Origin of the sequence: Okeania sp. SIO2C9, from assembly GCF_010672455.1 — a bacterium.
Taxonomy (GTDB): Bacteria; Cyanobacteriota; Cyanobacteriia; order Cyanobacteriales; family Microcoleaceae; genus Okeania.
The window spans coordinates 1-57,671 of sequence record NZ_JAAHGO010000053.1; the positions used below are offsets into that span (position 1 = coordinate 1).

37 protein-coding genes and 1 pseudogene are annotated in these 57,671 nt (G+C 36.8%); 19 read left to right on the forward strand and 19 right to left on the reverse strand.

Annotation, left to right across the window (positions count from 1 at the left end):
• Positions 1-975 precede the first annotated feature (975 nt).
• Positions 976-2,262: a hypothetical protein gene (locus F6K23_RS28840; protein ID WP_293162143.1), complete on the forward strand. Its 1,287-nt coding sequence runs from the start codon at positions 976-978 to the stop codon at positions 2,260-2,262.
• Between the two features lie 394 nt (positions 2,263-2,656).
• Here F6K23_RS28840 and F6K23_RS28845 read toward each other — a convergent pair whose 3' ends face one another.
• The 5 genes from F6K23_RS28845 to F6K23_RS28865 form a co-directional block, all read right to left on the reverse strand.
• Positions 2,657-2,785 carry a hypothetical protein gene (locus tag F6K23_RS28845; protein ID WP_293162145.1) on the reverse strand — a complete coding sequence of 43 codons (129 nt, stop codon included), beginning with the start codon at positions 2,783-2,785 and terminating at the stop codon, positions 2,657-2,659.
• 41 nt (positions 2,786-2,826) lie between these two features.
• The gene (locus F6K23_RS28850) at positions 2,827-3,939 is read right to left on the reverse strand and encodes a mechanosensitive ion channel family protein (protein ID WP_293162147.1); all 1,113 of its coding nucleotides are present in this window, start codon (positions 3,937-3,939) and stop codon (positions 2,827-2,829) included.
• Positions 3,940-5,008: 1,069 nt separating this feature from the next.
• Positions 5,009-6,289 carry a response regulator gene (locus F6K23_RS28855; protein ID WP_293162148.1) on the reverse strand — a complete coding sequence of 427 codons (1,281 nt, stop codon included), beginning with the start codon at positions 6,287-6,289 and terminating at the stop codon, positions 5,009-5,011.
• A 251-nt stretch (positions 6,290-6,540) separates the two neighbouring features.
• Positions 6,541-9,888 (reverse strand): ATP-binding protein, encoded by a 3,348-nt coding sequence (locus tag F6K23_RS28860; protein WP_293162150.1) that lies wholly within the window; start codon positions 9,886-9,888, stop codon positions 6,541-6,543.
• A 297-nt stretch (positions 9,889-10,185) separates the two neighbouring features.
• On the reverse strand, positions 10,186-16,056 hold the full coding sequence (locus F6K23_RS28865) for an AAA family ATPase (protein ID WP_293162152.1): 5,871 nt from the start codon (positions 16,054-16,056) through the stop codon (positions 10,186-10,188).
• A 300-nt stretch (positions 16,057-16,356) separates the two neighbouring features.
• Between F6K23_RS28865 and F6K23_RS28870 the strand changes: the two genes are divergently transcribed.
• The 9 genes and pseudogenes from F6K23_RS28870 to F6K23_RS28910 all read left to right on the forward strand — a co-directional run bounded on the left by F6K23_RS28870 (position 16,357) and on the right by F6K23_RS28910 (position 30,015).
• Complete coding sequence (locus F6K23_RS28870) at positions 16,357-16,845, forward strand: hydrogenase maturation protease (RefSeq protein WP_293162154.1); 489 nt, start codon at positions 16,357-16,359, stop codon at positions 16,843-16,845.
• Positions 16,846-17,029: 184 nt separating this feature from the next.
• The gene (gene pflB, locus F6K23_RS28875; protein WP_367267852.1) at positions 17,030-19,318 is read left to right on the forward strand and encodes a formate C-acetyltransferase; all 2,289 of its coding nucleotides are present in this window, start codon (positions 17,030-17,032) and stop codon (positions 19,316-19,318) included.
• 173 nt (positions 19,319-19,491) lie between these two features.
• Positions 19,492-20,223, forward strand: a complete 732-nt coding sequence (pflA, locus tag F6K23_RS28880; RefSeq protein ID WP_293162156.1) for a pyruvate formate-lyase-activating protein — start codon at positions 19,492-19,494, stop codon at positions 20,221-20,223.
• A 1,191-nt stretch (positions 20,224-21,414) separates the two neighbouring features.
• A complete protein-coding gene (nifJ, locus tag F6K23_RS28885; protein ID WP_293162158.1) occupies positions 21,415-24,978 on the forward strand; it encodes a pyruvate:ferredoxin (flavodoxin) oxidoreductase in 3,564 nt (1,187 codons plus the stop codon).
• A 1,052-nt stretch (positions 24,979-26,030) separates the two neighbouring features.
• Positions 26,031-26,675 (forward strand): hypothetical protein, encoded by a 645-nt coding sequence (locus F6K23_RS28890; protein ID WP_293162160.1) that lies wholly within the window; start codon positions 26,031-26,033, stop codon positions 26,673-26,675.
• A 266-nt stretch (positions 26,676-26,941) separates the two neighbouring features.
• A pseudogene (locus F6K23_RS28895) lies at positions 26,942-27,136 on the forward strand (dihydroorotate dehydrogenase-like protein); the annotation flags it as partial.
• 25 nt (positions 27,137-27,161) lie between these two features.
• Entirely contained in the window at positions 27,162-28,151 is a 990-nt protein-coding gene (locus F6K23_RS28900; RefSeq protein ID WP_293162162.1) for a hypothetical protein, read from the forward strand.
• 40 nt (positions 28,152-28,191) lie between these two features.
• Positions 28,192-28,860 (forward strand): LysE family translocator, encoded by a 669-nt coding sequence (locus tag F6K23_RS28905; protein WP_293162164.1) that lies wholly within the window; start codon positions 28,192-28,194, stop codon positions 28,858-28,860.
• 144 nt (positions 28,861-29,004) lie between these two features.
• On the forward strand, positions 29,005-30,015 hold the full coding sequence (locus tag F6K23_RS28910) for a dihydroorotate dehydrogenase-like protein (protein ID WP_293162166.1): 1,011 nt from the start codon (positions 29,005-29,007) through the stop codon (positions 30,013-30,015).
• Between the two features lie 212 nt (positions 30,016-30,227).
• Here the strand turns inward: F6K23_RS28910 and F6K23_RS28915 are convergent, their stop codons facing one another.
• Positions 30,228-30,965, reverse strand: coding sequence for a Uma2 family endonuclease (locus F6K23_RS28915; protein ID WP_293162168.1), 738 nt, complete (start codon positions 30,963-30,965; stop codon positions 30,228-30,230).
• Between the two features lie 92 nt (positions 30,966-31,057).
• Here F6K23_RS28915 and F6K23_RS28920 point away from each other — a divergent pair, with 92 nt between their 5' ends.
• Both F6K23_RS28920 and F6K23_RS28925 read left to right on the forward strand, forming a co-directional pair.
• On the forward strand, positions 31,058-31,303 hold the full coding sequence (locus F6K23_RS28920; protein WP_293162170.1) for a hypothetical protein: 246 nt from the start codon (positions 31,058-31,060) through the stop codon (positions 31,301-31,303).
• Positions 31,304-31,384: 81 nt separating this feature from the next.
• Positions 31,385-31,552, forward strand: a complete 168-nt coding sequence (locus F6K23_RS28925; protein ID WP_293162172.1) for a type II toxin-antitoxin system RelE/ParE family toxin — start codon at positions 31,385-31,387, stop codon at positions 31,550-31,552.
• A 318-nt stretch (positions 31,553-31,870) separates the two neighbouring features.
• On the opposite strand, the gene F6K23_RS28930 is transcribed toward F6K23_RS28925, so the two are convergent.
• The 6 genes from F6K23_RS28930 to F6K23_RS28950 form a co-directional block, all read right to left on the reverse strand.
• Positions 31,871-32,044: a hypothetical protein gene (locus F6K23_RS28930; protein WP_293162174.1), complete on the reverse strand. Its 174-nt coding sequence runs from the start codon at positions 32,042-32,044 to the stop codon at positions 31,871-31,873.
• Positions 32,028-32,252, reverse strand: coding sequence for a hypothetical protein (locus F6K23_RS28935; protein WP_293162176.1), 225 nt, complete (start codon positions 32,250-32,252; stop codon positions 32,028-32,030). Before F6K23_RS28935 ends, F6K23_RS28930 begins: the two co-directional genes overlap by 17 nt.
• On the reverse strand, positions 32,215-32,295 hold the full coding sequence (locus F6K23_RS42970) for a hypothetical protein (protein ID WP_375340794.1): 81 nt from the start codon (positions 32,293-32,295) through the stop codon (positions 32,215-32,217). Before F6K23_RS42970 ends, F6K23_RS28935 begins: the two co-directional genes overlap by 38 nt.
• Before the next feature lie 87 nt (positions 32,296-32,382).
• Entirely contained in the window at positions 32,383-32,703 is a 321-nt protein-coding gene (locus F6K23_RS28940) for a DUF6972 family protein (RefSeq protein WP_293162178.1), read from the reverse strand.
• Positions 32,704-33,009: 306 nt separating this feature from the next.
• Positions 33,010-34,644: a tetratricopeptide repeat protein gene (locus F6K23_RS28945; RefSeq protein ID WP_293162180.1), complete on the reverse strand. Its 1,635-nt coding sequence runs from the start codon at positions 34,642-34,644 to the stop codon at positions 33,010-33,012.
• Between the two features lie 9 nt (positions 34,645-34,653).
• On the reverse strand, positions 34,654-36,072 hold the full coding sequence (locus tag F6K23_RS28950) for an NB-ARC domain-containing protein (RefSeq protein ID WP_293162182.1): 1,419 nt from the start codon (positions 36,070-36,072) through the stop codon (positions 34,654-34,656).
• A 161-nt stretch (positions 36,073-36,233) separates the two neighbouring features.
• Here F6K23_RS28950 and F6K23_RS28955 point away from each other — a divergent pair, with 161 nt between their 5' ends.
• From F6K23_RS28955 to F6K23_RS28965, 3 genes are all read left to right on the forward strand, one after another.
• The gene (locus F6K23_RS28955) at positions 36,234-36,599 is read left to right on the forward strand and encodes a hypothetical protein (RefSeq protein ID WP_293162184.1); all 366 of its coding nucleotides are present in this window, start codon (positions 36,234-36,236) and stop codon (positions 36,597-36,599) included.
• 367 nt (positions 36,600-36,966) lie between these two features.
• A complete protein-coding gene (locus F6K23_RS28960; RefSeq protein WP_293162186.1) occupies positions 36,967-37,437 on the forward strand; it encodes a hypothetical protein in 471 nt (156 codons plus the stop codon).
• 175 nt (positions 37,438-37,612) lie between these two features.
• On the forward strand, positions 37,613-38,410 hold the full coding sequence (locus tag F6K23_RS28965) for a DUF4058 family protein (RefSeq protein ID WP_293162188.1): 798 nt from the start codon (positions 37,613-37,615) through the stop codon (positions 38,408-38,410).
• Between the two features lie 528 nt (positions 38,411-38,938).
• Here the strand turns inward: F6K23_RS28965 and F6K23_RS28970 are convergent.
• Complete coding sequence (locus tag F6K23_RS28970) at positions 38,939-40,378, reverse strand: sodium:solute symporter family protein (protein ID WP_293162190.1); 1,440 nt, start codon at positions 40,376-40,378, stop codon at positions 38,939-38,941.
• 1,380 nt (positions 40,379-41,758) lie between these two features.
• Between F6K23_RS28970 and F6K23_RS28975 the strand changes: the two genes are divergently transcribed.
• Positions 41,759-41,905 (forward strand): hypothetical protein, encoded by a 147-nt coding sequence (locus F6K23_RS28975; protein WP_293162192.1) that lies wholly within the window; start codon positions 41,759-41,761, stop codon positions 41,903-41,905.
• 305 nt (positions 41,906-42,210) lie between these two features.
• On the opposite strand, the gene F6K23_RS28980 is transcribed toward F6K23_RS28975, so the two are convergent.
• The 3 genes from F6K23_RS28980 to F6K23_RS28990 all read right to left on the reverse strand — a co-directional run bounded on the left by F6K23_RS28980 (position 42,211) and on the right by F6K23_RS28990 (position 49,253).
• Positions 42,211-46,620, reverse strand: a complete 4,410-nt coding sequence (locus tag F6K23_RS28980) for a GUN4 domain-containing protein (protein WP_293162194.1) — start codon at positions 46,618-46,620, stop codon at positions 42,211-42,213.
• A 746-nt stretch (positions 46,621-47,366) separates the two neighbouring features.
• Positions 47,367-47,567 carry a hypothetical protein gene (locus F6K23_RS28985; RefSeq protein WP_124144115.1) on the reverse strand — a complete coding sequence of 67 codons (201 nt, stop codon included), beginning with the start codon at positions 47,565-47,567 and terminating at the stop codon, positions 47,367-47,369.
• A 771-nt stretch (positions 47,568-48,338) separates the two neighbouring features.
• Complete coding sequence (locus tag F6K23_RS28990; protein WP_293162197.1) at positions 48,339-49,253, reverse strand: 2OG-Fe(II) oxygenase; 915 nt, start codon at positions 49,251-49,253, stop codon at positions 48,339-48,341.
• A gap of 145 nt (positions 49,254-49,398) precedes the next feature.
• Between F6K23_RS28990 and F6K23_RS28995 the strand changes: the two genes are divergently transcribed.
• The gene (locus F6K23_RS28995; RefSeq protein WP_293162199.1) at positions 49,399-50,340 is read left to right on the forward strand and encodes a nucleoside hydrolase; all 942 of its coding nucleotides are present in this window, start codon (positions 49,399-49,401) and stop codon (positions 50,338-50,340) included.
• 267 nt (positions 50,341-50,607) lie between these two features.
• On the forward strand, positions 50,608-51,690 hold the full coding sequence (locus tag F6K23_RS29000) for an ATP-dependent 6-phosphofructokinase (protein WP_293162201.1): 1,083 nt from the start codon (positions 50,608-50,610) through the stop codon (positions 51,688-51,690).
• A gap of 595 nt (positions 51,691-52,285) precedes the next feature.
• On the opposite strand, the gene F6K23_RS29005 is transcribed toward F6K23_RS29000, so the two are convergent.
• Entirely contained in the window at positions 52,286-52,492 is a 207-nt protein-coding gene (locus F6K23_RS29005) for a hypothetical protein (protein WP_293162203.1), read from the reverse strand.
• A gap of 315 nt (positions 52,493-52,807) precedes the next feature.
• Here F6K23_RS29005 and F6K23_RS29010 point away from each other — a divergent pair, with 315 nt between their 5' ends.
• Positions 52,808-53,611, forward strand: coding sequence for an alpha/beta hydrolase (locus tag F6K23_RS29010; RefSeq protein WP_293162205.1), 804 nt, complete (start codon positions 52,808-52,810; stop codon positions 53,609-53,611).
• 57 nt (positions 53,612-53,668) lie between these two features.
• Here the strand turns inward: F6K23_RS29010 and F6K23_RS29015 are convergent, their stop codons facing one another.
• Complete coding sequence (locus tag F6K23_RS29015; protein WP_293162207.1) at positions 53,669-55,333, reverse strand: glycosyltransferase family 39 protein; 1,665 nt, start codon at positions 55,331-55,333, stop codon at positions 53,669-53,671.
• Positions 55,334-55,727: 394 nt separating this feature from the next.
• Positions 55,728-56,873 carry a succinylglutamate desuccinylase/aspartoacylase family protein gene (locus F6K23_RS29020; protein WP_293162209.1) on the reverse strand — a complete coding sequence of 382 codons (1,146 nt, stop codon included), beginning with the start codon at positions 56,871-56,873 and terminating at the stop codon, positions 55,728-55,730.
• Positions 56,874-57,671 lie beyond the last annotated feature (798 nt).

Consider the following 57,671-nt stretch of genomic DNA (forward strand, 5'->3'; position numbering starts at 1 on the left):
TCTCCCCATCTCCCCATCTCCCCATCTCCCCATCTCCCCATCTCCCCATCTCCCCATCTCCCCATCTCCCCATCTCCCCATCTCCCCATCTCCCCATCTCCCCATCTCCCCATCTCCCCATCTCCCCCAACAATACAATTAAGTATTCAACTGGATTTGATATTACTCCTAACTCCTAACTCCTAACTCCTAACTCCTAACTCCTTACTCCTTACTCCTCAGTAATACGATAACTAATTACCCGGATTCTATATCAATCCTCTTCTTTTCAAGGAGAAGTAATTATTCATTATTCATTATTCATTATTAATTGTTGAAAGCGCTTTTCGCTCTTGATGAACCACATCGCCATAACCAAAACCCTGTAGGGACGTTGCATAAGGGCGTCCCTACTATGGTCTACTGAAATGAAAATTGCTGTAATAGTGCTTATTATTCGTAACATTCTTTTTTCAAAATAGTATTATTGCAGATTTTATCTTGAAAAAAAACACCAAATATAATTCCAAGCTCGTCAATGTGTATTTTTTTGCACCTTCAGAACAGCAGCATAATTTTTTGTGACAACTGATACACATTATCGCTTCTCATCCAGAAATACATTAATAATAAGAATATGTTGAGGATACAAGTCAATGCTACACTTTCACAACTTGAGTGAAGGCTGTGATAAAGGTACATAATACAATATCTAAAACTATCCAGTTACAAACCTAACTTTCTCAGCAATAAATGATTGCTAGTATATATTAGACATCTCCGAAAAAGATATAGGTTTTTTGCAGGAGTAGGCAACAGCTCATCTGCTCCGGAAGGCAACAGGTAAAATCTTTTTTCGTGCCTTTGCGCGTAAAAAGATTTTTTAGGGTGAATTTTTCGTATCCTTAGCCTGCTCTAATTAAAAGATTTATTTTCTGGAGATGTCTAATATACCTAATCGCTAATAACGTTCTTTTTTCAGGGAGGCAAATTTCTATGAAATCTACAGGACAAAAAATCATCACTACAGATTCTGATTATCAACAATTTTGTAGAGAAGAACAAAAGATTTATAATCACTTTTTGGAATTAGTTTTAACTGAATCAATCGATAAAATCATTGAGAGATTTCGGATACTATTTATTCAATACTCTCTATACCAAATTCCTGAAATATCTACAGCAATGGGGAGAATCATACAACTACCTGAATGCGAAGAAAAATTTAATGCTATTCTGAATCGTTGCTGTTATATATTAATTAATCATCAACAACTACCTCAAGACAAAAAAAATGTTTTAAAACAACTGATGAATTTATTTGAGCAAGCAATTGATAAATCTGAGTCTTCCTATTACGGATCTTCCGAAACAAAAAAAATGTTAGAGCTTGTCAATTATTTTACTCAGAGTCAAGAGTATTTGAGTTTAAAACGGATGGTAGAAGTAATAAATATATCATCTGCAAATCATACCAACGATCCTCTAAATCAACCTTTAAAAAATCTTAATTCCCACTATCCTTATTTATATAAATATTTATTAATTGGTCCAAATAGCAGTAAAGAACATCAACAAGCCATCAAGAAAATGCAAGTAGAAAAACAGCAAAAATATGAAATTGATTTATCCCATTATGTTACTCACCAAGTTAGACTACAACTTAGTCAAGTCAAAAAGTCTACATCTGCTAAAAATCCTACCTTATTGTCTAATGACGAACTATTATTATCTATCAAACAATTTGTGGGAAAAGTAGAAGGGAATGAAACATATAGAAATTATGCTAAACGGTTTTTAGCTTATACCACAGTTCCCCAATCATATCACCTTTTTAAAGATAGTTTTTATGAATATCTAAGTACATCCTTTGATGTTGAATCTCATCATATTCAAGTTCACTTTAAGAATAAACTCTACAACTATTTACGAAGTATTATGTCTGAACGTGATGATGAGTTATTAAATGAATCTTTAATGATGAAGACTTGCCATCAATTATTAAGCTTTTTTATTGTCCATAGTTCAAAGCAGTCACAGCATTTCTTTTTTATTAATCTGATTGGTAATTTAGGACCTGTAATCACAACAGGACTACTACTAAAAATCTTATTAGTTTGTCAACAAGTTAAACCTAACTTAGAAAAACGATTTGCACTCTTATTTAAGCATTACGAATTTTCAACACAAAAAAAAGTTCAATGGTTAGTCAAAGTATTGGAAAATATGCAAATAGCCCTCAGTACAAATTTTGGTAGAATAGACCTTTCTTTCTTGAATTAGCAAGATTTTAGCAAACAAATACAAATTGTTTACCTATATTTTGGGTAATTAATTTCCATTTCTTTTTTTTTTGCAATACTCCGTAGAACTAAGCGGTCACAGAAGTGAAATTTGCTCCTTGATTATAAATTGTAGCGACCAGCAATAAGAAAGTCGCGGACTAGCAATAAGGAACTTTTTCAGCCAGGATTAATTCCAACTAGATTAACATTTGAGCCAGGATAAAATGCAACTGAGCACTGAACATAATATTAGATATCTATTGCCTAATATCATGTCCGGATAATTAGTTATAAAAAAACTTTCTCCTTCAACTCCAGTTCTTCTTCTTTCTTCCCTCTTTCCTCCTGACTCCTGACTCCTGACTCCTGAGGACTCCGTAGTTATTTATTTATCACTGTTCAACCGGACATGATATAATTGGTCGTCCTGCATAGTAATGGTGAAGATATATATTTTTTAATTTCTCCCACACTCCCCATCCCCCCGTCTCCCCATCCCCCCCATCTCCCCATCTCCCCATCCCCCCACACTCTCTCTACCATTACTATGCACCACCACCGCCTAATTTTCACGATACTGCCAAGTTTTATAAGTTTCTGTATCACTAAGAATATTCACATAAAATAAATCTATTCCCTCCTGCTCTAATAAAGCCAATATTGCTAAATTTAATTGTTCATAAGCTCTCGAATAATTATCTAAATCATTAGTAAATCCAATTACTCTAATCACACGAGCATTTCTTTCCAAACCATTAAATCTGACTATACAAGAATCATATAAAAGGTCAATCTTTTGGGGAATTGCTCGAATTTTTTCATTAAGAGCGACTATTTTTTTAGATGAAATTCCGTCAATCTTAATATATAAATTAATAGCTGCTTTCTTCCGTTCGTTGGGCTGTTGAGATAAATTTTTAATGCTACCATCAATCATTTTAGAGTTAGGAATTTTTTGAATAGCTCCTTCAAAACCAATATAAATTGTTGTACTTCTAATCCCTATATTTTTTACCTCTGCCCAACTACCACTTGGTAATAAAAGCCAGTCATTTACTCGATATAAACTATCACTATAAATAACAATTGTAGCTAACCAATCACCAACAATATCCTTAAATAATAAACCTAATGTCAGACCAGCACCGCCGATTAAACCAACAATTGCAGTGGCAGAAGCTCCCAATAATATTTCTCCTGCTTTTAGAGCAAAAATTACGATAGCAGTTAACCTAAATAGCTTCGGAATATAGGGGCTAATAATATCATCTAATTCGGTATCTGTTTGAGCTGATAAATTTTGTAGCAGCTCTCCTAAAATAGGAGATGTACGGTAAACAATTAGTGCTACATTACCTACTATTGCTAAATTAATAATTCCTGTAATTGTTTGATTTAGTTGAGGAGTAATATAATCTGTCAGTATTAATTGTATTATCCACAATCCCATTAAATAGACAAACCATCCTATGGGTTTTTTAATAGCTACAATTAATTGATCGTCAAGGGTAGTTGTGGTATTATGAGTTAAAGCTTCAATCTGCCTAATCACAACTATAGTTAATAATTGTTTTAAAACTAATGTTGCTATTAAAACCAATACTATAAAAAATATTATTATGACTGGGATATCCAGAATTTTGATGTTTTGGATAGTTTGCCAAATTGCTTCCATAATTAGCCGATAGTAGTAAAGTTAGGTTGAATAATTTATTCAAATTTATTAAAATTTTAACAAACCTAAAGCTTAAAACTCAGACAAAGCAAGATTCTTCCAAGTTCGGTTCTTCCTTGTGCTATAAATTATTTACCTAGAAATTGTGGTTTAAAGCCTCCCCTTTTAAGCGGAAAAAGTGGTCGATCTTCGCAGCTTCCCCGTTGGGTGGGATGGCGAGGTCTCCTCGCTGTCCGACCATCGACCAAGAGAAGAAAAAATTTTTCCTTTGAGTCAATCCTCTCCTTGAAAAGAAGAGTTCAACAATGAATAATGAATAATGAATAATGAATAATTACCTCTCCTTGAAAAGAAGAGGATTGAATAATAATGAAAATTTTTCTTTATTATCCCCTTAAAAGGGGAGGCGCATACCCACAATTTTTCGGTAATTATTAATTATTAATTATTGAATGCCATTGATAATACAAATTTAGAAAAATAATTTTAGGAATAATCAGGGCAGTTAAAAGACACGTGCAGGAGATTTACCTTGGACTAAGCGGTGCGACCCCGCGACGACGCCAGCTCACTTGCAGAACGCTCACCAAGAGAAAAAGATAAATTCTTACCTCATAAATTGTATCAAAGCTATTCATTCTGACTCAGTCCTCCTGACTCCTAAGAGCTGATTTATAAAGTAAATATTAAGAGGCTGAATCTCTGGCAATACAAGGGTTTTGGGAGTTATAGTCTAATAATGCCTAAATCCCTGAGAGTTAGATGAAATAAGGGTTTTAGCTAAGTTTACAAATCAGCTCTAAGAAATAACCTAGTGCCGCTACGCGGAAGTTAAAAGTCAAAATTCATGCATCGAGTGCGTAATTCTGAGGACACCTCAGAATGTAAGACGCACATCTGACAGTCAATCATTTTTGATTTGTAATTGTTTTGGGATTTTGTAACTGGTCAGTTATTTCCGCCATCCTGCACTAGTTATTTATAGCAAATATTTATCACCCTTGGTATAATTAGGTAAAGAAGTTGATTCTTTAATGGCTAATCATGGACAAAAGTAATGTTTCAAAAGTTAAGTTTTTATTTTTGTCTTCGCGGGTAAGGTGATGATGAATTCAGTTCCTTCTCCGAGTTTAGAGTTAACTTGAATTATACCACCATGTTTTTCGACCACGATTTGACGAGCGATCGCCAATCCTAGTCCTGTTCCTTTCCCTATCGCTTTAGTCGTAAATAGATGGTCGAAAATCTTGGCTTTCACTTCTTGTGACATTCCTTTACCATTATCAGCGATCGCAATTTTCACCTGTTCATCTAACAGTTGCGTCTTAATGGTAATTAGATTAGGATTAGCTTGACTTTCTGTATCTCTTCCCCGATCAGATTCATCTAAAGCATCAATGGCATTGGCTAAAATATTCATAAACACCTGATTTAATTGTCCAGAAAAACAAACAATTTCTGGAATATTGCCGTAGTCGGTGACAACTTCAATGGCAGAACGATTCTCGTTAGCGTTGAGGCGATGGCGTAAAATCAGGATGGTGCTATCAATCCCTTCATGTAAGTTAAAAGGTCTTTTTGTATTGCTTTCAGCGCGGGAGAAGGTGCGAAGACTTCTGCTAATTGATTGAATGCGATCGCCAGCGTCTTTCATAGATTTAACTAACTTTGGTAAATCTTCTCGCATATAGTCTAGGTCGCTTGCTTGGAGAGCTTCTTCAATTTCTACACCAGGTTGAGGAAATTTTTCGTGATAGATATCGATGATACCTAATAGATCGTTGATGTAATCTTGTGCAACACTGACATTACCGACAATGGAACCAATAGGATTATTAATTTCATGGGCAACCCCAGCCACTAATTGCCCCAGCGCCGAGAGTTTCTCCTGTTGTACCAATTGCACTTGAACTTGTTGCAGCGCCTGGGTTCGTTCACTCACCTGCTGTTCTAAAGTATCGGTCAGTCGCTTCAATCGCCAGTGGACTTTGACACGAGCTAAAACTTCCGCTTCTTCAAAGGGTTTGGTGATGTAATCGACTGCACCTAATGACAAACCTTTGACTTTGTTTTCGGTATCAGTGAGAGCTGTCATAAAAATGACTGGAATTCCTTTAGTTGCTTGATTTGCCTGAAGACGACTGCAGGTTTCAAAGCCATCCATTTTCGGCATATCAATGTCCAGCAGAATCATATCTGGGTGATGGCGTTGTACTTGGGCTAGAGCATCTTCACCATCAACTGCCATGCGGACTTTATAGCCCGCAGCTTTCAATGCTTTTGACAACACAGATAAGTTAGTGGGGTTGTCATCCACAATCAAAATAAATGGTTGGGTTGGATTTGGCATTGGTTTCTGTTCCTGATTAAACTAGGTAGGGCTTGCTGATTAAAGATCAAAGCATTGACTGATATTGGTAAGTGCCTTTTTTGGTTGAAGAAAGTGCAAGTTTTTCGGTCTAAAGAGCTGCATAAAGCTAGTATTTTGGGATGATTATGGCAGAAAAATCACTCTTACAATTTTTACGACTACCTCCTCTATAATTTCTCCTGTCTCCTGTCTCCTGTCTCCTGTCTCCTACCCCTAGCAACAGACTTTATTCAGCAAACCCCTAGGTAGTGTTGAATAAATGCTCGCATTTGTTTGATTTCGCAAGCTTCTGCAAGGCGGATCAATTCTTGGGTAAAGGCAGTAGTATTGTTATCCTGAAGTTGTTCAGCGATTTCTATGATGCCATCAAGTTCTCCATCTTGGGCTAATTCCCAGATTTGCTGCAATATTTCTGTTTCAGGTGGCTGGATTTCATCGGGAGCAACCTCAATATTCTGTTTTTCAGTGTTATTTGCGTCATAAATCCAATCTAATCCCAGATATTTTTGCAGGAGTTCTAGTAAAGTTTCAGCTTGTACTGGTTTGGGCAAGAAATCATTTCCCCCAGCATCTAGGCTTTTGTGGCGATCGACATCAAAGACACTGGCGGAAGAGACGAGAACAGTTTGGTTTTGCAGTTGGGGATGGAATACCCCTTCGGAGTCAGTTCCTGAACGCAACTTATATAAAAAATCAAACCCATTCATTACAGGCATGGATAAATCAGTAATAATTAAATCCGGCGATGTTTTCAATACCTGTTCGATACCCTCTTTTCCATTGTTAGCTTCGATAATTTCAAAGCCGATAGGTTCTAGAAGATTAATTAATACGGAACGATTTTCCCAACGATCATCAACGATCAAGATTTTGCGTTTTTCGCCTTTGTAACCCTGAATTACGCCTTGTTGCATGACTCTCAAAGTGTTTGCCCAATCTTCCGCTTCAGGCAGTTCAATTTCCCAACAGAAGGTGCTGCCTTCACCTAAAACACTCTTAACCTGAATTTCACTTTGCATCAAAGCAACAATTTGACGGGTAATCGTTAGTCCGAGTCCTGTGCCTTCTGCTTGCTTTTTACTATCGCCAACTTGCTCAAAGGGCAAGAATATTTTTTCGATTTGTTCTGGAGTCATCCCCACTCCAGTATCTTCTATCTGAAAGCGAATTTTATCTTTTTTTTGCGGGTTTAATACCCCACCGTCTACACGGTGCTCAAAATTGTTTGGGGAAGTAATCCCCATGCAATTTTCCCTCTCTTGGTCAGCATTCCCTCTCTTGGTCGGCGTTCCCTCTCTTGGTCGGCGTTCCCTCTCTTGGTCGGCGGCGCGGGGTCCGACCGCTTGCGCCTGGCGGCGACGCGGGGTCTGACCGCTCCTGACTCCTGTACGTCGCCAATCCGACGGCTCCCCTACCTGACTCCTGACTCCTTCTTCAACCCCGATGGATTCTACCTTAAAAGTCACGCTACCGCGTTCGGTAAATTTAATGGCATTACCCAGAAGGTTGATCAAAACCTGACGCAAACGTTTTTCATCTGCCCAAACACCCGTAGGCAATTGAGAGTTAACCTGAAAATTAAAGGTAATCCCTTTTTGTTCAGCACGAATGCGGATGATTTCGACAACACTTTCCAGCAAAGAAGGCAGATGGATGGCTGTGGGATGCAGTTCTAATTTTCGGGCTTCGATTTTGGCGAGATCCAATATATCGTTAATTAGGTTCAGCAAGTGATAACCGGATTGGTAGATAATATCGATGCCATTTTGCCCTTTTTGGGTGAGAGGTTCGCTGCGTTTTAAGATTTGGGCATAGCCAAGAACACCATTGAGCGGAGTGCGTAACTCGTGACTCATGTTGGCGAGGAATTCGCTTTTGGCTTGGTTGGCCATATCGGCATTTTCTTTTGCTTGCTGAAGTTCCAAACTGGCTTGCTGAATTTCCTGAAATTTATCTTGCAGAACACTTGCCATAAATTGAAAGTTACTAGACAGGGTTTCAATTTCAGTAATTGAACTGGCTGGAATTTGTAGCAATTGATGTTCTGTGAGTTTATCGGGTAAATTGCTGGTGAGATTGGCAAGTTGCAGTAATGGTTTGACTAGACTACTACTAATGGGTTTTGCTAAAAGAGGTGCCAGGATAGCGATCGCTATTAGAATAGCAAAGCTTTTGGTATAAAATCCCTCTAGTTTTACCAAATGGGAAGCAGTCGGTGTTTCGATCGCCACTATCCATGGAAGTTCATCGCCAATAGTGCTCTTGTGCACGTAAAATGACTTTCTCCAGAGCCGGACTTTAGCTACGTTGGGAATATTTGGCACCCAAAGGTGGCTATTTTGATCGAGCCGATAAATTTCACCATTCGTATCTCGATCAAAGGGTTGCCCTACTTTCATATCTTCGCGAGTGGTAGTAATGACCCGGTCTTGTAGATCTAGTAAACTCACTAGCCGATTTGATGTAGACTGACTGGCCAGCCATGTTTTTTTCAGGGTATTTACATCAATTTCTGCAACAAATTGACCCACTAGGTTGTCATCTTTCCAAATGGGTATACTTTGAAAGATTGTCGGCGAACCGGATATCATCATCACCTCAGAGAGCATTGGCTGTTTTGCTGTGAATAAAGCCTGAAGTGGTAAACTGTTTAGTTGAGTAATATTTTGATTTGCCTTTTCAACAGCGCTTGAATTGAGAATCTGCCCATCTGTGTCTGTAATGTAGAGATTGCGGAAATCGGGAACGGTTTGTTGAGCAATTTGAATGATTTCCTGGAGCTGGGAACGGTTTAAACTATTCCGGAACAGATCGCTATCTTGAATATTGGATGCTAGTGCTTGCAACTTCTCTAGGTTGTGCTGATACCAGTTTTGTAGATCGGAACTGACATTTTTTCTGGTGTCTTCTAGGCGAACTAAAACGTTGTTCTCTTGAGCAGAGGTAGCATCCTGACAGTTCCAAATAGTCAGTAATATTGCTGGTAGCAAGACAAAGGCCACTAGCAAATTAAGGAGGGTCTGCTCAAAGGCATGAGTTTTAATCGTCTTGATGCTAAACCATTGAACAATGGGTGTGTGAGTTAGAATCAGACTAGCAATTAAGGCATTGCAAATTTGATTGAGTGGATTTTTGAAGGAAATGAATAAAGCACTTTGAGGGGGAATGTTAGCGACAAAGATATAGAGGAACCAAAGGAGTGGAAACCCGATAATTCCCCAATAAAAAACATCAAGGAGTAATAAGTTGCTGCTGCGCCGCCGCAGTCCCCAACCAACAAAAATCGCTTCCAGGGTGTAGAGAATAAAGGCAGAGGGGTGGTGCCACAACAAAATTGTATAGGAACTGGAAATTGCGGCAGCGATCGTGCCCCAACCCAACCCGTATAGTCTGACGACCACCATGGTAAAAATACTCCCAAATAACCAGTCTATATGGAGAATCATGGTTATTTTGAAGTAATTACCTAGATACCCTCCCATCAGCAAACAGAGCAAAACAATTGTTGTTTTAAACTGATTTTGGGACTGATTTTTGTTTCTATGTGAATTCCAAGATTCTGCAATATTTCCTGCCATTGTTTCCTCGATTAATGTTAAAATTTAGTATTAAAATAAAGTTTGATCGAATTGTGCTAGTAATATCAAATCTAGTAGCATCGGTGTTATTCAGTATTAAAGATTGTAGGGGCGAATGGCCATTCGCCCTTAATTACGCATTGTATGAAGATCGAAGGAATTATATTACTCCGATTTATCGGGAACCGTAACCAACGGATTTGATATCAGATTTCGATGCAGTTCCAGTGATTCTTTCATGTTTTTAGATTGTAGAATTTAAAATAAAGAACTTGTTTATGAGTATAGGGAAATTGTTTACTGAAGAGGAAGGACGATTGTAAATTCTGTTCCTTCTCCAGGAGTTGAGGCCACATCAAGATTTCCTCCATGTTTCTGTTCGATAATTTGACGGGCGATCGCCAATCCTAAACCCGTCCCTTTTCCTACTGCTTTAGTTGTAAATAAGTGGTCAAATATTTTAGCCTTAACCTCTTCATTCATGCCGTGACCATTATCACAAATGGTAATTTTCACTCCTTGATTTTCTACTGACGTTGTAATTTTAATTCGGTTGGGATTAACCTCAATTTCTGCAAAACTTAAACCTATATTTGATTGCTCCAAAGCATCAATAGCATTGGCAATAATATTCATAAATACCTGATTTAATTGACCGGGAAAACAATCAATTTTTGGTAAATTTCCATAAAATTTAATTACTTCAATAGCAGGACGATATTGATTTGCTTTGAGGCGATGTTTGAGAATTAAAACTGTACTATCAATGCCTTCATGGATCTTAAAAGGTACTTTATAATCTTTATCTGCACGAGAAAAAGTACGCAGAGAAGTGCTAATATTTTTCAGTCTGTCGCAGGCTATAGTCATCGAATCAATTATTTTAGGTAAGTCTTCTAAACTATAATCTAAATCAATTTCTTCAGCATGGTCTTTAATTTCATCACTTGGATTGGGAAGATTTTCTTGATATATTTGTAAATGTTCAATAATATTTACAATAATAGGTTTAGCTTGTTGGAGACTAGCACAAATAAAGCCTAAAGGATTATTCATTTCATGACCTACTCCTGACACTAAATTACCCAGTGCCGACATTTTTTCACTCTGGATCATCTGTAATTGAGCTTGTTTTAATTCTTCTAATGCTGTTTCTAATTCTTGGGATTTTTTAACTACTGCTGCTTCAGCTTTTTGACGTTCTCGTAATGCAGCTTGTTGTTCAGTAATATCTCGTAGAATTGCTAATCCATGCAATTTTCCTTTATACATAAAAGGTACTGCTTTGATTTCAACATCAAAAAAACTACCATCTTTACGTTTAGCAATTGCCTGAGTATAAAATTTCTGGCCTGCTCTTAAAGCTATTAAATATTCACTGAAGAGATAAATATAATTTGGGTGTATAAAATCTGCTGGTGTTGCCTGGAACCATTCTTCTTGATTATAACCATGCATCTGATAAATAGTTGGATTAGCTGCCACTGACTTTCCTGTTTCTAAATCGCAAATTGATAACCCATCATTAACACTTTCAAAGATGCTGCGATATTCTTCTTCCTTTTGAGCAATTTGCCGATTTTTTTCTTGCTGTTGAGCGTAGAGTTGAGCATTTTCTAAAGATATAGCTGCTTGAGCAGAAAGTAAGTTAATTACTTGCAAACGTTCAGATGTAAAAACTCCAGAAATTAAGTTATTTTCTAAATATAAAATCCCCACTAAATTTTCCTGATGAATCATAGGAGTACAAAGTACACTCTGGGGTTGATGTTGGAGCATATATTCCGCAATTAGACCAGGAATATTTGTTTGACAATTATTGATGAGAACTGTTTGTTGAGTGTTTTTAACGTAATGGATAATTTTGATGGGAATATCTGGAGAATTATCTAATAATTGTGGAACTAGGGTCGTTTGTATTTCCTGTTGACAAATTAAAGTAATTGCTTTGACTTGCCAAGCATTATCTTGAGGCAGCATCAGCACTGCTTTTTGGGCACCAGAGTTTTCGAGGATAATACGAGTCAGACTGGCAATGAGTTGGTTTAATTCCAGAGAGGAGGAAATAGCTTGAGCAGCTTTTAATACAGAAGTAAAATCTAGAGCATCGGAAATATTAGTGCTGCTAGTGCCATTGGTATAAGTGGATAATAATATCCTATCCAAGCTAGTTTCTGTGGGGTTGATCTGGAGGCGTTGTTGTTGCAGGATGGGTTGGAGTAGTTGAGGGTAAAGTTTTTCTAGGTCATCGGTTTTGGCTTTTGCTCCCCAACGAGCATAACAATAGTATGCTTCTTGTATATATGCTTGGGCTATTTTTTCTTTATTCCAATCTAAGTAAAATTTTGCTGCAAGTTCGTTAGCGAGTGCTTCTTCTTGAATGTATTCGTTTTCTTTAGCTCCAGAAATAGCCCGATCATATAACTCTATTGCTTCTAATTTTTCTCCCTTAATTCGGCAAATTTCGGCTGCCACTAAATCCACTTTATGTTGGTGGTTCATGGGAGCATAGTTTGCCCATTGTTGTTGCAGTTGCATTTGATTTTTCTCTACCTGCTCTAATACCTCCTCCCGTGATTCAAAATTAAAAGCAGCTAGAGCAGTCAAAGAATCATAGAAATAAAATGCAGGTTCGCAAACTGTGCCACCAGCAGCCATTAAATAGCGCCTAATCTCAATACCATGGTTTTGAGCAGATTCTATTTCCCTAAACAAGTAACAAAGCATCAGCTTACATCCATAGAAGAAATGCAATCCAAATATATCGTTTGCTTCTATTAGTTGGGGTAGAAATTCTGCTTCTTCAAGCGCATCCCCAGACAAAATAGTTGGATGCTCTGCAACACCCGACAAATTTAAAATTGATTGCCAATAAATTCGACAGTAATTGGCTGTTATCAATTGATTCAGTTGCACAAACTCATTGCAGTATGCTTTCGTCTCCTCTTCCAAAGTGGCAAGAAGCTGACCGCACCAAAAAGAATTGAGGCAAAACGCGTAAACATTACGTCCGGCAAACTCTAAATCTCCGAGTTCTATGGCAGTTGTATATCCTTCTTTTAACAAAGTCAGTGTTTCTTTAATATGGGACTTGCGATGGAAGGTGAATAACCCTTCTACAATTGATACCTCTGGTTTGGCTGCTTTAACATCAAGTTTGGAGACGACACGAACTGCCAACTGACCAAAGTTCACCCCTGTATTAACGTCTTGGATCATATTACTAGCTATGATGCCATAACAAGCATAAGCCATTGCGGAAGCAGATGTATTTCCATATTGAATAGATAGCTTGACTGACAAAGCTACCAATAATGGAAATAAAGGAGAACCAGCGATGGAAGCGACTGCCATAATACTATTGGCAATCTCAACAATGGCAACTTTCTCCAAATCTTTCATCTGAGGTAGATCGACTAAGTTTTCTATTTCCCGGTCTCCAATTATTGGATTAATTTCTGCAATGGCTGTTTGAATATCTTTTTCTGTAACTATTTCGGGGAAAATTACACCTAGTTGTTGTAATAAATTTTGCCCAATGGTAATAGCTTCGGTCAGTTTATTTTGAGAGGCATTTGCTTGAATTCTAATTCGGTAAACATTTACTTTTTCTAATAAAGTATGTGCTTTGGCAATGACTGTTTCAATAAACTGTTCCATCTCTTCAAATTCACCACATAGCAATGCTAATTCTGTTGCCAATTCATGGAGTGCTAGACTCATTTTGTATTGTCGCTGCCAAGGATTTTCTCCTAACATGAATAACCCCATGTTGGCATACTCTCGACCTGCTTGATAAGCTGTTGCACTTCTAGCTTTACGACAAGCAATTAAATTAAGTTCTGCTAATTCATCCCGTTCTTTTTGTTCGGTAATTATAGTTTTTCCATAGTTGAATTGATTGACGATCTCAAAAATTCGTTCTGCTTTTTGGCTCTCGGATGTGTTCTGGAGTAACTGTTTACCTATTTGATAATGAGTAGTTTTCTTTTCCTCTTCAGGTATCAGAAAATAAGCAGCTTGTTGGACTCTGTCGTGCAGAAATTTATATCTAACTCTCTGGGAATTTGTTTGAGTAAATGTTTGATTTTCTTGACCGATATAAAATTTATAAATATTACCAGTTGGCAAAATTAAACCTTCTTGTAAAGCTTTCCACAAATAAGTTGCTGTTTCTATTTCTGAATGTTCTGAAATAATAGCCAAAGTTGTTAAATCAAACTGATTACCAATACAAGCCGCTAACTGTAATATCTGTTGAGTTGACTGTGGCAATTTTTGTAATTGAAATGCCATGAATTCAACCACATCATCTGTGAGTGCCTGCTGAATTACTTGACTAATATCACATTCCCAACAACCTAAATCAAAGTTAAATTTAATCAGTTTATCTTGATGCAATGCTTTGAGAAATTGCGTAGCAAAAAACGGATTTCCGTGACTCTTTTGATGCACCAATTGAGAAAGTGGTAGAGCTAATTTTTCTGTACATTTTAGTGTGTCAGCTACTAACTTATTTATTTGTATTTGATTCAGTGCTGCTAAAGTAATTGTGTTGATTGTTGAGCCGATTTTTTCGATTTCATTCAAAGTCAATATTAACGGATGTGCTGGATTAACTTCGTTATCCCGATATGCTCCTATTAAAAAAATATATTTTGTCTCAGTCATTAATAGCTCAATTAATTTTAACGATGCCTGGTCTGCCCATTGTAAATCATCTAAAAATATCACTAATGGATGTGAGGCACTGGTAAAAACTTGAGTAAATTTTTGAAATAATAAATTAAATCTATTTTGAGCTGCTGTTCCTGATAATTCTGGTACTGCTGGTTGCTCGCCAATAATTTTTTCTAATTCGGGAATAACTTCAATAATTACTTGCCCATTCTCTCCCACTGCTGATAATATTTTACTTTTCCATTGCCGGATTTGAGCCTCGGTTTCTGTTAATAATTGCCCGATTAAATATCGGAAGGCTTGTACAAATGCACTGAAGGGAATATTACGTTGAAATTGGTCAAATTTGCCTTTAATAAAATAACCCCGTTGCCTCACAATGGGTTTATGAACTTCGTTAACAACTGCTGTTTTACCTATGCCGGAAAAACCAGCTACTAACATAATTTCTGCTTTTCCTTCAGTGGAATTAATTCCCCCCTTACTAAGGGGGGTATGGGGGGGATAATCTGGGAAATTACTGACTCTTTCAAATGCTTGGAGAAGAGTATTTATTTCAGCTTCTCGCCCATAAAGTTTGTCCGGAATCATAAAGCGATCGCTCACATCCCGCTGGGCAATTTCAAAGTTTTTAATCTGACCTGTTTGTTGAAGTTGAGTTAGACAATTTTCTAAATCATATTTTAATCCTAATGTACTTTGATAGCGGTCTTCGGCATTCTTGGCCATTAACTTTTCCACAATTTGTGATAATACAGATGGAATTGCTGAATTAATTTCATTGACTAATGGCGGTGTTTTGGCAATATGACAATGTACCAATTCCATGGGGTCATTGCATGGAAAAGGTAATGACCCTGTTAATAATTCATAAAAAGTCACCCCCAAAGAATAAAAGTCTGTACGATAGTCAATTCCTCGATTCATTCGCCCTGTTTGTTCTGGGGAAATATAAGCAAGTGTTCCTTCTAAAATATTAGGATTGATTAATGTTTGAGTCTCTTTTGGTAGTAAAGATGCAATACTAAAGTCAATTAATTTAATTTCTTTGGTGTGGGGATTAATTAAAATATTACTCGGTTTGATATCTTTATGAATAATCCGTTCGCGATACAGGATTTCTAAGGCATTACACAGAGTAATTCCTACTTCTAAAAACTCTATTAAAGATAGTTTTTTTTCCTTTTTTACAGCCCATTCTTGAAGAGAAATGCCGCCAAAGTCTTCCATGACCAAGGCATAACCATTCTGATATATTTCTAGACTATAAGTTTGGATAATTAGAGGTGAGTCGAGATTTTTTGTAATAGTATATTGATTGCGAAATTGTACCAGCTCATTGAAATTAGGATAAGGATTTTTCAGCAGTTTGATAACTACAGGTAGTTGGTCACTCTGGCCATACCCTCGATAAACTAGAGTTCTAGAACCATTGTAGAGTTCTTGGCTGATGTGATATGGTGGAATATTGACTATGTTGCTAACCATACTGCTAAATCCTGCTTATTTCTAAATTTAGTATTTCAAAAATTTTGAATTAGTTTACTAAATCATAGCAAAAAGCGATCGCGGTTAATATTTTTCATAGTAATATATTATGTGATTTTACCGAAAAACAGGGCTTAAAGTCTTCGGTTGTGCAGAGCGTAAAGTGTGGAATAAGTAAGTAGGGTGAGTCCCTATCTCCCCATCAATCTTTGGTAGTAAACATTAACGTATTTCATATTAGAACCTGTTTGATGAAACACTTATAATTTAATTACTGCAATACAAAAATACTTATAAATAATGACTGAAATATTAGTAATAGGTTATGGTAATACGCTCCGCAGTGATGATGGTGCTGGTCAACGGGTGGCAGAGTTGGTTGCTGAGTGGAAGTTGCCCAATGTACGATCGCTCCCAGTGCATCAACTTACTCCAGAATTGGCAGAATCTATATCTCAAGCAGAATTAGTTATTTTTGTTGATGCTTATCCCGCAACTTCTGAAGAAGGTTTACAGGTTCATCAACTTTGCGTTCCCCCCTCTCCCCACCCTCCCCACACCCAGTTAGAAAGGGGGAAAGTCTGGCAGAGTCAGGGTTTGAATATAGGGCATACAGGAGACCCGCGATCGCTACTTGCTCTCAGTCAATTTGTTTATAAAAATGTGCCTCCGAGTTGGTGGATATTAATACCCGCAGTCAACTTTGAATTTGGGGAAAATTTTTCTTCACAAACATCCCAAGGAATTACAGATGCTTTAGCACAAATTCAACAGATTTTTGTTAAGTAAAGTTTAAAAGTTTTATTGACAATTTTTTTTTAATTTAGCAGTTATTTTCTCAAGTTTTTGTTATGTGCCAAAATCAAGTTTTGTTACAAAACTTTAAGTGATAGTTCAATTAGCAAAAAATAGTTGGATAATAATAGTGAAGGAGGTGGGTGTTAAAGAATAGAAATACACTCAATAAAGTTTTATGGTTAGCAATATTAATACGGAACAAAACCTCTCGCAACTACAAAGCCAAATAACTTCAAAAGACGAAGCATGGCAAGGATTTAAACAAGGACCCTGGACAAAAGAAGTTAACGTTAGAGATTTTATTCAGAAAAATTATACTCCATATACAGGGGATGAATCTTTTCTGGAAAACATCAGTGAATCAACAGATGTTCTCTGGACTGAAGTTAAAGAATTAATGAACCAAGAACGGGAAAAAGGCATTTTAGATGCAGAAACAAAAATCCCTTCTAGCATTACTGCTTATGGTGCAGGTTACATCAATCAAAATTTAGAAAAAATTGTTGGTTTACAAACAGATAAACCCCTCAAACGGGCAATTATGCCTTTTGGGGGTATTCGAGTGGTTGAGAAATCTTTAGAAGCTTATGGTTACGAGATAGATGCTCAAACCCATGAAGTTTTCACTCAATATCGTAAAACTCATAATGATGGGGTTTTTGATGCTTATACTCGCGAAATGCGGAAAGCTCGTCACTCTGGCATTATCACAGGTTTACCTGATTCCTACGGACGGGGACGTATCATTGGAGATTATCGTCGCATTGCCCTATATGGAGTTGATTTTCTGATTGAAGATAAACAGGAACAGTTGCTTTCTCTTGAGTACGATGTCATGGATGAGGAAGTAATTCGTTTACGAGAAGAAATATCAGACCAAATCAAAGCCTTGAAAAAATTGAAAACCATGGGAGCGAGTTATGGTTTTGATTTGGGAAATCCCGCAACGAATAGTCAACAAGCTGTACAATGGACGTATTTCGGATATTTAGCTGCTGTTAAAGAGCAAAATGGTGCAGCTATGTCTTTGGGACGTGTCTCTAGTTTCCTGGATATTTACATTGAAAGGGATTTGAAATCAGGAGCGATCGCTGAAGCTGAAGTTCAAGAATTAATCGATCAATTCGTGATGAAACTGCGGATGGTTCGCTTTTTGCGCGCTCCTGAATATAATCAGTTATTTGCAGCAGATCCGGTTTGGGTGACAGAAGTAATTGGTGGAATGGGAACAGATGGTCGTCCCCTCGTGACTAAAAATAGTTTCCGTTTCTTGCATACTCTCTACAATTTAGGACCTGCACCTGAGCCAAATTTAACGATTCTTTGGTCTGAACAGTTGCCCCGCGCTTTTAAACAATATTGTGCTAAGGTTTCCATTGATACCAGTTCTATTCAGTATGAAAATGATGATTTGATGCGTCCAGAATATGGGGATGATTATGGTATCGCTTGTTGTGTCTCTGCGATGAGAATTGGTAAACAAATGCAGTTTTTTGGGGCACGAGTTAACCTAGCAAAAGCTTTACTCTACGCTATTAATGGTGGTAAGGATGAAAAACATGGCGATCAAATTGCCCCTGCTTATGCTCCTATTACCAGTGAGTACCTAGATTATGAAGAAGTGACAGCTAAGTTTGACGTTTTGATGGACTGGTTAGCGAAACTGTATGTTAATAGTCTGAATGTCATTCATTATATGCACGATAAATATTGCTACGAAACTTTAGAAATGGCATTACACGACCGCGATGTTTATCGGACGATGGCTTGTGGAATAGCTGGTTTATCTGTGGTAGGAGATGCGCTGGCGGCGATTAAATATGGAAGTGTCAAAGTTATTCGGAATGAAGAAGGGTTAGCGGTTGATTACGAAGTGACAGGAGATTATCCCAAGTTTGGCAATAATGACGAACGAGCTGACGAAATCACTTCTGGCGTTTTAAGCAGTTTTATGGATAAAATCCGCAAAAACAAAACTTATCGTCATGCAACACCTACTCAGTCAATTTTAACTATTACCTCAAATGTGGTTTATGGTAAAAAGACTGGCAGTACACCTGATGGACGAAAAGCAGGTGAACCCTTTGCACCGGGAGCAAATCCCATGCACGGACGAGATACTAAAGGAGCGATCGCTTCTATGGCCTCTATTGCCAAATTACCTTATGAGAATGCTAAAGATGGGATTTCATACACATTCTCAATTGTGCCAGAAGCATTAGGGAAAAATGACGATGGGAAAGTCAACAATTTGGTAGGAATGTTAGATGGTTATTTCCACGACACGGGACATCATATCAATATTAACGTTCTCAACCGAGAAACTTTGCTAGATGCAATGAACCGTCCTGAAGAATATCCTCAGTTGACTATTCGAGTATCAGGTTATGCAGTTAACTTCATTAAACTGAGTCGCGAACAACAATTGGATGTGATTAACCGAACATTCCACAATCAATTGTAGAAGGCAGAAGGCAGGAGGCAGGAGGCAGAAGGCAGGAGGCAGAAGGAAAGAAAAGGTTAGAAAGGATAAAGTTTCTCGATCGCTGATTATTTTGTAGGGGTGAACAGCTGTTCACCTCTCCAATCTCCAATAATAAAAACAGGACTTAGGCATTTTTGAGAGGAGTAATTTATATGGGATCGACAGGCATTATTCATTCAATAGAGACTTGTGGGACAGTCGATGGTCCGGGGATTCGATTTGTTATTTTTACTAAAGGTTGTCCCTTAAGATGTTTATACTGCCATAATGCTGATTGTCGTCATACGGAAAATGGCAAGTCAATGTCTGTTGATGAATTGATTTTAGAAATTGAAAAATATCAGTCTTACTTTAAATTTTCTGGTGGCGGTGTGACGGTTACTGGTGGTGAACCTTTGATGCAGCCTGAATTTGTCACAGAAATTTTTCAAAGATGTCGCCAGCTAGGAATTCATACTGCTTTAGATACGTCGGGATATGTCCATTTGAATGTTGCTAAACCTGTTTTAGAATATGCAGATTTGGTATTATTAGATATTAAATCTTTCGATCCAAAAATTTACCAGAAAGTAACCAATGTTTCTCTGGAACCAACCCTTAATTTTGCTCGGTATCTTAACGAAATTCATAAGCCAACATGGATTAGGTTTGTGTTAGTTCCTGACTTAACAGATCCTATTGATAATGTAACTGGATTAGCTGAATTTATAGAGCCTTTTGATAATGTTGAAAAAGTAGAAGTTTTGCCCTTTCATAAAATGGGAGAATACAAATGGCAACAATTAGGATATGATTATCAACTCAAAACAACAGAACCTCCCTCAGATGAATTATTAGAAAGAACTATTAATATCTTCAAAAGTCATAATCTAATAGTTCAATAATGTGAGAAGGCAGGAGGAAAGAAAAGGCTAGAAGAGAAAAAGTTTTTTATCACTAATAGACATCTCCAATAATAAAAAATAGGCATTGCTGAATTAAGGTATGAAAGTAGGTTTATAGGGAATAGGGAACAGGGAACAGTTAATATTAACAAGTAGTTCAAACCATCCAAAATACAAAATCCAAAATATAAAATTATCAAATCATACCCAGAATCAGCAACGCCAAAAAATAAAATCAATTATTATCGATAAATTATCAATTCTTTCCCCTCCTGGGAGCAGGGCTAATTCTTTGTCGTCAGAGAATATTTACAACCCTATATTTTTTTAGATCCTGTGCTTCCGGTCCTCCCCACACTCCCCACACTCCCCACCCCCTCCTCCTTTTTTCTCTGGTGACAATAAATTGACCCTGCCTCCACGGTCGGGGTTAGGGGTGGCTTCCCTACTGCCTACTTCCTCTTTTCCGGAGATGTCTAATTATAGCAATGAGCGCTGGTATATTTACAAATTGCAGGAGAGGCCAAATAGCTAAAAGTCTTATATTATCGGCAATTTATTCCCCCTTCCGGAGCTGTTGCCTGTTGCCAGATGAGCTGCGCACAGCGCTATATCTGGACATGGCATACAGTGATTTTCATTTCAGTAGACCACAGTAGGGACGTTCCATGGAACGTCCTTATACCAATTCCCAAAAGCAATGCTATACTTCAGTGATACTTCAACAGTCAAATATTTACCAAGATTCAAAGTCTTTTTTTGACAATTATTAGTCGGTTAGTATAGATTTTTCCTACTTTTAACCTCTCCCCACACTTCCCACACGAACCAACTTCCCACACTTCCCCACCCAATCATACATAGCATTCTTTTTGAGAAATGGTATTACTGGGTTTTGGTTGTGAGATCAAATCCGGTTATCAAAAGTACGTTTTTCCTTCTTCCTCTCTAACCTTTCTGCTTCAAAGCGCTGTAAATGTATTAAAAAACACACAAACCACCCCTACCGTACTCGTCCAATACCAACTCAACAAAAGATTTAGCAAAAAAAGCTGCATATAGGTGTAAAAAAAACATCAATTTGTAGAAGTAAGAAACAGGTAGAATATTCAAAATAGGTCTAATTAATAAATTACTAAACAAATCCACAATATTTGTAAATAACCAGAGAATTTCAACAGGAGAATATCTATGAGTGACAAAACTTTTGCAACACTGGACGGTAACGAAGCAGTTGCCCGTGTTGCCCACAAACTCAATGAAGTTATTGCCATCTATCCCATCACTCCCTCCTCACCAATGGGTGAATGGGCCGATGCTTGGTCATCTCAAGGCACGCCGAATATTTGGGGTACAGTTCCCAGTGTGGTTGAGATGCAGAGTGAGGGTGGGGCGGCCGGAGCAGTACATGGTTCGTTGCAAACAGGTTCTCTAACTACTACATTTACTGCATCTCAGGGATTATTATTAATGATTCCTAATCTTTATAAAATTGCTGGGGAACTGACTTGTTGTGTTATTCATGTTGCAGCTCGTTCCCTGGCAGCTCAAGGTCTGTCTATATTTGGCGACCACAGTGATGTGATGGCGGCTCGTGCTACTGGTTTTGCCATGTTGTGTTCTGCTTCGGTACAAGAAGCTCACGACTTGGCACTTATTTCCCAAGTTGCTACTCTGGAAGTAAGATTACCATTTATTCATTTCTTTGATGGTTTCCGCACTTCCCATGAAGTACAGAAAATTGAACTGCTGCCAGAAACGGTTTTGCGGGAAATGATCGATGATGAATTTGTTTTTGCTCACCGCGCTCGTGGTTTGACTCCTGACAGACCAGTTTTACGGGGTACTGCTCAAAACCCGGATGTTTATTTTCAAGCTAGGGAAAGTGTTAACCCTTTTTACACTGCAACTCCGGATATTGTGCAGAAAGCAATGGATAAATTTGCTGAACTGACAGGGCGACAATATCAATGTTTTGAATATCACGGCGCACCTGATGCAGACAGGGTTATTATTCTGATGGGGTCTGGTTGTGAAACGGTTCACGAAACTGTAGACTACTTAACCGCCAATGGTGAAAAAGTTGGGGTATTGAAAGTTAGACTATATAGACCATTCGATGCTAGAAGGTTAGTCGCAGCATTACCTGAAACAGTGAAAAAAATTGCTGTGTTAGACCGGACAAAAGAACCCGGTGCAAGTGGCGAACCTCTGTATCAAGATATAGTTACTGCTCTGAATGAAGAATGGTCAGGGGCAATGCCAAAAGTGGTTGGCGGTCGTTATGGTTTATCTTCTAAAGAGTTTAACCCGGCAATGGTGAAGAGCGTTTTTGACAACCTCAGCGCTGACAAACCCAAAAATCATTTTACTGTCGGTATTAATGACGACCTTTCTCACACATCCTTACCTTTCGATGCAGGTTTCTCTATCGAACCAGATAATGTGGTGCGGGCAATGTTTTACGGTTTGGGTTCCGATGGTACGGTCGGTGCGAATAAAAACTCCATTAAAATTATTGGGGGAGAAACTGACAACTATGCTCAAGGTTATTTTGTCTACGACTCGAAAAAATCTGGTGCTGTTACTGTCTCCCACCTCCGCTTCGGTGCTAACCCCATTCGTTCCACTTATCTCATCGACCAAGCAAACTTTGTCGGTTGTCACCAATGGAGTTTTCTAGAAAAATTAGACGTTCTGACCTCCGCAGCTAATGGTTCTATTTTTCTGATGAATAGTCCCTACGCTCCCGATGAAGTTTGGCAACAGTTGCCTGTAGAAATTCAAGAACAAATTATCCGCAAGAATTTAAAAGTCTATGTCATCAATGCAAATAAAGTTGCTAGTGACAGTGGGATGAGAGGACGCATTAATACAGTAATGCAGACCTGTTTCTTTGCCTTAGCTAATGTTTTGCCCAGAGAAGAGGCGATCGCTCAAATTAAAAAATATATCCAAAAGACCTACGGCAAAAAAGGTCAGGAAATTGTCAATATGAATTTACAAGCTGTTGACAATACTTTGGATAATCTCTACGAAGTTAAAATTCCGACGGAAGTTAGTAGTACTCTCCACCGTTTACCACCCATTCCCGATACAGCGCCAGAATTTGTGCGGGATGTTTTGGGTAAAATGATTTCTCGGGAAGGCGACCAACTACCAGTCAGCGCTTTACCATGTGATGGAACTTACCCCACCGGAACAACTCAATGGGAAAAACGTAATGTTACTCAAGAAATTCCAGCTTGGGACCCCAATGTCTGCGTGCAATGTGGTAAGTGTATTATGGTTTGTCCTCATTCGGTCATTCGTGGTAAAGCTTATGAAGAGACTCTGTTAGATAATGCTCCAGCAACTTTCAAATCTACAAATGTCAAGGATAAAGATTTTTCCGGACAGAAATTTACCATCCAAGTAGCGCCCGAAGACTGTACTGGTTGTGGTGTGTGTGTAGATATTTGCCCGGCGAAAAATAAATCTATGCCATCCCGCAAGGCAATAAATATGGAAGCGCAGTTACCATTGCGGGAACAAGAAAGAGAAAATTGGGATTTCTTCTTGGGTCTACCTAACCCCGACCGTCGCTCCCTCCATCTCGACCGCATCCGTCAACAACAATGGCAAGAACCTTTATTTGAATTTTCCGGTGCTTGTGCAGGTTGTGGCGAAACTCCCTATATTAAATTAGTCAGTCAGTTATTTGGCGATCGCTCGGTTGTGGCGAATGCGACTGGATGTTCGTCTATTTACGGCGGTAACTTACCTACAACTCCTTGGGCAAAAAATGCCGATGGTCGTGGACCCGCTTGGTCAAATAGTTTGTTTGAGGATAACGCCGAATTTGGTTTAGGTTTCCGTCTGTCTCTCGACAAACATAGTCAATTTGCTGCGGAGCTTTTGCAAAAAGTGGCGGGAAGTGTGGGAGATAATTTAGTTGATGCCATTCTGAACGCCTCCCAAAAATCTGAAGCTGATATTTGGGAACAACGGGAACGAGTCGCCCAAGTCAAGGAAAAATTGCAAGGGTTAGACTCTCCAGAAGCAAAGCAATTGCTGACTTTGGCAGATTATCTGGTGAAAAAATCTGTTTGGATAGTTGGTGGTGATGGTTGGGCGTATGATATTGGTTTTGGAGGTTTAGACCACGTTATTGCTAGCGGTCGAAATGTGAATATTTTGGTCATGGATACGGAGGTTTATTCTAATACTGGCGGTCAGTCTTCTAAAGCAACACCCCGTGCAGCAGTTGCTAAATTTGCAGCAGGAGGAAAACCATCAGGTAAGAAAGATTTAGGTTTAATCGCAATGACTTATGGCAATGTTTATGTTGCCAGTGTAGCAATGGGAGCACGAGACGAACATACCCTGAAAGCATTTTTGGAAGCTGAAGCTTATGAGGGACCATCTTTAATTATTGCTTACAGTCATTGTATTGCTCATGGAATTAATATGACCACTGCCATGACTCATCAGAAAGCTCTGGTGGAAAGCGGTCGGTGGTTGTTGTATCGGTATAACCCAGACTTAGTACAACAAGGAAAAAATCCTTTGCAACTAGATATGCGATCGCCCAAGAAACCAGTAGGTGAGTCGATGTATCAGGAGAATAGGTTCAAAATGCTAACCAAGAGTAAACCTGCTGATGCTAAAGAATTATTAGTACAAGCACAGGAAGATGTTAATACTCGTTATGCAATGTATGAATATTTGGCAGCTCGCCAACTAGAAATTCCTCATGGCAATGTTCAACAATGAATAATGAATAATGAATAATGAATAATTACCTCTCCTTGAAAAGAAGAGGATTGACAAATTCATGAAAATTTTTCTTCTCTTGGTCGATTGGATATGGCGAGGAGACCTCGCCATCCCCCGACCGCTTATTATCCCCTTAAAAGGGGAGGCTTTAAACCACAATTTTTCGGTAACGTTCATTAATTGATAATTGATAATTGATAATTACCTCTGGTTAAAACCGTTACGGAATTGAATATAAGGAAATCAGGACTTACGCAAAGGCACTATTTATATGGTAAAAGTACTATTGGACAATAGTTTTGAGCGCTATATATAGCGTATATGCGTAAGTCCTAACCAATATCAGTCAATGCTTGAAAATTTAATCAGCAAACCCTAATTATTAATTATTAATTATTAATTATTAACTATTCGGTGTACTTTTTCAAGACCTAAAACGGCTAAAACCTTCAGGACTTACGCAAAGGCACTATTTATAGGGTAAAAGTACTATTGAACAATAGTTTTAAGCGCTATATATAGCGTATATCCGTAAGTCCTAACCAATATCAGTCAATGCTTGAAAATTTAATCAGCAAACCCTAATTATTAATTATTAATTATTAATTATTAATTATTCGTTGTACTTTTTCAAGACCTAAAACGGCTAAAACCTTTATCAGTCAATGCTTGAAAATTTAATCAGCAAACCCTAATTATTAATTATTAATTATTCGGTAATAGTTTCCGAGCAATAAAACTGTAGGTTTGGTAGGGGTAAACGGCCGTTTACCCTTACAGTGCGCAACACAACAAAAATTATTGACCAATCAAAAAATAGATGATATAATCATAGTCAATTAGCAGATATTTAATATAGCAATCAGGAATCAGATGTGAGAATTGAGGTTTTCCTTTGAAGTATAGAATATAGTAGTTATCTTATTTCTTATGTATTCGCTTTTTCTTCTTCCCTATTCCCTATTCCCTAAAAAAAAAGTCTCCAATATCTCACAACTAATATCATATTGCTATATTATTACAGCCATTAACTCAAAAGTATTATGTATTTGACAAATGCAACAGATATTAGTTGTTTTGGTTTACGTCGTAGTGGTAATCATGCAATTATAAATTGGATTATCCGGCAAAATAATGGAAATTTTGTTCATTTAAATGATGTAAAAGTCTATAAAGATAAAGATCCTTATAAAAGCTTTTCACAAGCTAATATTGGTGGAATAAATCCACTAATTTATCATCAAGATAACTGGAAGTGGCAGAGATATTTCAAATATTTGATGAATAGTAAAACAGAATATTTATATGGTAGAAATTCTGTGACTTTAGATAGGGAGAAACTGAGAAAATATGCACTTAAAAAACTACTTATTCATAGCTATGAACATTACGATCTTAGTGATGCTATGATGCCGTGGTTTGAAGAAAGACGAGAAGAATTTCTTGGAAAAAGTCAACGTAGGTTTGACCTCTTAATTATCAGAGATCCATATAACAACTTTGCCAGTCTAATTAAAAAAGAAGAAGGTAGAAATCTTAGCAAAAATCCAGAGGCTATAATCAAGAAATGGATAGAACATGCCAAAGAATATTTAGGGTTATCTAATTATTTTAAAAATCGGATTAGTATAAGTTACAATGAATGGTTTGTAAATAAAGCTTACAGACAGAAAATTACTGAAGCTTTAGGATGAATTTTTACCGATGCAGGAATTGATACTGTTCCTAACGTAGGAAAAGGGAGTTCATTTGATAAAGTTAATTATACTGGTAAAGCTAGTCACATGAATGTGCTATCTCGTTATCAAGCATTTTTAGACCATCCAATTATGTTAAAGGTGCTTGCTAACAAAGAGTTAAAAGAACTTTCTGAAGAGATATTTGGCTCAATTGTATAGTCTCAGAAACTGTTGATCAAGCAAATATTAAATTAAAGTCGATCATTTTTGACTTAAACATTATGGATATTACCACAAATTATTTAGGATTACAATTACGTTCCCCTCTAGTTGTGGGAGCTGCTGCACCTTTAACCGAAGATTTAGATAATCTCAAACGGATGGAAGATGCTGGTGCTGCTGCAGTAGTTTTACATTCTTTATTTGAAGAACAACTTCGTGAAGAACGTTTGGAATTACAACATCATTATTCCTACTAATTTCGACTGGTATTTTTTAAATATGAAAGTATTTGACTATGATAAAATCAGGGCTACTATGCTTAAAGGGCCTCGTGTAACCTCTCTCCTGAAACATTTTGAGAATATTGCTGCGGGTACTTCTCAAGCACCTACACAAAGCGTATATGCAACCTCTGACTTTTTAAGTAAAAGCAATGAATATCGGGAATATCACAGTGTATTTCAACGCAATATAGGAACATTCTATCAACATCTGTGTGCCAGTATTCCCTTTTTTATAGAAGAGCAATGCCGAATCGGTGTAGCTCTACAAAGGTTGGCAAAACACCGACTAAAAGATGAGAAAAATCCTTTTACTTATTATGAGACAAGTTCAGCAGATGGAACAAATGCAAGAACACTGGCTGAATATTCCCAAGGCATGATTAGAACTTTAACTGACTCTCCAAATCCAGCCAATGGAGAAAATTTCCATAGGTTTTGCCAACACAGCTATTCCGATATTTATATCGGACCTTTTGTAGACATCACGCCTAAGTATATTTCAGCAAGAAACGATCGTCCTTATCTCAAATATGGTTTTGATGTCATATATGAAAATACAACATTTCAAATGTATGATCCTAATCGTAAAGCTCAAATTGCATATGTGAAGCGAGTACTTAAAAGTGATGGATTAATGATCTTTTGTGAAAAGCTGATTAATCCTGTCCGTGATGAGTATGAAAGGAGAGAATATATAAAGGATAACCTATTTAAGCCCCATTACTTTACTAAAGCTGACATCGATCAAAAAGTTTCGCAGATCCTCGAAGAGATGGAGCAATGTCAAGTGACCTTAGATGAGTTAGTAGATTCTATAAGTTATCACTTTAAATATGCGTATATGATCTGGAATAGCACTAATTTTTATGAACTTGTTGCATCTAACGATCAATCTAATTTGCAAAAATTTATTTCTTTCCTTGGGGAACATTATGTTCCGGCTCCTTTTTTGTGTGAAGAAGTTTTAGTAAAACCACTTCTTTAATTTGTGAATCTATAACTTTAATGTGTTAAATAGGTGATTAATGATTACAAAATTATTGCTATCTGGTATTTTTATAGGCTTCTTTATTGCCTTGCCTTTTGGTGGTAACGCAATCCTTTGTACAAAAAATACTTTATCCTATGGTAGGAAGTCTGGCCTTGCTACAGGACTAGGAGCGGCTACTGCTCATACTACCTATAGTTTTATAGGATTTTCAGGACTCGTTGCGGTTAAATCCTTATTATCAAATTACCTTGGAATATTAGAAATCATAGGTGGGATCTTTCTCTGCTACTTTGGAGTTTCTAGTATCCGTAAAGATATATCTGATATCAATGCAGATAATATGAAAAACTCAGGATTAATCAAAACGTATCTGGGATCTACACTTTTTGCCCTAACAAATCCTAAAAGCATAATCGTAGCGAGTATCCTAATAACTGAGTCAGAAGTTTTTAACATGATTGACTATAATGAAGTTTTTTTATTGACTGTAATTCTATCCGGTATTTTCATTGGTTCAGCCCTTTGGTGGTTAATCTTAGTGACTTTCCTCAGTTTTCTGAAAAAAGTCTTAAACCAAATATATCTGGTTGTTTTGAACCGTATTGCTGCAGCCTTAGTAATCTTTTTTGGTCTATTTTTTTCGGTATTGGGATTCGCAAAGCTCTGGCTTTTTCCTCACAGCACCTTACAATTTATGGGCTAGAATTTGTAATCAGCTCGATGCCGAATAGGTGTTTGTTGGGTTTATCCTACGGATGAGCTGCGCTAACAAGTTTCCTCAACTCAACCTACGCTTTCTTACTTCTTCCTTCTTTCTTCCCATTATCAATAACAGGAAAAACTAACCATGGATATCACAACAAATTATTTAGGATTACAATTACGTTCCCCATTAGTTGTGGGAGCTGCTGCACCTTTAACTGAAGACTTAGATAATCTCAAACGGATGGAAGATGCTGGTGCTGCTGCAGTAGTTTTACATTCTTTATTTGAAGAACAACTTCGTGAAGAACGTTTGGAATTACAACATCATTTAGAATACGGCACAGAAAGTTTTCCAGAAGCTCTAACTTATTTTCCCGAACCAGAAGTATTTCATGTCGGTACTTCGGAATATTTAAAGCATATTACTCAGGCAAAAAAAATGGTAAATATACCAATTATTGCCAGTTTAAATGGTTCAACTATTGGTGGTTGGACTCATTATGCTAAAGAATTAGAGACTGCTGGTGCAGATGCTTTAGAGTTAAATATCTACAATATTCCTACTAATATGGATATGACTGGGGAACAAGTAGAACAAAGTTATATTAGTATTCTGCAAGCTGTTAAATCTGAGGTAAATATTCCGGTTTCTATTAAACTTAGCCCCTTCTTTAGTAACATGGCAAATATGTCGAAAAAATTGGTAGAAGCAGGGGTAAATGGATTAGTTTTGTTTAACCGTTTCTATCAGCCAGATATTAATATTGAAGAGCTAGAAGTTGTAACTAATGTATTATTAAGTACCCCACAAGCAATGCGTCTACCTATGCGTTGGATAGCTATTTTGTACGGTAGATTAGAAGTTGATTTTGCAGCAACTAGCGGCGTTCAAAAAGGGCAAGATGTTATTAAAATGATGATGGCAGGTGCGAATGTAACTCAGCTAGTGGGTACTTTATTACGTCATGGAATTAATCATATTCAAGTTATCGAAAATGAAATGATTCATTGGATGGAAGAACATGAATATGAATCAATAGCACAGATGCGCGGTAGTATGAGTCAAATTAATTGTCCTGATGAGAGTAAATTTGAAAGGGCACAATATATGAAAGCTATTCAAAGTTATAAACCTGCTCAAAGTTTGGTTTAATTAGCTGTAGTAGGGTGGGTAAATATTAAGTCTATTTATGTTTATTTTAATCATCACGTTTGCCTGCTCTACGACATTTATTACGATCTACTTTGGTATAATTTGATAGTTATAGCAATTTTTTCTAGAAAAGGAAATGAGGAGCGATCGCTCTTCAACTCAAGAAATTGTAATCAAGTTTTTGTCTGTTTAACTTTTAACCAAAGCTCTAGCTACAACTGTTCTGGATCGACACCAAGGGAACGCAACATTTGTTTAAATTGTTCAGCTCGTTGTCGCTCCTGTTGAGCTTGTTGTTCAAGTTGTTCAGCTCGTTGTCGTTGCTGAAGTGTTTCCTCTTCTGGGGTCATAAACCTGTTCCCTTCAGAGTCATACCAATACAACCACTCTTGTTCGGAACGGTAATGATTACCAACTTCAGTTCCTATTCCCAGACCAATTTCTGGCATCCACACGGGATTTCCTTTTAAACGTTGGTATGCTCCATCTACCAAACGATACACCTCAAAACGCTTATGTTGGTCTCGCTTGGAATAATCTGGGTTATAGATAACATAATACAAGACCCCCAACCGAGCGTAATCAATCATTTTTTCATCGTATTCATCCCCATAAGTTTTAGAAACAATTTCCAATACGAAGATCGGAACAACATAATTTTCCTCCCAAAGAACATAGGAGGATCGCAATTTATTATTTTTGAGTCGTGGAACTCCCAGACTGAGCAAAGCATCAGGAACTATAGCAACTCTAGGGTTTGACCCCGTGGTGTGGAAAATTCCCATATTTACGCCAAAAAACCAATCATAGCGATCGCCCCATAACTGATTTAAAATTAACATTAGCAGGTTAGGAATTAGAATTTGTATTTCGTGATCCACGGGTTTGTCGTCTGAATCAGGTAATTCGTCACTTGATGGTAGATTGAGTAATTGGTTGTTGTTTACCATAATAATTTGATTGTGATATTTAAGTTGTTTGATTTTAGCAAATATAATGATGTAGCAGGAAATGGCTAAAGTTAAAAATAAATTGATAGTCTATGTTTACTTACGAGCAGGTACTAAATCAAGTATATAATCTTTCCTATACAGATCGACTGAGATTACTAGAAGCATTGCAACAGATGGTTAATGAGGAAGTAGAAGTAGAAGGAGATTCCGAGGTCATTCCTATTTCTGAAATAAATGAAAGTGAATTAGCTTGGCAAGATTATTTGGCTGGCCGCGATCGCGGCATTTCCTCAAAAGAGTTAAAATTGAAACTTTTTGGAGAAAAAATTGACTGACTATATTCATTCTTTTGAAAGCTGCACAACGATATTTAGAAAGGATGCAACCAGACGACCAATTTACGAATAATTAAAGCTTTGGATACTCTGGTTTTAGATGCTAGTGGTCTTGATATTAAACCGCTTCAAGGTCGTCCTGAGTTACGGTTGCGAGTGGGAAAATATCGGGTTTTGTTTATGGAAGATCGAGAAAACCAAGTATATGTTGTGACTACTATTGGTTCTCGTGGCGATGTCTATAAGTGATAAGTTTTTGAGGGGCGATAGAACTCCGTTCCGCTGACGCGTTGGCGGATCCTAGCGGCAGCTATATCGCTCTTCTGTGCAGAGGAATCTTTTTTGGAGAATAAGATTTTACCATCAATATTGGCAAAAACTTGAATTTGCAGGACTTACGCAGAACCAGCATATCTAGTAGGGGCGAATCGCGATTCGCCCCTACAGATGGCGTATAATTTCATTTTTTGGGTAACTCCTGATTTGGTTGAATACTCAATTATTATATTTACTGTAGGGGTTTGGTCTCTAAACCCTAACTCTTTGACAATGGAAATCTACGAATTTTTACTCTGGTTGACAAAAACGACCAGTTACTCGCTCGTATTCATCCTCAAGCAACCACATTTGTGCTTCTTCGTAGGTGTCACCTGTAAAGATTGTTTTGTAGCTTTCCACTGGATTTTGTATGGAAAATTTGCCCGACTGCTCTTTACAGCGCTTTTCAGATTGATAAACCACATCGCCACAACCAAAACCCTGTAGGGGCGAATGGCCATTCGCCCCTACTGTGGTCTACCCAAATGAAAACCGCTGTAATTAGCATTAAAATATAGGGTGGAGAAAGATAAGGATCGACCCAAATTTCTGCAAACTCCCATTCTGTGGATAATTGAGATTTTTGGGTTAGTTCATCTGGTTGTGCGCGGTCTTGTGCGAGGTATGACATGGTATTTACCTGTGGTCTTTTTGATTTTTATTTCCCCATATATATAAAATCCGGATAATTACTATACCCAAGTCATTGCGACTGGAACGGAGTGGAAGGAAGCAATCTCAAGGAGTTAGGAGATTGCTTCCTATCGTCGCAATGACAAATGTTCAACCGGATTTTTATAATAAAGAGGAATTTGAGTTCCATCTGATTTTAGTATATAACCTATTGGTTCGGCAAAAAATAATCCATAGCGTTCGTATTTGTCTGCTATATCCTCTGCTCCTGTGCGTTCTCCTCTTTTGAAGATTTCAGATGCGACTCTTTCCATTGTTTCGCGATCGCTGAATAGATAGACTATTCCTTCTGTTTCTAATTCTCTTTGGGATTTTTCCGTACCAGGGAGATGCTTATCAATTAAACTGGTTCTAGTTTCCAGATAGATTTTGCGGTCGATACCACTCATATTATTTTTTTGTTAACGGATAATCTAAGTGTATCAAAAAGCGATCGCTCTTCTGTGCAGAGGACTCCTTTTTGCAGAATAAGACTTTACCATCAATATTGGCAAAAACTTCAATTTGCAGGACTTACGCAGAACCAGCATATCTAGTAGGGGCGAATCGCGATTCGCCCCTACAGATGGCGTATAATTTCATTTTTTGGGTAACTCCTGATTTGGTTGAACACTCAATTATTATATTTACTGTAGGGGTTTGGTCTCCAAACCCTAACTCTTTGACAATGGAAATCAAAGAGTTTGCAGACATTCTTACTTTTGACTTTTGACTTTTGACTTGTGAATTTCCTCCCGCAACTCCTGACATTCTTTCAATTCTGGCACTCCTAATTCTGTGAAAATAGCCAACGCCTCATCGCAATACCGTCGTGCTGCATCTAAATTTCCTAAGTGCTGATAGGTTTGTGCCAAATTCTTGAGAGCTATTGCTTGGAGATGAGGGTTTCCTATCTGCTGAAATATCTCTAATGCTGCTTGTAAATATTCCAGAGATTCGGCATATTTTCCTAACTTGAGCATAGTATCTCCCCAGTTTGCCAGAGCAGCACCTTCCCCAGAGCGATAGCCTATTTCCCTAGCTATTTGTAAATACTGCTGAGAATACTCCATGGCTTTGTCATATTCTCCTAGGGAATGGTAAGCACTACCCAAATTCCCCAAAGCAGAACCCTCCCCAGAGCGATCGCCTATCTCCCTAGCAATCTGTAAACTCTGCTGATGATAGTCCATGGCTTTGTCATATTCTCCCAGGGAATAGTAAGCAAGACCCAAATTCCCCAAAGCTATACCCTCCTCAGAACGGTTGCCTATTTCCCTGAGTATTTGTAAACTCTGCTGATGATAGTCCATGGCTTTGTCATATTCTCCTAGGGAATAGTAAGCAAGACCCAAATTCCCCAAAGCTATACCCTCCTCAGAACGGTTGCCTATTTCCCTGAGTATTTGTAAACTCTGCTGATAATAGTCCATGGCTTTGTCATATTCTCCTAGGGAATAGTAAGCATTACCCAAATTCCCCAAAGCTATACCCTCACCAGAACGGTTGCCTATTTCCCTGAGTATTTGTAAACTCTGCTGATGATAATCCATGGCTTTGTCATATTCTCCCAGGGAATAGTAAGCAAGACCCAAATTCCCCAAAGCTATACCCTCCCCAGAACGGTTTTCTATTTCCCTGGCAATCTGTAAACTCTGCTGATGATAATCGATGGCTTTGTCATAGTCTCCTAGAGAATAGTAAGCAAGGCCCAAATTCCCCAAAGCTATGCCCTCCCCAGAACGGTTGCCTATTTCCCTGGCAATCTGTAAACTCTGCTGATGATAGTCGATGGCTTTGTCATATTTTCCCAGGGAATCATAAGCAAGACCCAAATGCCCTAAAGCATTACTTTGACCAGAACGGTTGCCTATTTCCCTGGCAATCTGTAAACTCTGCTGATGATAGTCGATGGCTTTGTCATAGTCTCCTAGGGAATAGTCAGCATTACCCAAACCATTTAAAAAAATACCATCCCAATTTTGGTCTAATTTACCTAATAGTCTACTATAGAATTGAATACATTCCTCATAGTAACCCCACCTCATTAGTTGAGTGTCTAAATCTTCATTAATTGGTGGTACTTTAATTGTGAGGATTTTGCTAGCTCTTTCCCAATCCTCTACTGCAGCAAGATGATAAAATGCTTCTACATAACCTTTTACTAGCTCTAAGTTATCATTTACTTCTGGCGGACATTTGTAGTGAGTCAACCAATTAATAACAGCCCGATATTGAAGACGCTTAGAACGTGCTTTCATCAATTTTATAGCACCTGGATCGAGTTTCAGCAATTCCAAAACAGATTCAGTAGAAGGTAAGATAGCTTTATCTAGGGGATTTTTGTTCACTTTCTTAAATTAACCATCTTCCTCATCCAATTTCCTTAAATGTTCAAGTGACACACTACGGATTAAATTATGTTGTCTCAGCAGAAACTCACCACTTTCATCCACTCCTACGATTTCAACTAAATAGCGATCGCGCAAAGTCTGTAACGCCACCTCTTGTTCATATTTATCGCAATCCCAATCTTCCAAATGACTCAGCCAAAAGCTCTCTGGCACTTCACACCTATATATTGCACCAGCACAAATCAACCGATAAGCATTAAGTGCTTCTTTCTGCGATCTTGAAAAAGCTTTATCTAGTCGCGCTCGGACTATTTTCCGCAACTGACGGGTATATCTGTCTAACTGAAATTTATCGTCAGCACCAGCAGTTATCCCCTTAGTCTTAGCTTCCTCAATTCCCTTTTCCACCTCTTCAATTTCATTACCGTACCTTTTCCAATAAGCTACCACATTGCCATTAAAAGGTTTGCTGCCAATTTCTCCCGCAATAACCCGCAACGCCAAAGGATGACCCTCGTAAGCATTACCAATGCGTTGTAGATAGAGTAGATTAGGTGAATTATCCTCAACATCTAAACCAGTTTTCTCGAATAACTGCAACTGCTCCGACTTGCTCAAACCAGTCAAAGGTTGAGACTGCCAGAAATTCTGATAACGTTCAGGAATTTGCCCAGGGAAATCTTGGGAAGTCAAGATAATGCGACTTTGACATTCTGGAGATGCCAAAAATTGCTCAAAAAATCTCACCCACAACTCATCCTGAAAATCACTCCATCCCTCATCCTCGTTTCCTACCAAAATATTTTCTAGGGAATCAATAATTATCAGATATCGATTTTCTCGCAAACGATTAACTAATTTTTGTATTAACCTTTCGACATCGTTATAATCATCTTGATTCAGAGACTCTCCCCACTTTTGCAACCATCGGATGGCAACATTGCGAAAGTCTCTAGTTTCTCCATCATTATCAAAATTTTCCTGGTGAAACTTGCTCCAGTCTCCTTGCAAAAATTCCTGATGCAACTCCACCGCCAATTTTTCTGCCAAAGCAGTTTTACCAATACCACCGATACCCACAAGAATGAGTAAGCGACAAGACTCTTTAACTTTTGCAGTTAATTCAGCTATCAGGTCTTCTCTACCTACCCAAGCATCATCATAGGCAAAAAATTCCACTGTGGAATTTTGGGATAGGGGAGTAGTTTCTTCTACAACTTCTTCCCAGTTAATTCCTACATTCTGACAAATTTGAATAAAGGCATCTCGGTCAATTGGAAGCGATCGCCAAAAACGTTTTAATGTTGCTTGTGAGGTTAGTGCTAGTCCCCACCAAGCATCCTCTGTTTTTGTCCAGCCTTTCTTTTTTCTTGCTATATCAATCTTCTGCAACCCCTCTTGAGAAGCTTTGAGAGTAACAGCCATATTAGTCCTCCCTTAGCTTTACTACACTACTAATAAAATAATAGCTCATATTTGGCTCACTCTGAAGATGAACCTAAACTTCACCTATATTTAGATAGATAATAAATTACATTTAAGAAAAGGAAAAACATAACAAAAAATTATCTTTAGTAGTATCAGTCGTGTTAGATAAATCATTGAAGCCAGATTTTGAACCCAATAATTTTTTCAAATCTAACAGAGAGGAACGACTTTTGCTGATTAAAAGTAGTTTTGTTCGCCTCTTATTTATAACAGTTATATGGTATCTGTTTTTTGTTTTATACAGTGCTAGATTTGAGGAAAAACCAGGTTTCACATCGATAATTATCTGGTTGATAGGGATTTATGTGGTATTAGAATTGCTTGTGTTATTACTGAAGTTAAGTAACCAAAATAGTGATGATGAGAACTCTGAAATTCTTAAGCTTCTGATGAGTGAGAAAAAAAATGTATCTCCTACTTCAGAACAGGAGCAAACAGAATCTAATCAGGAAAAAGTTAAATAGTAATTCCTAATTAAATTATTGGACAATTAGGTATTGCCCCTCATACTGGACATTTGTTTCTAGATGGGGCTATATCTTATATATATAAAACTTTTTTTTGAAAATAACAGCACTTTTTTCAAATTCTCATACTAGATTTTATATCTAAGTTACTCTTGGCAAATCCCTCAAGTCTATAATTATCTTAGCTGTTAGACCTTTTCCATAGGGAAGTTGTATGCGACGTGCCTGCTATTCTATTCGTGGGTATTCAACCGGATTTGATGTGAGTTATTTAAAATATGCTTATGAAATACCTTATGTAGTGCTATACTTATTGGGTCTACACTAATAAAATAGACATCTACATTCCAGAAAATTTACAATCATGTCTTATATAGAAGACCTGGCTAAGATACTAGAATTCGTCAAATCTCTTGGGGGTGGGGGTCTGTTTGGGAGTGGTTTACTAGGCATAATTTATCTTTTTTTAGGGCCTAGTATATTCCCTCCTACTATACCTGTAGAGATGATATTAATTATTGGGGCTTTATTTGGTGGTGGTTGCCACAAGTTACTTAATTCACTTGCAATAACCATAGCAAAAAATCGGGAGGAGTCTCCCAAACAGAAGGAATTATTAGAAATATTGTGGGTGTTAAAAATCTGCAAAGATAATGGAATGCTTCCTCCGGAATTAGTACAAAAGTTGGTGCTGTTACAAATCTGGAAAGCTTATGGAGATATTCCTGCTTCAGAAATGTTAGAGATGCAAAGAAAATTCCTAACAGATTCTATACAATCTGACTCAGAGCAAAGACAAATTCGAGGTAGTAGTGATGATGAGTCAAACAGCTAATTAATAGCTTATCATACTCGTTCAGACAAAAAATTTACTAATATTTATAAATTTATATTCAAAATAAAATCAATTATAGTAAGTAGATACATATTCTGATTTATGGATTTAATGTAGGTGTAGTGCCTGCTTTTTTTATTTAAAAAATCCATCAAAAACCAAAGGAGAAAAATTAATGCCATCCCCATTTCCTGGTATGGACCCATATTTAGAACATCCCGATTTATGGCCGGGATTACATAATAGACTCATTGTCAGGATAGCTGACTTATTATCTCCCCAATTACGTCCGAAATATTTTGTATCCCTAGAAGTCAGAATGTATGAAGAAAAGGATGCAAAATCTTTACTTGTAGGTCTTCCTGATGTTTCAGTGCTGTCAAAAAAAGGGCAAACTAACAAATCAAATTCTACAGAATCGACCGTTGCAACAACAGCAACTTCTACAAAACCTATAACAGTAACTCTGCCAATACCAATAACTATTCGCCAAGGATATTTGGAAATTCAAGAAGTAGCAACTAAGGAAGTTGTAACTACCATAGAAATATTATCTCCTGCTAATAAAAGAGGTGGAAAAGGTAGAGAAATGTATCTAGAAAAACGAGAAAAAATTTTAGATAGTCTGACTAATTTTATCGAAATAGATTTACTGCGTCGCGGTCAACGAATGCCTATTTTAGACCATAAAAATAAAAGTCATTATCAGATTTTAGTGAGTCGCGGAAAACAACGACCAAGAGCCGATTTATATGCCTTTAATCTCCAAAATAAAATCCCTGATTTTCCTTTACCATTACGCCCAGAAGATACAGAACCAATTATAGATTTACAAGCGTTATTAAATAATATTTATGATGTTGGCAGTTACGATTTAAAAATAGATTACACTCAAAAACCAGTACCGGAATTATCAGAAAATGATGCTCTTTGGGCAGATACTTGGTTGCGACAACAAGGATTAAGATATTGAAGAAGGAAGAAGCGGATGGGGATACTGAAAAGTTGGTGCAACCCTCGATTAATCCCCAAGCAATTGTAGACACCGCATATGTAAACATTTCCTGTGGAATGCTGCGCAAACAGCTATTAGCAATCAGCTCTCAGCAATAAAAATATAATGAACTAAGTATTTGCTTAACTTCTACCACATTTTTGAACAAAGAATTGAAGCACAAGAACAACGCAGCTCTAATTGTCCACTAAAGGTAATAAAGCTGACCGCTGACCGCTGAATGCTTACCCGCATATACATAATAAAGAACAAGTTGGTTAATATCGGATAATCAGTTATAAATAAAATTTCAGAACTGACAGTACCGAATAAATACTGAAATTATCTTGAAATACTGAAATTATCTTGATTTTTCTCCTTTCTTCCCTCCTGACTCCTGACTCCTCGCTAAGTTATTTATAAGTATTCAACCGAACATGATATAAGACATAGAGTGATGATGAATCAAAAATGGGGAAATGTTTTTCCCACTGTTCCCTGTATAGACTAATTTTTTGGTAAATTAATTAGTCTTCCGACTACAATTATTAATGCACAAATTACTACTATCGGCACCACAGGCAAAAATCCTAAAGTAAAACTTTGAGGAATAAAACCTATCTGAAAACCAATAACTGCTATCTCTCCAAAAATAATCGAAATTATACAGCTCATAGGTGAAATATTTTTTCCATATAAAGCAGCAATAACTGTGGGAAATAATACTGCTAAACCTGTAAAAGATTGAGTGGCGATCGCTGCAATTGTAGCTGGGGGGTTTGCTGCAAGAGTTAAACCTATTATTGCTAAAATAACAATTAATATTTTACCGACAAAAGTTTGTTTTGGAAGGGTAGCTTGGGGATTAATATAAACAATATAAATATCTCTAGTAATCATTGAGCTTAATGCTAAAAGTTGAGAATCAAGGGTTGACATAAATGCTGCTAAAGCACCTACCATTACTAATGAAGCAATGCCAGTAGATGTATATTCTCCTAACATCATGGGAAAAATTCGATCTGCTTCTTTTCCTACTAGGTCGGGAAAGTTAATATGACCCCACATTCCGATTAAAACAGGACAAATAAATATTAAGGCAGTAATTAAGGGATATAAACTAGCAGAAATTTTTAGGGAATTAGCTGTTTTAGGAGTATAAAATCGCATAAACATTTGCGGAAACATCGGTACACTTAAACCCCAAAGCAACATATAACTAAACCATTTATGGGGAGTGAAAAAATTATTCATTCCAGAGCGAGAGAAAAGTTCTGGTTTTAATTGATAGACAGTGCGATTAGCTTCAGAAAAACCTCCGATACTTTGAGCGATCGCTACTACTGCTACTATCATTAAAACTAACATTAAAATTCCTTGCAAAACATCGGTTAAAGCTACACTTCTCATGCCTCCTAAAAACACATACAATACAATAATAAAGGTTAAAAAAGCTGCTCCCCAAAAATAAGGAATTTGCCCGTTAGTTAAATTTTCAATAATATAACCTCCGCCGATTGGTTGTAGGGTTAAGTAAGGTATGGTAAAAATTATCATTACGGCTAAGAATAATAATTTTAGTGGTTGACTAGGGAGGCGATTTTCAATTAATTCTGATGGGGTAATGAAGCCTTTTTCTTTTCCTAAAAGCCAAACTTTATAACCGATAAAATAAAATGTAATTCCTACGAGGGCTGTACCAAATCCCATCATGGGATAATAGCTGATACCAATACGATAACCAGCACCAGAAAATCCTAAGAAGGTAAAAGCACTAAAATTTGTGGCAATGAGAGTGAAAAATAAAACTATGGAGTTAATTTTTCTATCTGCGAGAAAGTAATCTTCTGGGGTATTTTCTTGGGTGCGATAACTGATAATTCCGATGGCGAGAGTTGAGAGTAAATAGATGCTGATGATTAAGTAGGGAATTAGGTTTTCTCTCACGATTTATTCTCCTTTTTAGATTCAGTTTTCCAGAATGTTTGAGAGAAAATAAAAATAGCACAAGCGAGAATAATTTGTAAAGCAATAAAATAGAAAACCCAGGGTGGTAGATGGAGAATTGAAAAGGAAATTGTTTGCTTCCATGACCAAAAATCTAGGGAGAGGAGGAAAATTACGGTAAAGCAGAAATACCAGAAATAGGCAGAGTTGAAAATGTTTAGGTTTTTCATATAGTAATCTTAATTTGAGTTGTTGGATATTGTATACTTTTAGAGAATACCGAAGCAATAAATATTAGTTGGGTATCGAAAAAGAGTGGATTGATAATATCGCGTTTCTCAGCGTTAAAAAAGAATGTTACGAATAATGGCGTTGGTGAAGCGCGTGTATGATATTAATCTTAATTATTTAGGAGTCAGGAGTCAGGAGTCAGGAGTCAGGAGGAAAGAAAGAAGAAGTAAAGAGTAGTAGAAGGAGAAAGTTTTTTGTTCGCGCTCTTACCCGGACAGAATATCATACCTCAAATCACCAACACCCGAATAATAAGTGCGATTAAAAGACAAATTCAGGAAATGTCCCTTTGACAAAAAAGAAAATTTCCTACCTCAAAACTGGTATTGAAACTATTCATTCTGACTCCTAATATGATGTCCGGTTGAACAGTTATAAATAAATAATGACGGAGTCCTCAGGACTCAGGACTCAGGACTCAGGAGGGAAGACTGAAGTTGGAAGAAGAAGAACAGGAGAAGGAGAAAGTTTTTTTATCACGCTCTTATCCGGACATGATATAACTCATAAAAAATATCCTAGCTATTTGTAGCAAACATTTATCAAATTGGTATTATACCAGTTTTAAAAAAGAATACAGAAAATTTCAGGATCGTTAGGTACAGTTTAAGACTAATCTAGGGTTTGCTGAATAATATCATGTCCGCTGGTATCGTTTGTGTAAAATCAAGGGTGAATATCTACAGGAAATTTGGGGTTGCACATTATGGAATGATATTGCCAAAAATTAGTTTAGATTGTGACTAAAAAAAACCATTAATTAATCATTCTAGCAATTGACTAATCCAAAATTTAATTCAATAAAAATCTCAAATCATTCGTCACTGTGCAATGCCGGAAATTTAGGTTTTTTCAAGCTTTTAAGCCTTCTTCCTTCTTCCTTCTTCCTTACTTCACTATACAATACCGATGTTACCGGACATGATATAAAGTCTTTTTGCTGAAGCAGGGAATAGGGAATAGGGAATAGTTAAGTACCTGGACAGAATTAATTGTGCATTTTTGACTGCTATGTCATAGAGCTATCAAAGGATCAACAATAAATTTATATACAAATAATTTTGTCTACTTACTTAAGAGTCAGGAGAAATGGGAGTTATAGAGAAGGTGATCGTTCATGATAGCAAGAGTGATTGTTCTGCTCCCATCACCCCATCACCCCATCACCCCATCACCCCATCACCCCATCACCCCATCACCCCATCACCCCATCACCCCAAAATCCTAACTTTTTGAGCATGAAGAGCTAAAAACCTGGTACTTTTTCAAGACAAAAAAAGGCTAAAAGCTTTATCTGTAAATGCTTTTAGATTTAATCAGCAAGCCCTAATCTATAATTTTTATTCATTTGTTTGTTGTTCCCTGTTCCCTGTTCCCTGTTCCCTGTTCCCTGCTATATTACAGCACTTTTGAGGATAGTAAGGTACAGCTATAAGACTATTTATTCCTATATTCCCTGTTGCCTGTTGCCTGTTGCTTGTTGCCTAGAGCAATAAAACTTTGTACCTCATCAACTAGAAAACTGCTGTAATTTTGAACAATTACAATAACGATTCCCAACCTAAGTTTTGAATTTGTTTTAGTGTCTCTCTAACGTCAATTTCTTCGACAATTTTTCGGTTATATATACAGATAATAACTTCTTTGACTGTTTGATTTTCATCAGATAAATTTTTGATTATTTGTGACAATGTAATCTGCCAAGATTTTTGAGCAGATAAAACACCTACTCCACTGCCAAATAAAGGAAAAGCAATTGTTTTAAAACTGAGTTTATGAGCGATTTTCATGCAAGTATGAAGTAGTTCTTGAATTACCTCTTCATGTGAACTTATTAATAATCCATAAAGTATTTTTTTCGCTTGGAGTTTGCCAGCGTTTGTTATGACTACATCTCTGAAAGATGACAAGGTGGAATTCCTCATTTCTATTCTCAATTTCATCATGTCTTTCCAAATATCTTCCCCAGTAACTTGTCGAATTCGGTCATACACTAGACCACCTATACTACTAACAATAATATCTACTTCTAAATTAGTAATATCACCTTGATAAATTTTTACTACTTTGTCATGTACTAAAAATTCACCTACAAATCCTTCTTGATCAGATTCATAAATTTTTACTAATTTGTCAGACTGACAGATATCTAATTTCATTGCTATAGCAGAAAGAATATTCCACCAAATAGTTTCCTCGCTGAAAACTTTAGATTTTCCTAGATAAAAACTAAACCATAACCAATTCAATATTCCTCCAGGGAGATGACCATTGGGGGCATTTATATCGAAATTCAATTCCTCATAAGTTAAAAATTTATCTCCTATTTTCCAGCCTAATTTTTCACTGAAATTATTATAAATTTCCAGGTTATTAATTTGATAACTACTATCTTGAGTTGCACCACAATTTTGCCAAACTTCTTTCTGAATACTCAAGCCAAATTTACCATTACTATATATCACCCACAAATTATCTATTGTAAATAAGTCATAACAGGGAAAATTGATAATATCTTCCCCTCTTAACCAACCTTTGGATTCTCGACCAGCTATTTTCAGCATAATAGCAGTAGTTTCTAAATCAGCTTCTCGCCATTTTCCTGCGGATAATAAATCCCGTAACTTAATATAGTTAATTTCATAATTAGAATGAAGACTAACACTAACAGGAATATCTGCGGGTGAGCTATCTATTCCTAAAGAAACAACATTACTTAAATCGACATTTTCAACCACACTATTTTGATTCTCAGATACCTCCAACTTTTCCAATTCTTCAGGATGAGTAACAAAATAATCCTGTAACCACTCATAACCCCGCACCAAAAGTTCATCCAAACTTTCAACTCGCCACAAATAAACCATACTATTCTCCCCACCCGCAACCAAATATTTACCATCTTGACTAAAACTAATACTCGTTAATTCCGTTTCTGGAGTATTCCACTCCACCAGTTTGCGCCCAGAAAAATCCCACAATATAACAGTATAGTCACTTCCCACCGTTGCCACCCGTTGCCAATCTAAACTAAAACATACATCCACCAATTTTTCCTGATGAGCGCTCCATTCTCTCAAAAGCTCCCCAGACAAATCCCAAACTTTGATTCTATCCCTACCCGCAGAAGCAACTTGCTCCCCATCAACACTAAAACTCACACTTCTGACCTTATCCCGATGAGCATTCCAATTTGCCAAAAGTTGCCCAGATAAATTCCAGATGCAGACCTTTCCATCCCACCCACCTGTAACAATACGATCGCCTTTTGAGTTAAAACTAACACTGGCAATAATTCTCCGATTACTGCGCTTTAATGCTGCTAATTGTTTTCCTTGCAAGTTGCGTAATATAGCTGTGCCATTTGCTCCCACTGCTACTAGGGATGTGCCATTGGGACTGAATTTTACTTCTAATATCAGGTCTTGATTGGGGTGACATTGACTAACAAGTTGCCCTTCTTCACTCCAAATTGAAATATTATTACGCCCTGCTGTAGCGAGGTATTTGCCATCAGGACTGAAACTGATGCTAGTGAGTCTACCTCGACCACTTTTCCACTGATTTAATATTTGACCAGACAAATTCCAAATTTTGACGCTGCCATCTTCTCCTCCGGTAGCTATTTTTCCCGTGAGGTTGAAACTAACACACCAAACTGTGCTTTGTTGAGTTTTCCATTGACTCTGTTGTTTTGGAAATATATTCCAGGTGCGAATTGTGCCGTCAGCACCCACCGTGGCAATTTGTTTTCCGTCTGAGGTAAAACTGAGAGCTGTAACTGAGTTACGGTCAGCATGAAACTGAGTTAATAATTTTCCAGATAATTCCCAAATTTTGGTTATTCCATCTGCTCCTGCTGTAGCAATATAGCGGTCGCTAGGACTAAAACAAATATTATTAATCTCTGTTTGCTCGGTTTCCCAATCAAAAAACCGCCGTTTGGGAAAATCCCAGAGTCGCAAAATTCCTTTTTTACCAATACAAAGTAGGTATTCTCCGCTCCAACTCATTTTTACATTTGTCAGACCAAACTCTTCAATGTAATTTGCTTTCAATTCTGTAGGTTGTCGTTTTAATCCCTTCCACAGTCTGACTGTATTTTCTCTAACTGAAACTGCAATACATTCACCATCGCGAGTAAAACTTACAGTAGTTTTCCAACTTGAATGAATATTTCGTTCCTTGAGGGATGATGTTCCGGATCGCGAACGTGTTTGCCGTGAAATATTCCATAGTTGTACTCCATTTTCTGCTACTGTTGCGAAATATTTTCCATCTGGGCTAAATCTAATTTCATTAACTGCACCTTGATTACTGTTAAACTGATTTATTTGTTGACCTTGTAAATTCCAAACTTGAATTATGCCTTCTTCTCCTGCTGTTACTAAGTGCTTACCATTGGGGCTGAATTTCACACACAAAACTTCATTTTCGTGACATTTTAGTTGTATTGAGTGAGGATTTAATAATTGCTGCAATAGAATTGTGCCGTTTATTTCTGCAACAGCTAAATATTCTCCATCTAGGCTAAAGTTAATATCTTTAACTCCAATTTGATGACTAAGAAATTGATTTTTTTGCCTAATATGAGCGAGATTTTTTTGTAAAGTATATATTGGGGCGATAGTCGGATATTCTTTTAAAGACAAATTATGCAAAACTAATTTTTTTAACTTCTGCACTGCCTGTATTGCTAAGATTAATGCTTCTATTTGATTAAATTCAAACTCTGATAAAGCATCATTCGTAATTCGATCAATCTCTTTAATTTCAGTTTCTGAATATACTGCCTCTACTTTTTCTTCTAAAAATAAACCTGCTTCGCGTAATTTATTTTCCACCCAATTCAAATTAAAAACCTCTGCATAAATTTTGTTATAAACCCTTAACTTTCCTTTATGTTTTACTACCACCCCAGTCAGTCGTAATTCTCTATGAAACTGCTGATAATTCGCCTTAATATTTCCCTGCTGTAATATCTGCCGATATAATAATAGTAACTTACCCTGACTATGACTGCCGTAAAGTAAGCGATCGCGTATAGTCTTTAAATGTTCAGGTTCATCCTTTGCTTCCCAATTTTCAATAACTTGTGACCGAACAATTTCTGCCACTAACCCTACCTCATTTTCTCTAGAAATATTAAACTTAACCTCTCTACAGTAAGATAAAATTACTTGACAAACTTTTTGAGTTAAAAATGGTTGCCCACCAGTCCAATTTAATACCTCTTTCAAGACTGCCATGCCATCATTAAAAACACCAGAAAATCCCACAGCTAAAAGTTTCGCCTCATCAAACTTAAACCCCTCTAACTCAATAGCTTTACCAATATTAAAAGGCGTACTAATATGCCGATTTTTAATCAAATCAGACGGTGTTGCCACTCCCAATAAAGCAAAAGATAAACGTTGATATTCACAATTATCAGCCCGTTGATTATAACAAAAACGAATCAAAGCAAAAAAATCATCAACATTAAAATTTAAACTGAGAATACTATCAATTTCATCAATAAAAATTACAATATTTTTCCGAATTTCTCTCAGCAATACTTGCTCAATAAAATGACTTAAACGTTGTAAAGCAGAAAGAAAAGAGCGATCGCTCCACCAACTCAAAATATCAAACCGCTCCAATAAGTCCAAACTACTGGCCAAACTATAGACTATTCCCGCATACCACTGTTCCGAAGTAATATCCTGACTACCGATGGCCGTTAAATCTATAGTGGCACAAACAACCCCAGATGCGTGTAAACGTCGCATAGTTTGGACTCGCAGACTAGACTTACCCATTTGGCGGGAGTTTAAGACATAACAAAACTCTCCCATCATGAGGCCATCAAAAAGTTGCTTGTCTGCCTGTCGTTGGACATAAGTGGGAGCATCCACAGGTAGACTACCGCCGACTTGATAAGAGTATATTGAATTTGAGTCTAAGTTCATAGGGTCAGAAGCTAGTTCGAGAAATTATCTCCAAAATACATTATCTATTTTGGCAGATATCAAACAGCGATCGCAAAGCACAACATTATCGCCCCTAAAAACCTCAAAATTATCCCTTTTTAATTTTAGTAAGTCTTTTACTTTGTCGGAACGCTGAATGGCTTTGGGTTTTTTTGTCTTCCTAAGCTACGATATAAAGTATCCACTGATATCAAATCCGGTAGCATTGGTATAATTCAACATTTAGTAATAAAAGTCAATATTATAGAAGCAAACGGCTGTTTGCCCTTACTGACGCTAGAAATTATCATTTTCTTTGTGGGTTTAATACCCCACCGTCTACACGGTGTTCAAAATTACTTGGGGTTAGAATCCCCATGTAATTTTCCTCCTGTCTCCTGTCTCCTGTCTCCTGTCTCCTTCTTCAAATTACTCCAAAGCCAGGGAATTTAATATGACACACCATAGTTGGCAGAAGCTTCTTCAATTAGTGCGCGACGCTCCCGCGAACGCTCTGGCAAGAGTTCCATTCCAACCTAGAGCGTAGTTTAATGAGTACTTCGGGAGGGTATTTGCTTGCGACTCACGTCTTTCCTTTGACCTGCGCAATGTAGTGGTAAAGCCTGGACTTGGTTTTGATTATGTGATTCATCCATTTGAAAAGCGCTGTACAATTTACTTTATAAATCAGCTCTTAATAAATATCTAAATCCTCAAATTTAACTTGATGAAATTATCTGCTAAATTTAGCCACGGGTTGTTCCTTCTTTATAGGGAACAGGAGGGTCTTCATCAGAAGAACTCACAAAGTGATGAAAAATTTCTTCACCTAATTCATCAGAATATCGTTCTACCAAATTATTGTTAATTTCTATAGTAGGCAATCCCATTGTTACTACTACAATTAATGTCAATATAGATAGTATTAAATCATTTTTATTGTACATAACAATCACCTCTCAATCACAAAAATGAAACTTTAAATTCAGGTGTAGTAGAAGCAAAAAATTATCAAGAGGTATATTTATAATTCATTGCAAATAGATGTCTATGACAAAAATAATCAGAATAATTTTTTATTTAATTATTAATGTCGTTGTATAAATTATTCTTCAGTTAAGAAATACGGTTTTACGCAATATATAGTATTTTTTCCTTTACGGAATGAGAAATATTCAAGCTGTATGTAATTCTTATATAGAAGTTGTCGAATTGGTGAGAGATAAAATTCTAGGGAGTAGGCAACAGTTAAAAAAAAACTGTACCTAAGGCTTCTTCAGAAACGCTATATAGTAATTATCAAATTGGTGAGATACAAAATTCTAGAAAGTAATAAGTAGAAAAAAATACTGTATATCATTAATATGATAAAAGTTATAGCAATTAGCATATCGTGTATCAGTACATCACTTTTTTTGGAGTTGTTAATATTATGGTAGGCTTTTTTTTATAGTCTCTAGATAGTTGGCAAAACTGAAAAAAAAATATTCCCCCTTATTGATACAGAGGGAATATTGCATGATGACTGAGTAGACAAAAAATTTGTTTGTACAGCAAAGAACTAGTTGTTTACGACATTAGGGTATAGAGTGATGATCAATCAAATAGGGGGAAATGTTTTTCCTATTGTTCCCTCACAGAAGTCCGCTACCAGATGCGTCTGTCGCCAACACTGGGTCGCACCGCTATTCCCTGCTTTACTTCAGTAAAATAACTATTTATGCTACTAATCTTCTAATCCAACCATTAACTGTAAACCGACTATGTTCAAATGCTTTTGATGGACAAACTACAGGCATTACCTCATGTCTGCAACGACTGTTAAAAAAGATAATGGAATTATTAGCAGGGGTAATAGTTTGAAAATTCTCATGAGTTATTGCTCCACCAGCTTTTAATTCAGTATCATAAATTCTTAGCTCACCTCCAGAAAAAGCTTTGGGTTCTTGATAAAAATAATATACATAAGTAATTTCTCTACTTGCTGTTTTTTCGCTACCCGCATCATTATGAATTTTGTAATAACATCCATCATTATGTGCTGTTAGTTGCGCTTCAATTTCTGATATCTCGAAAGGACGAAAATTTAGTTGAGCTAATACTTCTGGCAAGGTTTGTAAAATTTTGCTCTGAATAAGTTCTGCTAATTCGGGAAAGTATTGTGAAAATAGTACATAAGACTGCCGATATCGATCTGCTTTAGTGGTGGTGGTTGATTCAATATATTGATCGCGTTTTTGAATGGCAATTTCTATAGCTTTTTGATTTTCTTCGGGAGATAAAAAGTTTTGAAGTTCGACATGAACAGCAGGTAAAAATGTAGATTTTACTTGTGCTATTTTAGGTGGATAAGGAGAAATATTTCTTGTTAAATTATCTGTATTTAATTGCTTTATTTGTTGTTGAGCATCAGATATTAATGTACTTGGCGTTCGAGGGTTTGTTTGAGACAAAATACCTGTCATTTCTAGAATCTTCAGGGCTACTGTTGCTCGTTCTTGTGCCGGAAGTTGTTGATTTTTGAGAATTTCTTCTAAAGTATCAATTGACTGAAAAAGTAATTTATTTACTCTTTCTACTGGCAAAATATTGTTGTTTGTATTATTATTCATTGCTGATGATTCTGTGTACATAATTCAACTCAATTATTTACTAAAGGTTTGATGACGTTTTCTTTTAATAGTGTATCTCATTGGTTTAGATCAAATCTCAATGAACATTCTTAAACTTATCTGAATATCACATATAATTCTAATTGAAATCTAATCTTTAATATTTATGTCCAAAAAACTTGTGCTGATGGATCATGATGGTGCTGTAGATGATTTTCTCTCCACTATTTTACTAATGACCATGGAAAATATTCAACCTTTAGGAGTAATTGTCACCCCTGCTGATTGTTATATTGAACCTGCAATTAATGCTACTCGAAAAATTTTAGATTTAATGGGACGTTCTGATATTCCAGTAGCAGAAAGCACGGTGCGTGGTGTTAATCCTTTTCCAGTTTTATTTAGAAGAGATTCTTTTGCTGTAGACCATTTTCCGATTTTAAATGAGAAGGAAACTATTGATACTATTTTAGTCTCAGAACCTGGTCAAAATTTCATGGTACGAGTTTTAAAATCTGCACCAGAACCTGTAACATTAATGGTAACTGGTCCTTTAACAACTGTGGCTGTAGCTTTAGATATTGCTCCAGAAATTGAGTCAAAAATTCAAGAAATTGTTTGGATGGGTGGTGCTTTAAATGTACCAGGAAATGTTAGTAAAGATATGGAACCAGGGCAAGATATGTCTGCAGAATGGAATGCTTATTGGGACCCATTTGCTATTGAAAGGGTTTGGCAAACTCAAATTCCAATTGTACTTTGTTCGTTAGATATTACTAATAATGTACCCCTAACTTCTGAATTTTCTCGCAAATTAAGCAAGCAAAGAAAATATCCGATCTCTGATTTTGCCGGACAATGTTATGCTTTGGCAATTTCTCAGGATTATTATTTTTGGGATGTTTTAGCAACTGCTTATTTAGCACACCCAGAATTTTATCAACTCAAAGAATGGGAAACTAAAGTTATTACAAAAGGTGTGAGTCAAGGTTGTATAAAAGTAGAAACTGGTGGGCGGAAAATTATGGCGATGGAACGGGTGGATACAGAGAGTTTTTATCGTTATATTCTCCAACAATGGGCGCGTTCAACAATGAATAATGAATAATGAATAATGAATAATTACCTTTCCTTGAAAAGAAGAGGATTGACTAGTAATGAAAATTTTTTCTTCCCTTCTGCCTTCCTTAATTATGTCCGGATAATCAGTGATAAAAAAGCTTTATCCCTTCTAACTTTTTCTTCCCTTCTGCCTTCTGTCTCCTGCCTTCCTTTAAATACTGACAATTGACTGGTAAAATCCGATAGACAGCTTCAACTTCCGAGTAGAAACTGTTAAAAATTTATGTTCTTTATTGTAGAGGAAATCATAATTATGGTAGAACACAAACGTATTGGCATCCTTACCAGTGGAGGAGATTGTGCAGGATTAAATCCAGCAATTCGGGCGGTCGTATATCGCGCAATTGGAACTTATAATTGGGAAGTTTTTGGCATTCAGCAAGCTACCCTGGGATTGATGGAACGTCCACCAAAAGCAATCAAACTTGAAATTGAAAAAATCGACCCCTTACTCACAGCAGGTGGTACAATTTTAGGAACTACTAATAAGGGTAACCCATTTGCATTTCCGATGCCAGATGAAACTGTTCGCGATCGCTCTGAGGAAATTATTGAAGGGTATCGTTTATTAGAGCTTGATGCTTTAATTGGTATCGGGGGTGATGGCAGTCTAGCTATTCTTCGTCAACTTGCTCAACAAGGAAATTTGAATCTAGTGGGTATTCCCAAAACCATTGATAATGATGTTAGCTGTACTGAACTTTCTATCGGTTTTAATACTGCTGTCAAAATTGCCACAGAAGCACTAGACCGCTTACATTTTACTGCTGCTAGTCATAGTCGAGTGATGATTCTGGAAGTAATGGGGCGAGATGCGGGACATATTGCTCTCAATGCTGGTATTGCAGGTGGTGCAGATGTAATATTGATTCCCGAAATTCCTTACAAAATAGAACGAATATGTGACTACATCCGCAAACGCCAAGATTTAGGCAAAAATTATTCTTTGGTAATTGTCGCAGAAGCAGTGCGTACTGAAACAGGAGAAGCTGTCACAACTAATGATTCTTTTGGTCAATCTAGGTTTGGTGGTATTGGGCAATATCTAGCTGATAAAATTTCTGCTTGTAGTAGTGCGGAAATTCGTGTCACCGTCTTAGGTCATATTCAACGTGGTGGTATTCCTTCGCCAACTGATCGCTTAATTGCTTCAGCTTTTGGGGTGGCAGCAGTTGACCTCATTGCTGAAGAAAAATACGACCACATGGTAACTTGGCAAAATCGACAGGCGATCGCTGTACCAATTGCAGATGCGATCTCTAAATACAGAGCGGTAGATATTAATGATACTTTAGTTAAAACTGCTCGGAGTATGGGTATTTGTTTGGGAGATTAATGTCAAAAGTAGGGTGGGAAAGTTTTTTCCTGCCCCAAGAATATTTACAGGACTTACGCATAACCACCACATATAGTAGGGGCGAATGGCATTCGCCCCCTACAATTGGTGTATAATTTCACATTTTGCGTAAGTCCTGATTTATTTATTTTCCTTATTTTCTGTTCCCTAAAATCATAACTAAGTTTGGGCATAGTATTATATAGATTAACTCAAAATCTGAGTTTTATATTAGGTATTCCATACTTGTTTTAATCGTTCCCCATCTCCCTCAGAAACTTTCCCAAGACAATATATTAACAAGGATTTTTCCAAGCAATCTAATCGAGTAAAGACGTACCGTTGAAGGTAAACTTATCCATTGTAAAAAGGATATTTGCTACCCAAAATTCACCTACTTGGATAGTTGTCATAAAGACCGTTCTTAGAAACCTACGATTATCTCTAAAAAATCTATGATTTTCTATAAATAATCTGTTCTATTCCTGCTTCTACCTGGCAACGTCGGCGTTATCCAGTCCACAGGCTGTCACGGTCGAACTGACCGCCATAGCTAAATAGATTATAGTAGATAATCATAGATTATGTCAAGCTGTTAATTACCCTCATCTTCTGGAGAATAACTTTTTAGGAATGTTTCATGGTTGCGAGTAATAATTTCTTCGGTTTCTGCTTTAACTGGCTGAATTGTTATTCGCCAACGTCCAGCTCCTACAGTTTCTAATAATGATTCTGGTAGAATTAGTTTTTCACCAGGAGCTAGTTGAATTTCACAAGTTAGGTTAATCAATTCATTTTTCATAATTAAATTATATCAGGACTTACGCAAGGGCACTATATATAGTTTTAAGCCAAAATGGTTCTCTTTGCGTTGGCGCTCCTGATTAGGTTTTCCTTAGCGATCGTCTAAATTACTAGGTGCTATATATAGTTTCTTTGCATAAGTTCTGTTAATATTAAGAGTTATTAATGTGGATATTTTTGTCAGGGTTCTTCATTTAAAACATAAGTTGCAAAAATGTATCCAAATTCTGCAGTTTTGTTTATTTACTCATCTCAAATAACTCGATAATATTGTAAATGTAAGCGAATTTAAAACCTAATTGAACAGAACACCATGATGAAATTACAAAATTTAAAATCTGGAAAAAATGATATTACCTTTAAATCTCAGGGACTAAACCTTTCAGCTCACCTCTACACACCAGAAGGTTTTGATTCAAATGGTAGCTATCCCGCTATTGTCTTTTCGTCAGCCTTTAACCAAGTGAAAGAGCAAACCGGAGCGGTTTATGGTTCTAAACTTGCCGAACGCGGTTATGTCACTATTGTTTTTGACCATATCGGTTATGGCGACAGTGAAGGGAAAATTCGTAACAACGAAAATGCGTTTGTGAAGATTGAAAGCATCCGCGATGCGGTTAGCTTCATGGGTACACTTCCCTTCGTTGACCGTGACAACCTCTTTGGCATCGGCGTTTGCGCATCAGGCGGTTACATGGCTTTGACTGCCACGACAGATAAACGCTTGAAAGTGATTGCCTCTGTGTCCGGCATGATGGGCAATAAGGCCAGCTACTTTGAAGCGATGGATCGTGAGACTGTTACAGCCTTAATTGCTACACAAAATGCAGGTCGTCAAAAAGCCTATGAAACAGGTGTAGTCGAATATGTTGATGCACTTGGCATGGAAGCAGAAGCGGAAGCGGTCAAGAATGGAGCAACACCAAGTGAAGGTTATGATTATTACATGACCAAACGTGCGGGTGCGGAAACTTACCCTAACTACTCGCACCTGTCGCCATCCTTCATGCTTGAAGCTCCAATGCTGGCCGATGCGACAAGCTATGCGCCTTACCTCTACACGCCATACATTTTTTATTATATCAAAGTAAAGCCTACTTTACGTCTGAAGTATTAAAGTTTTATTTGCCTCTAATTTTTTTCAAGTATTAATCTCAATATAGCATTTTTATCATCAATTTGAGATATCTACTCTCCACAACTCCCCCGCAACAACAGATTTTAATTCCCATTGCTTTGCTTTCATTGCCTCCAGGAGTTTCCTAGAAGGACGAAACACAAAAATCTCAGACTCACCTGTAACCATCTGCAAATTTGGCAGTTGAGTCAACAACAACAGTTGTACATTATCATCTAATAGATAACTGAGTGAAATCACATCCCCAATATTTGTATAATCATCACCCACATCGCTCAATAATAGTGGGTAATCACTAGCATTAATTTTTTTTGCTACCTCAGCATTAAAATAACTAGGGGTTTTATTCCACCAAGTATCAGAAACAGCGCTGATACTACAGGATAAAATACTTGCTGTCAATAATATTGCCAAAACTACTCGCCAGAATTTTTGCCCACTAAACAAAGAGAGGCGATCGCCTAACTGATGCGAAACATTATTGCCACCTAAATACCTTGAGAATAAATAAGCAACGGATAAATATATTGCAGGAAAGCAGGAAATCAGATAACGAGTGACAGCAGAGCGTTTTCCACCCCATAACAAATCGGGTATTACTAATATTGCGAAAGGTACAAAAATAGAAGTCAGAATAAATAATTTTGTGGAGTGACTGCAATAACTACAAACTGTATAAACCCCAAAACCAATAATGATTAAAAATGGCAATCTCAGTAAATATGTAGCAATACTGTCAAAGCCAAAATCTAGGTCGATAAATAAAGAAGAAAAACTCAAAATCCACTGTTTTACTAAAAAATTGAAGCCTACTGATACTCTTGCCCAATTTGTAGCATTATAAGCTCTTTGCAGATTATTTATGATTACCAATATCCAGGGAATATAGAGAATTATTATTGCTAATGTAGCAATGAAAAATTTCCCAGGTAATGTTTGAATTAAAAGTTGAATTTTTGAGGAATTATATTTTTTTTGAGAGGAATTTTTCTCTAGATAATTTGATATAAACCAATTACTAATAACAAATACTCCTTGAGCTATCATCGTTAAACCAAAAAACAAATGGGTATATAAACCAACAGCACAAACTATAATGTATAATCCCCAATTTTTCCAATTTGAATAATGCAGAGATTTCAACAATAAAATGCTACTACTCAAAATAATCACAGTAACTAAACTATATTGTCTGGCTGTTTGAGCAAGCAAAATCTCAAAGGGTGATAAAGCTAAAAATGTAGTTGCTAGTAAAGCGTTTAAATGGGAATTAAAAAGTTGCCAAGCTAGAATATATATTAAAGGTAAAGATAATAAACTGATTAGTGCAGGCAAACTACGACATGCTTTTATAGAAGCGCCAAATTGTTGCATCCAAAACCGAGCTATAAAATAATATAAAGGAGAATGATGGGGGTTTTCAATTATCAGAGATTCAAGAGTGTCTTTGAAGGTACTTTCTGGTTTAATATCTTGATACTTTTGCAGTTTTTGAGCAGGAATAATTTCGTTGATAAATTCTGGGCCAAGGTCAGCCATCTTAAAACCTGATGCTCGTAAAGAAGTATATACTTCATCATGCCAATAGACTTTTTTATCGAGGTTGAAAAAACGGAACCCTATGCCTAAAGTTATGGCAATAATCAGTAATATGATTAAGATTTGAGATAAATTTTTCTTTTCAAATTTGAGATAAATCATTTTTTTTATAGGGAAGGAAGAAGAAAGAAGGAAGAAGGTGTTTAGTTATCTAGAATATCAAGAAAAATCTGGCGTTGTCTGAGTTTTAAGCTTTTGATATCTCCTAACCTTTCCTTCGACTCAAAAACGAGAAATAGAAATCTTAAAAAATCCACAAATAGTATCAGGAGAAAATATTTGACCAGGATTTGTCTTAGATTTAGCAGTTATCTGGTAATGTAAAATTTCTGATGTCATTTAGAAAGAAAAATATAAGTAATCCACCATCTTATCAACGGTAAATTACTTATACTTTAATAACTCAAAATTTTAGTTTTATCAGGTATTCCATACTTGTGTTAATTTTTCTCTATCTGCTTCAGAAACTTGCCCAAGAAATATAGCAAAGTGTAATTTAGTTATTTTTTGAGATAATTCCTAACACAAAATCCCCCTGATTCACAGAATGATTTGTAGAATTATCTAAAATCACACCATCTGTTTCGGCAAAAATATCTATGACTTTTGGCAACTCTCTATTTTTGTTGAAATTCAATATTTGATAAATTCGCTGATTTTGCTTAACCACTCTACCAGGTTCAACTCTATTTTGTATCATGCCACCCACAGGAGCATAGTAACTTTTCATTCCTTTTCTAGAAATTAAATTTATGTGATGAGATGCTGTTTCAGCTAAGGGAAATTCTGGAATTTTTAACATTCCTTTATTCGCTAAATAATTTTTCACTCCCCGAATACCTTTTTCCACTGATTCAGGATTCATTTTCATTCCCGAACCTAATTCTAACGTCCATGATTCGATGTCAAATTGAATCGCTTTTCCTAACTTTTTCAAACTTCTTTCTAATGCCAACCAAGGTTTCAAAAATGCCTCATCAAAAGCATCCCCATCATATTCACCATCGCCCATTAAAATCCCATAATCTAAAAGAAACAATTTAGCACTTTCTTCCCTACCATGAAAGCAATAAAAATAATCCAAACTTTGATTAGTAGAACTGTGTAAATCTATTAAATAATCCGCATCTAAACATAATGATTGAAGTTGATATCTATAGTATTTATAAAAAGGTACGCTACTTGGAGAATTTATTTTTTCTGACTGCTGATGAAAACTATCTAAAATTTGCTGGCGATAATTATTTTGAATCTCAATTTCCGTTAAATTAATTTGAGATTTAGCAAAAGCTTCTAGATCGATATCTTCCTTTTCATAATCCCAAAAAATTCGATTCCAATCCTTACCATCATAACTATTATATCTACCCGAAGAAAATTGATGCGATCGCATATTAACTCCTTCAGGATTACACACAGGAACTAACAATATTTCTCCTATTAGTTGACTATTATCCAGAGTCATTAAAAATTTTATTAGATGATGAATAACAGCATTACCACTAATTTCCGCACCATGTAAATTTGCTTGTATATAAGCCTTTTTCCCAGTTTGATTTCCAGTAAATTTATAAACTTGTAAATAGAGAATATCCCCAGAAGCAAGTTGTTTTAAAGGTATAGTAGAAATTATTGGTTTCATCGCATTTTTTGAGGTAATAGACAACAGTTAAAATATTAATCTAACAGGAATTACACCGTACCGCTACATATAGTTTATAATTTGGTCATTATTGCCGATCTAACCACTACAATTAGCGCCGTTATGTAAGTCCTGTCTAAGCTGTTGTGCATTTAAACCAATTATTTGTTGTGTGCCTAATTACAGCGCTTTTCATTTAAGTAGACTACAAAATTCTTTTGGTTTAAGGAGTAGGGAGTAGGGAGTACACAGTAGGAGAATGCTTTGCCCACTGTAGTCTATCTATTTGAAAACCGCTGTAAAAGGACAACTCTTATTAATTCTGACTTCTGACTTCTAACTTCTGACTTGCTAAGAAGTATTTTAAATGCGTCTTATACCAATTCCATAAAATATTGCTACAGTGACGACACAGGGAACAGGGAACAGGGAACAGGGAACAGGGAACAGGAAACAGGGAACAGGAAAACATGATAAAAGGTGGAAACTTTATAATTTATGGAATTTTGATTTTTTTATTTTAGGAATAAATCACAGATTAAGATGTAACTGCCTTTTTTGAATTTGGTATTAGCTTACCGAATAATTATTGCTCTGCTGATTAAATATCAAAGCATTGACTGACATTGGTTTCAGCCTTTTTTAGTCGAAAAAATGCAACCTTTTCGGTCGCTCAAGCTCAAAAAGCTAGTATTTCGGGATAATTATGGCAAAAAAATCAAGGGACAATTTTTGCGACTACCTCGTCTATAATTTCCATTTCTCCTGTCTCCTGTCTTCCCCTCCACGGTCGGGGGA

Excerpts from the sequence above, each read along its gene's own strand:
- F6K23_RS28840 (WP_293162143.1), top strand. The coding sequence starts at position 976 with ATGAAATCTACAGGACAAAAAATCATCACTACAGATTCTGATTATCAA.
- F6K23_RS28915 (WP_293162168.1), bottom strand. The coding sequence starts at position 30,965 with ATGGTAAACAACAACCAATTACTCAATCTACCATCAAGTGACGAATTA.
- F6K23_RS28975 (WP_293162192.1), top strand. The coding sequence starts at position 41,759 with ATGGGAGTTATAGAGAAGGTGATCGTTCATGATAGCAAGAGTGATTGT.
- F6K23_RS28935 (WP_293162176.1), bottom strand. The coding sequence starts at position 32,252 with ATGTCATACCTCGCACAAGACCGCGCACAACCAGATGAACTAACCCAA.
- F6K23_RS28850 (WP_293162147.1), bottom strand. The coding sequence starts at position 3,939 with ATGGAAGCAATTTGGCAAACTATCCAAAACATCAAAATTCTGGATATC.
- F6K23_RS28905 (WP_293162164.1), top strand. The coding sequence starts at position 28,192 with ATGATTACAAAATTATTGCTATCTGGTATTTTTATAGGCTTCTTTATT.
- F6K23_RS29005 (WP_293162203.1), bottom strand. The coding sequence starts at position 52,492 with ATGAAAAATGAATTGATTAACCTAACTTGTGAAATTCAACTAGCTCCT.
- F6K23_RS28855 (WP_293162148.1), bottom strand. The coding sequence starts at position 6,289 with ATGCCAAATCCAACCCAACCATTTATTTTGATTGTGGATGACAACCCC.
- F6K23_RS28845 (WP_293162145.1), bottom strand. The coding sequence starts at position 2,785 with ATGGGGAGATGGGGAGATGGGGGGGATGGGGAGACGGGGGGATGGGGA.
- F6K23_RS28990 (WP_293162197.1), bottom strand. The coding sequence starts at position 49,253 with ATGTACACAGAATCATCAGCAATGAATAATAATACAAACAACAATATT.
- F6K23_RS28965 (WP_293162188.1), top strand. The coding sequence starts at position 37,613 with ATGCCATCCCCATTTCCTGGTATGGACCCATATTTAGAACATCCCGAT.
- F6K23_RS29015 (WP_293162207.1), bottom strand. The coding sequence starts at position 55,333 with ATGATTTATCTCAAATTTGAAAAGAAAAATTTATCTCAAATCTTAATC.
- F6K23_RS29020 (WP_293162209.1), bottom strand. The coding sequence starts at position 56,873 with ATGAAACCAATAATTTCTACTATACCTTTAAAACAACTTGCTTCTGGG.
- pflA (WP_293162156.1), top strand. The coding sequence starts at position 19,492 with ATGGGATCGACAGGCATTATTCATTCAATAGAGACTTGTGGGACAGTC.
- F6K23_RS28860 (WP_293162150.1), bottom strand. The coding sequence starts at position 9,888 with ATGGCAGGAAATATTGCAGAATCTTGGAATTCACATAGAAACAAAAAT.
- F6K23_RS28900 (WP_293162162.1), top strand. The coding sequence starts at position 27,162 with ATGAAAGTATTTGACTATGATAAAATCAGGGCTACTATGCTTAAAGGG.
- F6K23_RS28985 (WP_124144115.1), bottom strand. The coding sequence starts at position 47,567 with ATGTACAATAAAAATGATTTAATACTATCTATATTGACATTAATTGTA.
- F6K23_RS28940 (WP_293162178.1), bottom strand. The coding sequence starts at position 32,703 with ATGAGTGGTATCGACCGCAAAATCTATCTGGAAACTAGAACCAGTTTA.
- F6K23_RS28960 (WP_293162186.1), top strand. The coding sequence starts at position 36,967 with ATGTCTTATATAGAAGACCTGGCTAAGATACTAGAATTCGTCAAATCT.
- nifJ (WP_293162158.1), top strand. The coding sequence starts at position 21,415 with ATGAGTGACAAAACTTTTGCAACACTGGACGGTAACGAAGCAGTTGCC.
- F6K23_RS28995 (WP_293162199.1), top strand. The coding sequence starts at position 49,399 with ATGTCCAAAAAACTTGTGCTGATGGATCATGATGGTGCTGTAGATGAT.
- F6K23_RS28910 (WP_293162166.1), top strand. The coding sequence starts at position 29,005 with ATGGATATCACAACAAATTATTTAGGATTACAATTACGTTCCCCATTA.
- F6K23_RS29000 (WP_293162201.1), top strand. The coding sequence starts at position 50,608 with ATGGTAGAACACAAACGTATTGGCATCCTTACCAGTGGAGGAGATTGT.
- pflB (WP_367267852.1), top strand. The coding sequence starts at position 17,030 with ATGGTTAGCAATATTAATACGGAACAAAACCTCTCGCAACTACAAAGC.
- F6K23_RS28865 (WP_293162152.1), bottom strand. The coding sequence starts at position 16,056 with ATGGTTAGCAACATAGTCAATATTCCACCATATCACATCAGCCAAGAA.
- F6K23_RS28980 (WP_293162194.1), bottom strand. The coding sequence starts at position 46,620 with ATGAACTTAGACTCAAATTCAATATACTCTTATCAAGTCGGCGGTAGT.
- F6K23_RS28870 (WP_293162154.1), top strand. The coding sequence starts at position 16,357 with ATGACTGAAATATTAGTAATAGGTTATGGTAATACGCTCCGCAGTGAT.
- F6K23_RS28950 (WP_293162182.1), bottom strand. The coding sequence starts at position 36,072 with ATGGCTGTTACTCTCAAAGCTTCTCAAGAGGGGTTGCAGAAGATTGAT.
- F6K23_RS28920 (WP_293162170.1), top strand. The coding sequence starts at position 31,058 with ATGTTTACTTACGAGCAGGTACTAAATCAAGTATATAATCTTTCCTAT.
- F6K23_RS29010 (WP_293162205.1), top strand. The coding sequence starts at position 52,808 with ATGATGAAATTACAAAATTTAAAATCTGGAAAAAATGATATTACCTTT.